Raw genomic sequence first — 55,837 nt, 5'->3', positions numbered from 1 at the left:
CGCGCAGGCGCCAGTCGCCGTTGCGCTGCTGGGTGAGGGTGACTGTGTACGCCAGTGGGTTGGTCTCGAACCGCGGGAGTCTGCCGTCGGGGTCGATGTGCTGGATGATCCGCTGACAGAGCTTGGGGAAGTCCTTGAGGCGCACGGTGGGGGCGAGTTCGACGAGCGTCCTCTCCACCCTGTCCGAGTAGAGGGAGCGCACGGTGGGTGGAAGGTCGCCGACCGCCTTGCACAGTGCGTTCGCCTCATCTGCGGAGATGCGTCCGTCCGCGAAGTTCTCAGCGATCACAGGGCGCGCAGCAGCCTGCGCTTCACCCACCGCAGAGACTCGCCCGGCGAGCTGCTCGCTCAGGTCTGTTCGGCGACGGGCCTCCTTGGTGGAGATGCGGAACTCGCCTGCGAGCAGACCTTCGGTGGTCCGGTAACCGTGCGCGGCGCTGTCACCGATGCGCTGATAGTGCGCAAGGAGGTCGGTGCTCAGCGCCTCCACCAGCCGCCCCGCGACCTCCAGTGACCTGATGCCTGCGAGGGTTTCGCGGGCGCCGAGCGATCGGTGCGCGGCAGACCGTTCGCGGACCTCATGAACGATGTCGAGAAGCTTCGCGAATTGTGGGGCGCGCTCCGTCAGCAGTGAGCGGTCCGCCGCAGAGAAGGGGACCCGGAAGCCGGGCTCTTCGACAGAATTGTCCGGCTCCTCCGCACGTGTCATGACGTCCACCCCCTCGCTTCGCTGCGATTCACCACCCGCATTCGATGTGGTGTTCGAACAGTCTATTCGATCATCGTGGGAAGGTCGAGAGGCAGGGGGTATTTCAGTGCACTGAGGTGCTCACTGGCGGGACACCCGTGCGCACCGGAGTTTTTGAGGGGTGTCGGTGCTGTTCACGGTATGCGGATTACCGGTCACAGGAGCGGTCAGGGCGGCTGACTATCAGCGCTGGACCTGTGGATGAGCCGCGCGGAGGTGTCGACGGACCCACTCAGTCCCACCACGGCCGCACCGGAGCCCGCCGGACGCGGAGAGCGGGCTGCTCCGCACGGATTCGCGCAGAACAGCCCGCGGATCCGGTTCGCCTGCTCCAGAGTGATGACGGCCGCCGGCCTGTGCGGTCAGCATGATGGCCGCTGTGAGAGGCGGGAGGGACTGAGTAGCCTCGAGTCGGGTGACGCGCACAGGGCCCGGATGCTGATGCCGCCATCCGTGGCGGCTCAGTCAGTTCTGCCGGTAGCGCGCCAGCTTGTCCTCATCGATCACAGTGCCGACGCCGGGCTCGTCCCGGACGAAGATCCGACCATCGGTGATGGTGATCGGGTCGGCGAGCAGGTCGTCGGCCATGTCGAGGAAGTTCGAGAGTTCCCCTGCGCGGGCGGACGTCGCGCGATGCGCGGCACCGAACGTCACCGTCGCGATCGATCCCACCTGGGTGTCGATCTGATTGCCCATCGTGACGTCGACGCCCAGTCCGGTGCAGAGGCCGAGGATCTCCTGCGCCTCTGTGAAGCCCGACCGTGCGGTCTTGATGCAGATCGCGGTGCAGCCGCCTGACAGCAGCTCGCGCGAGGCATCGCCGGCGGTGGGCACGGACTCATCGCCGACGACGGGGATCGGCGACTGCTCGACCAGGCGGCGGCGTCCCATGGCCTCCTTCGCGTCGTTCGGCTCCTCGAGGAGGGTGAGGCCCAGGCCGTCGGTGCGACGCAGCACCTCCATCGCCTCATTCGCCGTCCAGCCGCGATTCGCGTCGAGGTAGATGTCCACGTCGTCGCCGAGCCCTGCGCGCAGGACTTCGCAGGCTTCGACGTCGAGCCCCAGCGGTCGACGGCCGACTTTGAGCTTGAACGTGGTGATCCCGTACTCCTCGCCGAACCGCAGGGCTTCATCGAGCAGTTCCTGAGCGGGTCTGAACCCCAGCATGTGGCTCACGCGCATCGAGTCCGTCCAGCCGCCCAGCAGCTTGTGGACCGGTGTGCTCAGGTACTTGCCGGCGATGTCCCACAGCGCGATGTCGACAGCGCCCTTCGCGACCTGGTTGTGGATCGTCCGCTGCATGACCTCGTGGATCTTCTCGCGGTCGAAGGGGTCCGTGCCCACGATGTGCGGCGCGAACACGTTCTCGACGACCTCGACGATCGAGGCCTGCGTCTCGCCGTACGTGTAGGGCCGGGGCGGCGCGTCGGCCGTGCCCACGACCCCCTCGTCGGTGTGGATGCGGATGAGGACGTGTTCGGCGGTGTGCACCTCGCCCGAGGCGAACTTCAGCGGGTGCGTGTACGGGATCGCATAGGGGACGGCTTCGAGGGCGGTGATCTTCATGGGGTCTCCGTGGGTTCGGATGCGGTGGGTCTGCTCGGTGAAGCGGGGGAGGCGGACGGCGCGGCCGAGGCCGGGGCGGCGGGGCTGCCGGGCGGGGCCTCGGCGGGGGCGGCCGTGGATTCCGCGGCGGTCCTGAGCGAGTCGGCCGCTTCGCGGACGAGGCCGGCGAATGCGGCGACGAGCGGTGAGGAGTCGTCCGCCCGCCACCCCGTGGCCAGTCCGATGCTCACAGCAGGTGTGAGGGGGCGGATCGTGATCGAGGTGCTGAGGGGGAGCGCGGCGGGGGCGGGCAGGATGCAGAGGCCGAGCCCGGCGGCGACCAGCGCGATGAGCGTCGACGTCTCCGTCGCCTCCTGGATGATGCGCGGACGGAAGCCGGCCCGGCGGCTGACCTCCGCGGCCACGGATGCGACGGCGGATCCGCGCGGATAGCTGACGAGGTCCTCGCCGCTCAGCATGGACGCGGCGAGCGGCCCCGTCTCGTGCGCGAAGGGGTGGTCCTGCGGCAGTGCGACGACCAGGGGGGTCTGTTCGAACTCATCGAGGCGGAGGGCGGGCGAAGCGATCGGCGGTCGGATGATCGCGGCGTCGAGTCGGTTCCCGAGCAGGCCCTCCTCCATCTGCGGCGTGAGCATCTCGCCGATCACCTGCAGCCGGACGTTCGGCATGCGGTGTCGGGCCAGCCGGACGATCTCCGGCATGAGGCGGTAGGTGGCCGTCCCGGCGAATCCGAGGCGGAGGACGCCTGCGGCACCGCGGCCGACCTCGGCGACATCGGTGCCGGCTGAATCGACGTCCGACAGGATCTGCCGCGCGCGGTCCACCAGCAGTCGGCCCGCCTCCGTGAGGTCTACGCGGCGAGTGGTCCGCTCGAACAGCTGGGTGCCGAGCACTGCTTCGAGCTGCCGGATCTGCTGCGACAGGGGCGGCTGTGCCATGTGGAGCTTCTCTGCGGCGCGGCCGAAGTGACGCTCCTCGGCGACCGCGAGGAAGTAGCGCAGGTGCCGCAGCTCCATGGAACCTCCTCGTTCGTGCTCCGCCGTGCTGTCCTCAGGTGCGGGCCGTGCCAGGGGTCCCCGTGCCGAGGTGTCGGCTTCAGCGTACGGGCGACTCTCACCGGTGGGAAAGACCAGTTTCGGCTCGATTGAGAGGTGCAGCATCTCAATCAATCGGAAACGCGTCCTTCAGCATCTCTATCCGGGGGCCTACTGTGAGCAGGGTGGCATCGCTGTGCAGGGCGGACCCGCTGCAGGTGGGCGCAGCCGACTGGTGCGCAGCTGACATGGCCGGTACGCCCGGTGCGACCTGTAGAACCGATCGGAAGGACTGAGACGATGCTGTTCCTCGCACGGATGGATGTGGCGTTCCCGGAGAGCATGGACGCGGAGACCCGCGCCGATTTCCAGGCGCGGGAGAAGGAGTACTCCAGTGATCTGCAGCGCCGCGGGATCATGAAGGGGATCTGGCGGGTGGTCGGCGAGTACGCGAACCACTCCGTCTACGAGGTCGACACGAACGATCAGCTCCACGACGTCTTCGCCGGCTTCCCGATGTTCCCCTACATGACGGTGCAGGTCACCCCGCTGGCGAAGCACCCGAACGCGACGAAGGACGACTTCTTCGGCTGAGCGCCGTCGCCTCCGAGGCGCAGTCTCGCCTGGAGCGCTGCCCGTCTGAGATGCTGACTGCATGGATGATGCGCTCACCCCGGCAGGCGCCCCGGCAGGCACCTCGGCGGCGGATCCGAGCGACGGCCCGGTGATCGCCGCGTACCTCGCGGTCGCAGGCGAGGCCTTCGACGGGATCGAGGCGGTCCTCGCCGCCCTCGACGACGACTCGGTGAACCGGTCTCCGCTGCCGGGCACCGTGAATACGGTGTTCGCACTGATGACCCATGTGCACGGGATGGCCTGCTACTGGGGAGGCTCGCTGATCGCAGGGGAGCGGAACCCTCGCGATCGAGCGTCGGAGTTCCGCTCGCGCGGGACCGTCGCCGAGGCCCGGGGCCTCCTCGCGGACCTGCGCGCCCGCCTGCCCGGCTGGGTCGAGGTCGCGCGCACCGAGGGGGTGCGAGACCCGCACGCCGCGGGCACGAGCAGGTCCGACGCCGCAGACGTCACCGCGGCATGGGCGCTGCAGCACGTCCTGCACGAGATCGCTCAGCACCTGGGGCACATGGAGATCTGCCGCGACCTGGTCGTCGCCGACTGACGGCCGGGGCTGCGGCGCCGGAACGGCCGGTCCCGCGCCGCCCGGAACGGCCGGTCGGTGCGGCGCCCGGAACGTGGAGGCGGCCGGTCGGTGCGGCGACCACGAACCGCCGCGCTGCTCACTCCACGAGCTTGCCGTCCTGTGACACGTCCCGCATGAGGGCGGCGATCTCAGCAGGGGCCTCTGCGAGTGGCTCCTGCTCCACACGGCCGGGCCCGGCCCACACGAGGTTCACCCGCATCGCGGGATCCTGGTCCGGGAAGTCCGCGCGATTGTGGCAGCCGCGCGTCTCGCGACGCTCCAGTGCGCATTCGAGGGTGGCCCGCGCGGCCAGCAGCGACGACTTCAGGTCGAACGCGTGTGCGAGGTCCTGGTAGCCGGCCTGGTCGGGGTGCACGCCGATGTCCGCGCTGCGGGCCTCGATCGCGGCGAGCTCGTCGAGCCCTCTGCGCAGACCGCTCTCGTCGCGGACGACGCCGCAGTGCTCGGTCATCGTGTCGCGCACCGCGCGTTGGAGGGCGCGGATGTTCTCCGTGCCGTCGGCGGCGAGCAGGTCGGTGACCTCGGCGCGGGCGGCGGCCACAGCCTCGGGCGACCTCGTCTGCACGACGATCCCGCGATGGTGGCGCGCGGCGGCCTCACCGGTGATCCGACCGAACACCAGCAGCTCGATGAGCGAGTTGCCGCCCAGTCGGTTCGCCCCGTGCAGGCCGGATGCCGCCTCGCCGATCGCGAAGAGACCGGGCACGTCGGTGCTGTGGTCCTCGGGGCGCACCAACACGCCGCCCATCGAGTAGTGCGCGGTGGGCGCGATCTCGATCGGAGCCCGGGTGATGTCGAGCATCTGCAGCTCCATGAGCGTCTGGTAGACGCGGGGCAGACGCTCCATGATCTGCTGGCGCGGCAGATGCGACACGTCCAGCCACACGCCGCCGTTCGCGGTCCCGCGACCCTCCTTGATCTCCGTGTAGGAGGCGAGTGCGACGCGGTCGCGGGTGGACAGCTCCATGCGCTCCGGGTCGTAGGTCGACATGAAGCGCGCGCCCAGGGAGTTGCGGAGGATCCCGCCCTCGCCGCGAGCGGCCTCCGAGACGAGGGTGCCGGCGTCGGCCTCCGGTTCGAGGATGCCGGACGGGTGGAACTGGACGAGTTCCGCATCGCGGATCCGGCCGCCCGCCTCGTGCGCGAGCCGGAACGAGTCGCCCGTGTTCTCGTTGCGGCGGGATGAGGTGCGCCGCCAGATCCGATTGTGGCCGCCGCACGCCAGGATCACGGCATCGGCGTGCACCAGGTATCGCTCGCCGGTGTGCTCGTGGAAGCCATAGGCGCCGAACACCGCACCGTCGTCGTTCGTGAGCACCTTCGTGATGTAGACGTGCTCGAGGATCGGCACGCCCGTCTGCTCCGCGCGGCGCACGAGGGTCTTCTGGATCTCGAGCCCGGTGTAGTCGCCGGAGAAGGCGGTGCGCCGCCACGTGTGGGCGCCGAAGAAGCGCTGGGAGATGCGGCCGTCCTCCTCGCGCGCGAACTGCATGCCGAAGCGGTCCAGGTCTTCGATGCCGCGCGCTGCGCCCTGCGTCACGATCTCGACTGTGCGCGGGTCGGCCAGCCCATAGCTCTCCTGGAGCGTGTCCGCGGCGTGCTGCTGCCACGAGTCCTGTGCGTCGACTGTGCCGAGCGCGGCGTTGATGCCGCCGGCCGCGAGCGTCGTGTGCGCGTCGTCGCGGGGTCGCTTCCCGATCGCCAGCACGTCGACGCCCTGCTCCCGCAGCTCGATCGCCGCCCGCAGTCCGGAGCCGCCCGTCCCCACGACGAGGACGGAGGTGGAGATCTGCCGTTCGCGGGCTGCGGAGGTGCGGGGCGCCTCGTGCGGGGTGTGCGGGTGCGTGGTCGTCTCCGTCATGGGAGCCCTCCCTGAGGGGGTCGTCTGCGGAGCCGCCGGATGATGTGCGGCTCACTGCACTCGACGGTACGGGCGCGCGAGCACGCGGAACAAGGGTTGCCTAACGTGCTGAGTCGCGGGGTCTCGCGATGTGGATGTGAGATGAGACTGATGCATCTCACCTGCGGCGATGCTGACTACAATCTGTAGTGAGATCGGTGCGTGGATGTGCAGTCCGGCGATGCCGGCGGTATCGACCGCGCCGCGATTGCACCCCACAGCATGTGTGCCGCAGACTCTGTGGGGTCGGTCTCACGGTGCGGCATCGGGCCTGCGCCACACTCAAGGGAGAGCCATGCACACTCCGTCCCGCACCTGGATCGTGGTCCTCTGCTGGCTCACGGTCATGTTCGAGGGCTTCGACATCGTCGCTCTGGGCGCCATCATTCCCATCCTCACGAACCCTGAGATCGGTCACGTGGGAGTCACCGTCGCGGATATGACGTTCGTGTCGACGATCTCGCTGGTGGGCGTGGCGATCGGTGCGGTCTGCATCGGTCCGATCGCCGACCGCCGGGGGCGCAGACTGCCGCTCATGGGCTGCGTGGCCCTGTTCTCCCTCTTCACATTCATCTTCCCGCTCATGCCGAACGTCGCGCTCATGGGGGCGGTCCGGCTCATCGCCGGGTTCGGGCTGGGCGCGTGCATGCCGATCGCCGTGACGATGATGCAGGAATCCGCACCTCAGGGCCGGAAGGCGAACGCGTCGACTGTGACGATGACCGGCTATCACGCGGGCGCCGTGCTGGCGTCGCTCGCCGCCCTCGTCTTCCACGAGCACTGGCACTGGCTCTTCTACCTGGGCGGCGGCCTGGGGCTGCTCTCCCTCATCCCGATGTGGCTGAAGCTCCCCGAGACCGCACCCCCGGCGATCGTGGGAGCGGCGGCGGCTGCGAAACCCACGCCGGCCGGCCCCTCACTGAGCGTCCGCGACCTGTTCCGGGACGGGCGGTCACGCATCACCGTGTGCCTGTGGGTCGCGACCTTCATGGGGCTCATGCTCGTGTACGGCCTCAACACCTGGCTGCCGAAGATCATGGAGCTCGCCGGGTACAACGTGTCCAGTTCGCTCGTCATGCTGTTCGTGCTGAACGCGGGCGGCATCATCGGACTGCTGGTGGGCGGTCGTGTGGCCGACGCCAGCGGGATCAAGGGGACGATCCTCGTGTGGTTCGGCGTGGCAGCGGTCCTGCTGGCAGCGCTCAGCATCCGCATCGCGGATCAGGTCGTGCTCAACGGGATCATCCTCATCACGGGCGGGTTCGTGTTCTCCGCGCAGGTGCTCGTGTACGCGTTCGTCGGGTACCTGTACCCGAAGACGCTGGTCGCGACGGGGATGGGCTTCGCGTCCGGAGTCGGCCGGATGGGTGCGATCCTCGGGCCCCTGGCCACGGGCGTCCTCGTCACGATGAGCATCGCCTATCCGGGCGGCTTCTACATGTTCGCGGCTGCCGCCCTCATCGGGTTCCTCGCGGTGCTGTCGATCCCCAGGCCGCGAGCGTCGACGTCGAAGGAGCTGCACGCCCTCGAGCAGTCGGAGGTGTGACGTGGTGCCTGCTCGACCGCCACGTCGCGCGCATCCGCCTGCCGGCGGAGGAGGCGACGACGAGACCGTGTTCCTCGGCCTCCCGCGGAACGATGATTTCTGAGGCAGGCTTGGGGGCATGACCGCACGCGATCGTCGCCGTGACGCGACGGCCCGCGCTCGACTTCTCCCGCACAGGGGAGGACTCTTCGAAAGGATCGGACCATGACGACTCTCACCGCCACTCTCCTGCCGACAGGAGGTGCCGACGCAGCAGCCGACGGCGACCGCGTCCTCGTGGTCCTGGCGTCCTTGGGAACCGGCGTGCAGCCGCTGTGGCAGGACGCGGCGGCCCAGCTGCCAGAGGGCTGGACCGTGGTGGGGGTGGACCTGCCGGGGCACGGACGCTCGACTCCTCTGGCGGCGCGCGCCGGTATCGCCGTGACGATCCAGGAGCTTGCGGAGCAGGTGCTCGGAGCCGTGCGCGCCGCACTGCCCGGAGCGGGTTCCTTCGCAGTCGCAGGAGATTCCGTGGGCGGCGCGATCGCTCTGCAGCTGGCCCTGTCGTACCCGGAGGCGGTGGAGGCGGCGGGTGTGTTCTGCTCCGGCGCGAAGATCGGGACGGCTGAGGCGTGGGAGGAGCGCGCCGCCTTCGTGGAGGAGGCGGGGACGCCCAGCATGGTCGAGGGGTCCGTGCAGCGCTGGTTCGCGCCGGGCTTCGTCGAGGCGCAGCCCGCCGTGTCGACGGAGCTGCTGCATTCCCTCCGGGGGACTGATCGGTTCTCGTATGCAGCGGTGTGCCGGGCGCTCGCGGCGTTCGACGTGCGCGATCGTCTGCAGGACGTGCGCGTCCCGATCCTCGCGGTCGCCGGCGAGCATGACCAGCCGACTCCACCGGAGAGCCTCCGGGTGATCGCCGACGGTGTGCCGAACGGGCGGTTCGAGGTCGTCTCCGACGCCGCCCACCTCGTCCCGGCGGAGGCGCCCGAGGTCACGGCCGAGCTGCTGCACGGCTTCCTCCTGGCAGCCGCACCGGCCCACCCGCCCCTCGCCGACTGAGTGCAGACCGGCCCGCCCGGGTCCGAGGACGGGCCGGTCTGCACTCGGCCGCCGCAGCGCTGCAGTGATACTGCTGCGGCGACACTCCGGTGGGGCGCTCATGTCAGCGCTCGCGGGCGAAGTCCTCCTCCACGAGGTCCATGTTCGCCCGTCCTCCCGCCAGGACGCCGTCCCCCATCGACGCCGCGACCATCGCGCCGGCGCTCGTGACGTTGCCGGCGGCGAAGACGCCGGGCACGTTCGTCGCCCTGCCCATGTCGACGGGCACGAACTGACCCATGACGTTCTCCTCGACGACGAGCCCGAGTCCGTCGACGAGTGCTGAGTCGACCCGCATGTGCGTACCCACGAGGATCGCGTCGAGCGGGACTGGTGCATCCAGTCCGGCGACGACGACCCCCGTGAGGTTCCGCCCGTCGGGGGAAGCTTCGGTGCGGGAATCGGCCTCGCCCGCGTCGGCCGTGCGGTCGCTGAGGACCTCCTGCACCGCACCGTCGACGATGCGCACGCCGCGGGACGCGAGCACGGCGCGGTCGTCGGCGCTGGGGGCGGGCTGCTCGTGCAGCAGCACCGTGACGTCGTGCGACCACTGTCGGACGAGCTTCGCCTGGTGCAGCCACATCGGACCGGTCGCCAGGACGCCGATGCGCCCGCCGCGCACCTCGTGCCCGTGGCAGTACGGGCAGTGGATGACGTCGTGTCCCCATCGCTCCGCGAGGCCGGGGATGTCCGGCAGGGTGTCGACGGCACCGGACGCGAGCACGATCCGGCGAGCGTGGACGGTCGAGGCGTCCGGGACCTCGGCGGCGGGGGCTTCGGTGGAGGAGGTGCTCCCAAACGGTTCGGCATCCGTGCGTCCTGCTGTGAGGGTGACGGTGAAGCCGTCCGCTGCGGTCCCGCGCACGTCCGTCACGGTGCCCGCGACGATCTGCGCGCCGTATGAACGGGCCTCCGCGCGACCCTTCTCGATCAGCTCCAGGGGATCGATGCCCTCGTTGCCGAGCAGGTTGTGCGCGCCTGCGGCCGGTGCGTTGCGGGGCGACCCCGCGTCGACGACGAGGACGCTGCGCAGTGCTCTGCCGAGCGTGAGCGCGGCGCTGAGGCCCGCGACGCCGCCGCCGATCACGACGACGTCATAGGTGGGAGTGTGCAGGGGCTGAGTCATGATGCTCTCCATTCATGTGGGGATGCCTGCACTCTGGACTCGCACGGGCCCGAGCGGCGATAATCGTTGCCGAACCGGCAAGTTCGTCAGCCGCGTCGATGACGGAGCGGAGGGAGGGGACGCGGATGGATGCGGTCGACCCGGAGTCCCCGGAGTCCTCGGAGGACTCGGAATCGCCGGAGTCCCCGGAATCGCCGCAGTCCCCGGAGGACGAGGTGGCGGAGGTCGTCGAGTCCGTGGGGCCGCGGCTGCGGGAGCGTCGGACGAGTCGCGGACTGTCGCTCACCGCGCTGAGCGAGCGGACCGGCATCTCCGTGAGCACTCTGTCCAGGCTGGAGACGGGTGCGCGGGTGCCGGGTCTCGAACACCTGGTCGCGCTCGCCCGGGCCCACCACGTGAGCCTCGATGAGCTCGTGGGGACGCGCTTCTCGTGGGACCCGCGGCTGCGGTACGACACGTACGAGGAGTCCGGGCGGACCGTCATGCCCATCGCCCCAGCGGCAGGCGGGCTGTGGGTCGAGCACGCGATCATCCGGCCTCCGCGGACGGGGATCGCAGAGCCCGCAGTCCACGTGCACGGCTCCGACGAGGCAGGGCACAGCCACGGGGAAGAGGGGCACAGCCGCGGTGAGGCGGGTGCCGGCCACAGCGCAGAGGGGCGCGGTCAGGGCGAAGCGGGTGCCGGCCACAGCGCAGAGGGGCGCGGTCAGGGCGAAGCGGGTGCCGGCCACAGCGCAGAGGGGCGCGGTCAGGGCGAGGCCGGTACTGGTCCCGGGCTCGCCGGCGAGGGCTTCGCGGCCAGTGCTGGCGGGCCTGGTGCTGGTGGGTCTGGTGCTGGTGGATCCAGTGCGGGCGGACGGGGAGCGGGCGGTCACAGGGTCGGCGGGGCCGGCCAGGGCCTCGGCGGGAGCCGCAGTGCGCCCGGGGGCGCGCGTTCATTCGAACCGGAGGCGATGCGCACCCACCGCGGGTATGTGTGGCTGCTCGTTCTGGAGGGGTCGCTGCGGCTGGTGGTCGGTGCTCACGATCTCGTGCTGCGACCCGGCGAGGCCGGGGAGTTCGACACCCGAGTGCCCCACTGGCTGGGTCCGGCGGAGGATCGGCCCGTCGAGGTCCTCAATGTCCACGGCCGCGAGGGCCAGCGCATTCGCGTGCGGGCGAGGCCCAAGCAGTGAAGGCGCCGGAACAGGTGCGGCTGGGTCGAGGTGCGGCTGGGTCGAGGTGCCCCGACCTACCGACTTTCATCAGACCACAGAGGAAAGAACCTGTGCGGTCTGATGAAAGTCGGTAGGTATGAGTCAGGCGGCGAGGTCCACCCGCTGCTCATAGCCGCTCAGGAAGTCGCCCAGGCGGTCCAGTGCCTCGTCGAGCACCTCGACGCTCGGCAGCGTCACCAGCCGGAAGTGGTCCGGCTTGTCCCAGTTGAACGCGCGGCCGTGTGACACGAGGATCTTCTGCTCCCTCAGCAGATCGAGCGCGAAGCGCTGGTCGTCGACGATCCCGAACCTCTCCACATCGAGCTTCGCGAAGAGGTAGAGCGCACCGTCCGCGGGCTGGGCGCTCACCCCGTCGATCTCGTTGAGCTTGCGTGCTGAGAGGTCCATCTGCGCGCCCAGCCTGCCGGTGGGCAGGACGAGGTCCTCGATCGTCTGGTGCCCGCCCAGCGCCGCCTGGATCGCATGCTGGGACGGGACGTTCGAGCACATCCGCATGTTCGCGAGCAGGCGGATCCCCTCGATGTAGCTGCTCGCCCGATGGAGCGGCCCGGTGATCGCGAGCCACCCCGACCGGTACCCGGCGATCCGGTAGGCCTTCGACAGGCCGGAGAAGGTGAGGCACAGGACGTCATCGCCGGTGATCGTCGCGAGATTGATCATCTCCGCGTCGCCGTAGGTGATCTTCTCGTAGATCTCATCCGCGAACATGAGGAGGTCGTGCTCCCGCGCGAGCTTCACGAGTCCCTCGAGCGTCTCCCTCGAGTAGACGGCGCCTGTGGGATTGTTCGGGTTGATGACGACGATCCCGCGCGTGCGCGGGGTGATCTTCGCGGCGATGTCCTCGAGATCGGGCATCCAGCCCTCGTCCTCCGCGCACCGGTAGTGGACCGGAGTGCCGCCGGACAGCGCGACCGAGGCCGTCCACAGCGGGTAGTCCGGCATCGGCACGAGGATCTCGTCGCCGGGATCGCACAGCGCCTGCATGGCGAGCGTGATCAGCTCGCTCACGCCGTTGCCCAGGTAGACGTCATCCGCGTCGAGCGAGCGGATCCCCTTCGTCTCGTAGTACTGGACGACCGCACGCCGTGCCGACAGGATGCCGCGGGAATCGCTGTACCCCTGCGCCTCCGGCAGGTGCTTGATCATGTCGACGAGGATCGCGTCGGGCGCTTCGAACCCGAACGGCGCGGGATTGCCGATGTTGAGCTTCAGGATGCGGTTCCCCGCCGCCTCCATGCGGTCGGCCTCTTCGAGGACCGGTCCCCTGATGTCGTAGAGGACGTTGGAGAGTTTGGAGGACTGCGAGAACACGGTGATCCCTTCGAGGAAGGCTGCAAGGTCGCCGGGGCTCTCACCCCGGTACGAGGCCAACCGTACGACCGGAGTCGCCCGGATGTCGCATTCCGAATGGTATGAACTGCCCTCCATTGTGCTGATTCGCCGCCTCTGCATTGGTATGCGGCATTGGTATGCGGCGCCGCCTTGCTGGCACTGTGCGGGTCCGCGGCTAGTCTGGGGGCGTGGAACCGCTCATGTTCTCCCTCGACCTGCTGGGCGTGCTCGCGTTCGCCGTGTCGGGCAACCTGCTCGCTGCCCGGAAGAACATCGACATCATGGGCAGTCTGGTGCTCGGCCTGTGCGCGGGACTGGGCGGCGGCATCATGCGGGACGTCATCCTGGGGCGCGTCCCGAGTTCCCTCCAGGAGCCGATCTACCTCCTGCCGCCCGTCGTCACCGCGCTCACCGTCTATCTGCTGGGCCAGCGCGCGCTCCACGCCCGCGTCCCCATCGTCGCCTTCGACGCCCTGGGCCTGGGCGTCTTCGCCACGACCGGCACCGCTATCGCGATGGGTGCGGGGCTGCCGCTCGCCTCGGCCATCCTCCTGGGCGTGCTCACCGCCGTGGGAGGCGGGATGATCCGTGATGTGCTCGCCAACGAGATCCCGGCGGTCTTCAACGGGTCGGATCTCTACATCATCCCCGCGATCGTCGGCGCCGGTCTCACAGCGCTGCTCTGGGCCGTGGGGTGGTTCGAGCCGTGGGCCGCGCTCGTCATCGCGGTGCCGGTCTTCGTGGTCCGGATGCTCGCCTGGTACTTCGAGTGGCGAGTCCCGACCCCCATGCGCGGGTGGTCGTACTCCAGTGTGCGCGGCGTCCTTCCCCGGACCCTGTCCGTGTTCCGTCGTCCTCCGGAGCGCGATCGCGGTGTCTTCGCCCCGCGGCGCTCGCGGACGGCGGGTCCCGACGAGCCCGAGGAGAACGGCCGCGCGTGAGGCTGCTCAGGCGGGAGAACAGCCGCGCGTGAGGCTGCTCAGGCGGGAGAACAGCCGCGCGTGAGGCTGCTCAGGCGGGAGAACAGCCGCACGCGAGGTTGCTCAGACGGGGGAGCAGCCGCGCGCGAGGTTGCTCAGACGGCGACGAGGAGCAGGCCGGCCGCACCGCTCACCAGCACCGCGATGCGAGATGACCACCGTGTGCGATCCGCCATCTGGCGCAGCCTGCGGCGAGCGGAGAATGCGGTGTCGAGGTCGATGCCCGGTGCGAACGCCCGGGAGTCCGCCTGTGTGTCGAGGACGGCGCGCCGCGGCGCCGACTGGTCGAGCCGCACGGGCAGGACACTCCTCTTCCGGACGCTTCCCGCGTCGACCGGGTCGAGCGTCCAGTGGACGTCCGTCGAGAACATGTATCCGGTGGGTGTGCGGATGAGCAGAGTGGCGTCGAGCCCTGCCCGAGGGCCAGGCGTGGGTTCCGAGGCCCTCATCACCTTAGCGATCGCCGGAGCACCGGTGCGGCGGATGAGTGCCGCGGTCCGCCTGTCGATCCCGATGCGCGAGGCGGGTCGCATCCCCGCCATCAGCAGCGCACCGGCGGCCACCGCGAGTCCCCACGGCCACAGCGTCAGGGTGGCGGCGACGAGGGGAGAGGCGTGTGCCGCATCCGGCAGGCCCACGGTCCCGAGACGCGCGAGGTTCACCAGCTCGCCGCCCACCATGCCGACGCCCAGTCCCAGGCACCACCAGAGGGCCGTGCGGCCGAGGGGGGTCGCACGGCCCTCCGCGATCGGCACAAGGGTGCCCTCGTGAGCCATAACCGAACGGTAGATCGTTCGCATGCCGTGAGGGTGTCGGGAAGGTGAACGTCAGCGAGCCTCCTGCTGGCGGTCGGCCGAGCCTCAGCCCACGCCCAGCGGGTCATCGCTAGACTTGGCCCAGTGACTTCGACCTCGGCTTCTCCGCACCTGCGTCCGCTCGGCACCTGGATGGCCGTCCGCGGCGGTCTCGCGATCGTCTTCGGCATCGTCACCGTGTTCTGGCCGCGTGAACAGATCGGTTCACCCGCGAACCTGAACATCTCGGTGACCACCGTCGACGCGATCCTGATCGCCTACCTGATCCTCAGCGGCCTCCTCGTCCTGCTGCAGGGGATCGCGACGCGCACGGACGCGCGCATGGCGCTGCTGGGGCAGGCAGTCGTCGTCATCCCGGGCATCGTCTTCCTCCTCCTCGCGGACGTCCCCGGCGAGCTGCGCGCCGCGATCGCGGTGTGGGCGGTCCTCCACGGAATCCTCGAGCTGTGGATCTGGCGGCTGGGCCGTCACGAGCGCATGAGCTCGGACTTCCTCATCGCGGGGGGCATCCATGTCCTCCTGGGCGTCATCGTGCTCGCGGGAACGGACATGAACGCGCTGAGCGTCATGGGCTTCGCCGGTGCGGCGGCGATGATCTCCGGCGTGTTCTACATGGTGGGCGGATACTCCCGTCGCTCCCGCACTCAGGGCGGCGCGGTGGCAGGCGCGGAGGTCGATGACGCGTGACGGCCCCGATGAGTCCGCCCGGTCCTCTCCAGGCCACGGCCTTCGTCGGCTCCGTGCGCAGCGATGGACTCCTGGTCGACCTCGCAGAGGCCGCCCGGACACTCGGAGACGACCTCTTCTCCCGTCTGGTGGCGCTGTCGCGCAGTCCGCAGCTGCTGGTCGCGACCGACTACGACGGGACGATCGCGCCCCTGGTCGATCGCCCCACCCGCGCGTTCCCGCTGGACCTCAACGTTGCGACGATGCGCGCGCTGTCGACGCTGCCGTCGACGCAGTCCGCCGTCATCTCCGGCCGGTCCCTGCGCGACCTCGCGGCGATGTCGCGGCTGCCCCGCGAAGTGCACCTCGTGGGCTCGCACGGCGGCGAGTTCGGCATCGATGAGTTCGACGACATCGATCCGGAGTCGGAGCGGCGGCGTGCCGCACTCCGCGCGGCACTGCTCGATCTTCGCCGCGACCACCCGGACGCCTTCGTCGAGTTCAAGCCGCTGGGCGCCGCCGTCCACCTCCGCGGGCGCTCGCCGAAGCAGCGCGACGCGATCACCGCGTGGGTGCACGAGACGTGCGCACGGATCGGGATCGAGCCCGTGCGCGGCCGCGATGTCTTCGACCTCACCGTCATCCCCGGCTCGAAAGGTGCCGCGCTCGATGCACTGCGGTCGCGGCTGGGAGCGGATTCGGTCCTCTACATCGGTGACGACGTCGCGGACGAGACCGCACTGGAGACGCTGCGCGACGGGGACCTCGGCCTCCGTGTGGGTGCGGACGGCGACACGCGCGCGCACGCCAGGATCGCGGACCCGCACATGGTGGGCATCACGCTCGCCGCTCTCTACGAGCTGCGGCGGTCGTGGCTCTTCGGCCGCTCGTCGACCCCCATCGAGCGGCACAGCCTCCTGGGCAACGGCCATTCGACCGCGCTCGTCGATCCCCGTGGGCGCATCTGCTGGATGCCGCACCCGCTCCCGCACTCGGCGAGCGTGTTCTCCGAGGTCCTCGGCTCCTCCTCCGCCGGCTACTTCTCCGTCGGCCCCGCCGTGCAGGGATCAGCCTCCGCGCAGGGATCAGCCGGGGAGAACCGAGCGGGCGCGGCGCGCACGCGGCCGCTGACCCAGCGCTACCGCGACGACACCATGACGGTGGTCACCCGGTGGGCGGGTCTCGAAGTGTCGGACTACTTGGCGCCGGTGCCCGATGATTCGCAGGACACCGTCCTGATCCGCGTGCTCACCGGCACTGCGCCCACGGAGATCCGGTTCGCCCCGCGCCTGGACTACGGTGCAGCCCCCACCTCGCTCGAGGTCGAGCGGGGAGTCGTCCGCGTCGACAACACGAGTGAGCCGATGGCTCTGCACGCCGCCGGCGTCGATTTCGAGCTCGTCGAGGAGCACGGGTCCCACACCGCAGTCGCACGCGTCGTCCCGGCCGATCTGCCCGGCGGCGAGCTGGTGCTCGCCTTCACCTGCGGCGGAGCCTCCGACTTCCTCGATTCCGTGCTCGCGGGCGACGAGCACCGCGTGCGGGCACTCGCAGAGGGCTTCTGGGAGAACTGGGCGCGCTCGCTGGCTCTGCCGGAGCACATGCGCGAAGGCGTCGTCCGCTCCGCGCTGACGCTGCGCGCACTCTGCCACGCGCCCACCGGCGGCGTGCTCGCTGCACCCACCACGTCGCTGCCGGAGGGGATCGGCGGTGTCCGCAACTGGGACTACCGCTACACCTGGCTGCGCGACGGCTCCATGACCGTGCGCGCGCTCCTCGACCTGGGATCGACCGCTGAGGCCGAGGGCTTCGTGCAATGGCTGCGGGGCATCCTCGCCGAGGCCCCGGGGCCGGAGTTCCTCCACCCCCTCTACGCAGTGGACGGGTCCGCCCTCACGTCCGAGGCGGTGCTCGAGCACCTGCCCGGCTACGCCGGATCCCGTCCCGTCCGCGTGGGCAACGCCGCCGAGCACCAGGTGCAGCTGGACGTCTTCGGCCCCGTCGCAGAGCTGCTGCGGGACATCGTCATCGCTCGCGGTGCGATCGACGACGGGGAGTGGGAGCTGCTCGTCGCGATGGGCACTGCCGTCGAGGCCCGCTGGCACGAAGAGGACCACGGCATCTGGGAGGCGCGCCGCCCGCCCAAGCACAACGTGTACACGAAGGTGATGTGCTGGGTGACCCTCGATCGCGCGATCGACGTGGCGGACAGCTTCGGGCTGACACTGCCCGGTGCGTGGCGGGGCCTGCGCGAGCAGATCGCGGAGGAGGTCACCGACCGCGGCTGGAGCGAGACGGCCCAGTCCTACACCGTGGCGTACGGCGACGACGACCTGGACGCCGCCTGCCTGTTCGTGGGGCTGTCCGGGATGCTCGCGGCGGACGACCCCCGATTCCTCGCGACCGTGGACGCGGTCGAGCGAGAGCTGCGGGAGGGCCCCACGGTCTTCCGCTACCGCTACGACGACGGTCTGCCGGGGCTCGAGGGCGGATTCCACATCTGCACGACCTGGCTCATCGAGGCGTTCCTGCTCACGGGCCGCATCGACGAGGCCCGGACGCTGTTCCGGCAGCTCGACAAGCTCCGCGGTCCCACAGGCCTGCTCGCGGAGGAGTACGACCCGCTCGCCGAGCAGCACCTCGGCAACCACCCGCAGGCGTACTCGCACCTGGGATACATCCGCGTGGTGCGGCTCGCCGCGCAGCTGGGCTGCTCCCTGGAGTGAAGCGGTCCCGATGGACCGGGCCCGGTCGCAGCACTCAGCTGTGCGGGACCTCGGGAGCGGGTGTGACGGGGAACCGGACCGTCGTGTGGGCACCGCCATGCGGGCCGTTCGCGAACTCGATCGCCATCCCCAGCAGGCGGGCCTGACCCTGTGCGATGACGAGGCCCAGCCCCATGCCGCCGCCGCCGGCCGACACGAATCGGGTCGGCCCGGTCGCGACGATGTCCGGCGGGTAGCCGGGGCCCGAATCCCTGACCACGACGGCATCCGGCCGCGTCTCGACCTCGATGGGGTCCGCGCCGTGCTTGACGGCATTCACGAGCAGGTTCGTGATGATGCGCTCGAAGCGCCGCTGATCCGTGACGATCCGGGTATCGCCCGCTCCGTACGTGATGTCCACCGGGTGACCGGCCAGCGTGCCGGAGCCGTCGAGGGTCGTCATGAGTGAGTGCATGCTCGCGTCGACGGAGATGGGCCCCATCATGGTCTCCGCGCGGCCCGCATCCAGTCGGGAGACCTCGAGCAGGTCCTCGACGAGCACCTGCATGCGCGTGACGCGCTCCTTCACGAGTTCGGCCGGACGGGATTCCTCCTCGAGCAGATTCGCGGCGTTCACGAGTCCGGTGAGGGGCGTGCGCATCTCGTGGGCGAGGTCTGCCGTGAAGCGCTGCTCGGACTCGATCTTCTCCGTGAGCCGCTCGACGGCGAAATCGACCGCCTGTGCGAAGTCGGCGACCTCGTCATTGCCGTAGTCGATGACGTCCGAGACGCGGTCCGTGGTCTCCCCGTGCGCGATCCGACGTGCCGCCTGGGCACCCAGGGTGAGTCTGCGAGAGATCTGTCCGGCGGCGAACGTGGCGATCCCGCCGATGAGCAGGGCGGAGCCGATCATCCCCAGCAGCACTGCCCGGTCGATGCCGGCCAGCAGCTTCTCCGACTCCGCAGTCGACTGGCGCACAGAGATCACGGCGGTGTGCGAGCCGACCCGGATCGGCGCTGCCGCCCAGATGTAGTCCTCGCCGCCGGAGCTGCTGAGAGTCGTCACCGACTGGCCGCGCAGGGCGGACTCCCGCGCATCCGCGGGCAGTTCCGGGTCGTCGATCGTCGTGTTGAGCGCCAGCACCCCGGTGTCGGAGTACACGGTCACGGCCTGGGTGAGCTGCTCCGTCGCGTTCGCGCGCTGGCGCTCTCCTTCGGCGCGGGCCGCGGACTGGCGGACGACGACGCCGCAGGTGAGAGCGGCGATGACGACGGAGGTGATGACGAGGAGGACGATCTTCCAGCGCAGCGACATGGGAGGCGGGCCCCGTCAGCCGGCGAACCGGTAGCCGAAGCCGCGCACGGTCTCGATCCGGGACGAGCCGATCTTCTTCCGCAGCCGCTGGATGTGGACGTCGACGACCCGCGAATCGCCCGCCCACTGATAGCCCCAGACGGTGTAGGCCATCTTCTCGCGGGAGTACACGTTCCCGGGCTCCTCCGTCAGCAGCATGAGGATCCGCAGCTCGGTGGGGGTCAGATGGACCTCCTCGTCGTCGATCTCGACGGTGAGGCGGCCGGTGTCGATCGTGAGCGACCCCAGCTGCAGACGCCGGACGGCGGGTGACGCGGACGCCGGTTCTGGAGCAGTCGCCTGCGGACCGGTGACGGGGGGCGACGGCGGGGTCGCGGGGCCCGGGGGACCTGCAGGCCCCGGTGGAGAGGACCACGGCACGTCGGATGTGGGGGCGGCCTCGGGCGCGGGCTCCGGTCCTGCTGCGGTGGCCGCGCCGGGAGCCGCCGGCCACTGTTCGGTCTCCTCCGTCGGGACCTGCTGGAGCGGCAGGGGCCCGGTGTCGACCGGTTCGGGGGAGTCGAAGCCCGGGGTCGGGCCCAGCACCTCGGGCAGCTCGCCGCCGCCGATGATGCGACCGCCGGGCCCGATCGCCGCTTCGCGGACCGTGTGCGCCGCGACGGGGGCGGGGGAGTAGCCCATCGATCCGGTGCCAGCGGTGATGAAGCGGCGTACGACAGCGCGGATGCGCGCGTTGAGGACCTGCATGTCGAACGGCTTCGTCAGGTAGTCGTCCGCGCCCGCCTCGAGCGACTGCACGATGTCGATCGGGTCTGAGCGTGCGGAGATCACGATGATCGGCACGGTCGACCGCTCCCGGATCGCCCGGGTGATCGAGGCTCCGTTCATCGTGGGCAGCATGAGATCGAGCAGGACTGCGTCCGCACCGTTGGCGGTGACGAACTCGTAGCCCTCGCGTCCGTCCTCGAACGAGGTCACCGTGTAGCCGAACCGCTCGAGGCTGATCTGCGTCGTCTCGCGGATCACCTCGTCGTCCTCCACCAGGACGATGTGCATGCTCTTCCTCTTCCCCCGGCCGATCTTCCGTGCTGCGTGCTCCTCGTGCGCGCCGTCCGTCCTCGTGCCGGTCAGCTCTCTCCCGCGCTGGAGACCCGTTGACCGGCTTCGAAGCGTCCGTCATGGAATCTGTAGACCTGCACCGACCATCCGGACGGGCAGCAGGCCTCGTCCGCTGGAGCGTACCGCTTCTCCTGTGCGACCAGGGTCCCTCCGCGTCCCGGAGTCAGTGTGAGATCGTGCCCTGAAACTATCAGCTGGAGGGACGGTTCACCGCTCTGCTCGCCGATGACGGCGGCGGAGAACACTGTGTCGGTTCCCGGTTCCGTCACCAGCGCGACCTGGAAGGGGGCGCCGTCGATCTCCAGGGCGGTGCCCAGAGAGATGCACTCGTCGCAGTAGAGGAGGGCCTCCGTCGTCTGCGCGTCGAGGGTGTGGGATCCCGTGGAGGGCCGATCGAGCAGGTGGGTGCGGATGTCTTCGACGTCGAACGGAAGGTCCTCCGGTGAGACTGTCGTGTTCGGCGTCACGGCGGCATGGTCCGGCTGCGCGGTCGCCTCGATCCGCAGGCCGCGGTCCGGGCTGTAGAAGAACGCCAGCGCAAGGAGCGCGACGAGGGCGACTGCGCTGAAGAGCACAGTCCATCCGGGCCATGAGAGCCGAGGTCGGAACACGACCTCAGTGTGCCACGGCCGACGTGCCCGACGTCATGGGAGCCCCGAGGAGGTGCCGTTCGTCGCGACGGTAGACTGGGGCCATCATGGAGAAGCAGAGCACTCGGCGTCCCGACCGTCACGCGGGCAGGAAGAGCGTGCCCTACCGGGACGCGGTTCGATTCGGCCTCATCGCGGCGCTCGTCACCTTCGTCGTGAGCTCCGTCGTCACGCAGGGGAGCCGCTTCTCCCAAGAGGGCTTCGCCGCCATCGCGCACCTGGGGCTCCCGGCGCTCTTCGCGGGGGTCGCGTTCGTCGCCGCCACCGCAGTCGCGCTGCTCCTCAACTGGGTCGTCTCCCGCAAGGACGCGGAGCCGACGGTGGACGGGCCGGTCCTCGACTGAGCGAGCGCGATCGACTGCCGCTGCGGCACGGCCGCGCGGTGAACCGCTCTGAGGCGGTGTGCCGCGTCGTCGCGGCCCGGTTCACACGAGCGTGTAGCCCGCCTCATCGACCGCTGCTTCGAGATCGCTGCGGCCGAGCGGTGCCTCCGACGTCACCGTGACGGCCGAGTCCCCGCCCTCGACGAGGTCGACGGCGACGCTGTGCACACCCGTCAGCGCGCCGATCTCCTCCTTCACGGCGCTGACGCAGTGGCCGCAGGTCATCCCGTTCACGGTGAGTCTCGTGGTCTCCATGGTGGCGCGTCTCCTCGATCGCTGGTGCTGACAGGTCGGTCGGTGTGGACCGCTGGAATGTGGTCCGACACCTCTGAGCATATACCCCCACGGGGTATATGGCGATGCGCGTCCGCCCCACGGTGTCGCTGAGTCGTGACGTTCGCGGCACGGTCGAGTGCGTCGGCTCGTGCACAATTGAGGCGATGTCCCCCACCAGACGCACGCCCTCCGGGCACACGGAACCGGCACGGCCCGCGGCCGACCGGGTGCCGGGGCTGCCCGATTCCAGCCCGCAGGGCGGGCAGGCACGACGGCGGCTCCCGTTCGCCGACGCCGGGGTGGCCGGCCGGATCATGGTCGCGAACGGCGTCATGCTGGTGGGCATCATGCTGCTCGTCACCACGCTCCTCTACTTCGTCATGAGCGAGCAGAACGACCGTCGTGCAGAGGGGCAGCTGAGGAGCACCGCAGAGTCACTCGCGCGATCGACGCTCGTCATCGACCACATCGTGTCGGTCGAGGCGGGCAAGGCCGACGGCGATGAGGAGCCGCTCCCCGTGTTCCTCAGCGGCACTCCTGAGAACGTCGAACTCACCGACAGGCTGAGCGACATCCGCGCTGACTACGACGTGGACCTCGTCGAGATCATCCCGCGTGCGGAGCTGGAGCGCAGCGAAGGCCTGGGCGGCACGGGAGTGGGCGCGGCGGACGCGCCGGAGGAGCGACCGGCCGTGGTCACGTCGAGCGGTGCGGACGATTCGCATGCGCGCGCCGCCGTCTCCCGCCTGGACCTCGAGACCCTGAGTGAGGGGGAGACGAGGATCCGCTATATCGATGGATCGGTCGACCTCCTCGTCGGGGTCGCCCCGATCATGGCGCACTCGTCCGATGCCGTTGCGGACGACACCTCGTCCCGCATGCCGATGACCCGCCCGGACTCCACGGAGGCGCCCGGCGGCGGGAGCGAGGCGATCGAGGAGCCGGAGGTGGTGGGCGCGGCGGTCGTGGGTCTCGCGCCGGACTCGGTGCGCGGGGGCTTCGTCCCCCAGGCTCGCACGATCTGGCTTCTGGGAGGCCTCACGGTCGTGCTGGGTGTCCTCGCGAACTGGATGACGCTGCGCGGCCTGCGCCGCGTCACCGGGGACTACGGCACGAAGGAGCTGGGGGCCGTCCTCGACTACTATTCGTCCGTGCTGCGTGCGGTATCCGAGGGCCTCGTACTGGTGGACCGCGGCCAGGGAGTCGTGTTCTTCAACTCCGAGGCCGCAGAGCTGCTCGGCATGTCGGACCAGCGTGCCCGGACGCCCGTTCCCCTGCAGGACATCGACCTCGACCATTCGCTCAAGTGTCTTCTGGCCGAAGGCCGCTATGCCCGCGACGAGATCCACTACACGACCCACCGGATCCTCGTCGTGAATCAGCAGCCGGCGTCGACGGCCCCCGACACCTGGGTCATGACGATGCGCGACCACACGGAGCTCCAGGAGCTCATCGGAGAGCTCGTGTCGGTGCGCTCGTTCTCCGAATCGCTGCGCTCGCAGACCCACGAGTATGCGAACCGCCTCCACATGATCGTGTCGCTCGTCGAGGCCGGGTCGTTCGACGAGGCCGTGGAGTTCGCGACGCGCGAGATCGAGCAGGCCGAGCGGCCCGCCGACAACCTGCTGGACGGGTTCGACCATCCGGTCCTCTCCGCCCTGCTGCTCACGAAGATGTCGCAGGCCGCGGAGCAGGGCATCCGGATGGAGCTCGACACCGATGAGCTGCGCGGGTCGATCACGGCGGATGACCGGGACCTCGTCACCATCGTCGGGAACCTCGTGGACAACGCGTTCGACGCGGTGAGCGCCGAAGCGGTCTCCCAGGACCGGCGGACGGTGCGGGTGCGGTTCTCCGGGACCGGGGCCTCGGGGCTCGTCATCGAAGTGAGCGACGACGGCCCCGGCATCGCCGAGGACTCGCTGGACGACGTGTTCGAGCGGGGCTGGTCGACGAAGCACGACGGAGTCGCCGCGGACACCGGCAACGGCAGGCTCGAGCACACCTCGCGCGGGGTGGGGCTGTCGCTCGTCGTGCAGGCCGTCAGGCGGATGAAGGGTGCGATCGACGTGGAGGCGTCCGGCACCGAACTCGTCGACGAGGCGGAGCTCGCCGATATGGCTCCGCCGCTCAGCGGCGCGCTCTTCACCGTGTGGGTGCCGGGCGCTGCCCCCACCGGAGACGCGGCGGTCGGGGAAGCCGTGGCCGGGGAAGCAGCTGCCGGCGAGCCGGACGTCTCGTCGTCCTCGGCGCACGCGCCTGACGGATCACCGCAGTCGACCGACGCCGCGACGCCGACTCTGACCAGGGGCGATGGCGCAGGAACGCCGTGGGACCTACGGTGAGCGCATGAGGGAAGCAGGTGAGCCGGCGGGTCGCGGAGAGGCCCCGTTCGGCGTGCTCGTGGTCGAGGACGAGGAGATCGCGGCGAAGGCGCACGCGTCCTACGTCGACCGCGTGGACGGATTCCACCTCGTGGGCATCGCGCGGAATGCGCAGCACGCCCTTGCCGCGCTCACGGACCGGATCATCGGGATAGACGCGGAACGGGTGGACCTGGTGCTCCTCGATATGAACCTGCCCGATGGCCACGGGCTGATGCTCGTGCGCAGCCTCCGCGCCCGCAAGGTGCCGGTCGACGTCATAGCGGTGACCGCTGCACGCGACATGCAGGTCGTGCAGGAGGCGCTGTCCCTCGGCGTCGTCCACTACATCCTCAAGCCGTTCACCTTCCCGGTCTTCAAGACCAAGCTCGAGGCGTTCCGCAGCTTCCGCATGTCGCTGGGAGCAGAGCAGGAAGGGGCCGGCCAGATCACCCAGTCGCAGGTGGATGCAGCCGTCGAGGGACTGCGCGCGGGAACCGGCCCGCAGCGGGCGAAGGGCGTGCCGGACGCCGTGCAGGATCGGATCCTGGGACTCCTCGCGGATGAGGGGCACTCCGCGGCAGAGGCCGCCGACCGGATCGGCGTCTCCCGCGTCACGGCTCGGCGCTATCTCGAGGCGATGGCGGACGTGGGCCTCCTGGAGCGGAGGCCGCGCTACGGCAGCGCAGGCCGCCCCGTCCTCGAATACATCGCCATCGCCTGAGGGGGCGCCGGCTCAGCGGGAGGCGCGCCAGGCGGCGGTCTCCTCACGAGCGATCTCTGCAGCGATCCCCACGTATGCGCCGGGGGTGAGCGCCGCGAGGCGTGCCGTGTCCTCATCGGGCAGCCCGAGCCCGCTCACGAACTCCCGGAGTGCAGGACCGTCGACGCGGTGACCGCGGGTGAGTTCCTTGAGCTTCTCGTAGGGATTGTCCATGCCTCCGACCCCGCGGAGGAACGCCGCGCGCATGACCGACTGGATCGCCTCCGCGAGCACCTCCCAATTGCGGTCGAGGTCTGCCTCCAGGGCGTCGGTGTTGCATTCGAGGCGTCCCAGGCCCTTGACGAGGTTGTTGAGGGCGAGCAGTGAGTGGCCGAAGGCCACTCCGATGTTGCGCTGCGTCGTCGAGTCCGTGAGGTCGCGCTGGAGCCGTGAGGTCGTGAGCGTCGAGGCCAGCGAATCCAGCAGTGCGTTGGAGATCTCGAGGTTCGCCTCTGCGTTCTCGAACCGGATCGGATTGACCTTGTGCGGCATGGTCGACGAGCCGGTCGCGCCCTCGACGGGGATCTGGGTGAAGTACTCCATCGAGATGTAGGTCCACATGTCTGTGGCGAGGTTGTGGCAGATGCGGTTGAAGCGGCTGATGTCCGCGAACAGCTCCGCCTGCCAGTCGTGCGACTCGATCTGCGTGGTGACCGGGTTGAAGGTCAGGCCCAGATGCTCGACGAAGTTCTGTGCGACGCCGGGCCATGCGACGCCCGGGGACGCGACGACGTGGGCGGCGTAGGTGCCGGTCGCACCGTTGATCTTGCCGAGGAACTCCGTCTTCTCGATGCGCGCCAGCTGGCGGCGCAGGCGGTGGATGAACACCGCGAGCTCCTTGCCCATGGTGGACGGCGTCGCGGGCTGGCCGTGCGTGTGGGAGAGGAGAGCCGTGTCCGCGAGCTCGTCGGCCATGTCAGCCAGGGAGTCGACGAGCGTCCGGGCGGTCGGCAGCCACACGTCCTGGACCGCGCCCTTGATCCCCAGTGCGTACGAGAGGTTGTTGACGTCCTCCGAGGTGCAGCAGAAGTGGACCAGCTCTGAGAGGTCGCCCGCGCCGATCTGGTCGAGGAACTCCTTGATCGAGTACTCGACGGCCTTGACGTCGTGAACCGTGACGGCCTCGAAGGTCCGCAGCTGGTCGATCGTCTCCGCGTCGAACCCTGCGGCCCACTCGCGCAGCTGCGTCTTCTCGTCCTCGAGGAGCTCTCTGGTGCCGCGCACGGCGCCGGATTCGGCGAGGTGGATGAACCATTCGGCCTCGACATGGACCCGGTTGCGGTTGAGCGCGGCCTCCGACAGGTGGTCGATGAGCGGAGCGGCGTCGTCGCGGTAGCGCCCGTCGAGAGGGCTGAGCGCGAGGGCGGGGTCGATCTGGGCGAGCTGCACACGGTTCGTCATGCCGCGATTCTCTCACGCGGGTGCGTGCGCACCTGAGGTCACTGCCCGGGACGTGGACGGCTCCCCGCACGCGCCGGTCCCTGGGGATCGAGGAGGACGCATCCACAGGCGGCGGGAGGCGGTGGTGCACCGCGCAGAGCCGATGAAAGGTGTCGAAGGGCGAGGGGCCGAGCGGTGGAGGGCACGTGGTGGAGAGGGGAGCGTCATGACGAGTTTCGCGGGGGCGGCGGCAGCAGTGATCGACACGCTCGAGGCGGACAGGGCGGTGTGGGTGGCGCAGGCCGGTGAGATCGGGGCCATCATCGCCCGCAGTCAGGAGGCGCAGCACGTGGAGTGGCGGGCTTCCTCCAGCGGGGCGTTCAGGGATGCGCTGGCGGGCTGGGTGCGCGACGGGCACGATCTCATGAGTCTGGCCGACGACGTCATCGACGCGCTGACCGCCCACATCGATGCGCTGCGCGCTGTGGTGGACGCGCTCGCAGCCGCTGCAGCGGCGGGAGGCGATGGGCCCGGCCTGCCGCTGCCCGGGCTGGCGAACCCCGTCCCCTTCGGGGGTCTCCTGTGAGTCCGACGGGTGCGCCGGACGGCCGCAGGGTCTGGTGCGCGGTGAGCGCGCTCGACGTCTTCTCCGCGGCTCTGACCCGAGGCGGACGCTGGCCCACGGTGCTGCGTCCCGCAGCGGTCGCCCAGAGGCTCGATGCCGCAGACTCAGCACTGAGGAGGGACGCCGCGTCGACGACTGGCCCGGCCCGGAGCACGGGCGCGCACGCGTCTCCCGACCGCCGGCCGGAGCGAGGAGACGGACTCTGCGACCGTGTCATGGGCTTCGCGGACGCGGCGCCGGTGCGTTCGGTCCACTGGTTCCTCGGACCGCGCGGGACTCTCATCGCTGAGTCCGCGTGGGGAAGCGGATCCTCCGCAGTCCTCGTGGGATGGGCGCCCCACGAGCCCGACAGCGCGCAGGGGGCGGCAGACGAAGCCGGCGGCCATGCAGCGACCGTCCGGGCGCCCCTGCCCGGGGCGCTGCTGCTGGGCGTGTTCGACACCGCGGACACTGCCCGCCGCCTCGCAGAGCTCGTGCCGGAGTCCGCACACGCTGACATCGCAGTCGTGGGGCGCTGGGCGCTGCCGGACGTGTGCCCGACCATGAGCGTGCGCTCCATCGTCCATCCGGAGTCCGGAGTGCTGCGGCGTGAGCTGGTCGCGCAGCTGACTGAGGCATTCTTGCGCGTGCAGGAGAGTGCGGCGCATGCGCGCGAGGACTCCGGGCACACGGGGGCGGCGCAGGTGGCCTCCAGGCAGCAGGGCGTGCAGCAGGGCGTGCAGGAGAGTGTGCAGACCCGCACGCGGGATCCGCGTCGATGAGCGCGGGACCGTCACAGGACGTCACTGTCACCGGCGGGTCGGGTGGGACGACGGCGCGTCTGGATGACATGCGGGCGCGCGCAGACGTCCTCTCCGCCCGCGCCGAGGAGTTCGAGAGGGTGCTCGTGGCGCTGGCGCGAGCGGAGGCGGACCCCGCCGTCCTCGCGCTTGCCGCGTCGCCCGTGACGGGAGCGGCTCTCGAGGTCGCCTGCGCACGGTTCTTCACCCGCGCGGCCGGGGCGGGCGTGCGGATCAGGGGCATCGCCACTGCGCTGCGGGGATGCGCGGACGCCTACGAATCCGCTGACGCACTCATCGCGGCCTCCTTGGCCGTCGCGCTCGACACCGCAGCGAACGTGGCGGGACACGGGGTGCGCACGGTCGTGTTCCACCCCGTCACGATGGTCGTCGTCGGGAATGCCGCGGTGCAGGGGCTGGTGGTGGCCACCGGCGTCGTCCACGTGTGGAGTGCGGCGAAGGAGGCGGGAGTCTTCGACCACATCGAGCAGGTCACCGGGATCGACGTCGAGGAGGTGGCGGAGCACGGGGCGGAGGCGGTGCTCGGCGTCCTGGCGGACGGCGCCGTCTGGGCCGCGCAGCAGGCGGGCGAGCACTCCGATCTCACCGGGGCGGCGATGGAGCACGTGGTCCCGGGTTTCGTGGCGGGCTTCCTGGGCGTCCCTCCGGGTCTCGTCTTCACCCCGGCGGATTGGGGCGCGATCCCGCGCGACTCGCAGACGCTGACCGGGTTCGTGCTCGCCGGCCTCTCGCCGTTCGGGTTCTTCGGGGGCCAGACTCTGATGCCCCATCCGCAGCATCGTCCGCCGGTCGATGTGCACGTGGTCGAGGAGTGGACCGGACGCGGACGGGCCGGCGCAGGAGGTGCAGACGGCGCGCACGCCCCCGGATCGGTCCGGGCGCTGTGGGAACGGCAGTGGGCGCAGTCGCGGGGGAGGGACAACGGGCGGGTGCGGGTCGAGCAGGTGGCAGGCGCGGACGGTCGGAGGAGGCACATCGTGTACGTGCCCGCGACGACGAGGAACACCCTGCGTGCGGGGCGGGAGACCACCGACCACACGACGAATCTCGAAACGGCATCCGGTCGTCGATCCGCACAGCACGAGGTGGTCCGGACGGCGATCGAGGAGGCAGGGGTCGATCCGGACGACGAGGTCATGCTCGTCGGCTACTCCCAGGGCGGACTGGTCGCCGCGTCCCTGCTGGCCGACGAGGAGTTCCGTCAGCGGGTGAACGTCACGACCGTCTTCACGGTCGGGGCGCCCGTGTCGGACTTCGCGCCGCCGGACGGGGTCGACATGCTGTCCATCGAGCACGAGCAGGATCTGGTGCCCGACCTCGACGGCGCGCGCAATGAGGACACGGCGGAGTGGACGACGCTCACGGTGGACCTCGATGAGGCGGAGCAGAGGGAGGCGCTCGCCCAGAAGGGATGGAGCGAGGAGCGGATCGACGCCGCCTTCGACGGCCCGGTCTACGCGCACGGCGGCGAGCTCTACGACAACACCGTGACAGATCTGGAGGAGGGCGGGCACCCGGAGCTCACGCAGTGGCAGGAGAGGAACAGCCGGTTCTTCGACGACCCGCTGCGAAGCACGCACTCCTTCGAGGGCGCGCGGCCGTGAGCGGCGAAGCCGTCTGATCCGCGTCGACCCACCGTCTGACCTGCGATTACTCGGACGTCAAAGTATGACGTCAGAGCGATTGTGGGCGATCGCAGGTGGTCGCGGCGGCGGCTGTTCGGAACCTCTAACGCGAGGTGCGCGGCCGTACGTTGGAGGAGTCCGGGGGTGCTCACGATGATCATCGAGAGCCGATCCCATGCGTCACGGGGACACCCGTTCGACGGCGCATTGCGCACGCGCACGGCAGAGAACAGCACAGGTTGGCACGGTTCACGCGCTCAGGTATTCTGATCCCGCGATGTGAAACGCATCACGACAGGAGTGCCCACACAACCGTGGACACTCCACCATCCGAGCGCTGTGCCCACACCCGGGAGCAGGGCCAGGAGAGGAGAGAACGATGACGTCCGATATTTCAGCGGGAGCGCGTGCGAAGAGGCAGGCGGCACCGCATATGATCCAGATGCTCACCCCGGAGGGAGAGCGTGTCAGCTCAGGCGAATACGACGTGTTCGCGGCTGAACTCGACACGCAGGACCTCTTCGGCTTCTATCGCGACATGGTGCTGGTGCGCCGCGTCGACGCGGAGGGCAACGCCCTGCAGCGCCAGGGCCAGCTGGGCCTGTGGGCGCCGCTGCTGGGGCAGGAGGCCGCGCAGATTGGCCTGGGCCGCGCCCTGCGGAAGCAGGACTTCGTCTTCCCGACATACCGCGAGCACGGCGTCGCCTGGACGCGCGGGATCGACCCCACGGAGCTGCTGGGCATCTTCCGCGGTCAGACCCACGGCGGGTGGGACCCGCAGGCCAACCGCTTCCACACCTACACGATCGTGATCGGCTCCCAGGTCCTCCACGCTGCCGGCTACGGCATGGGGATCCAGTTGGACGGCGATGTGGGCACCGGTGACATCGACCGTGATGCGATCGCAGTCGCCTGCTTCGGCGACGGCGCCAGCTCGCAGGGCGACGTGTCGGAGGGACTCACGTTCGCGGGGGCGTTCAACGCCCCGGTCCTCTTCTACTGCCAGAACAACCAGTGGGCGATCTCGGAGCCCACCTCCACCCAGACACCGACCCCCCTGTACCAGCGGGGCAAGGGCTTCGGGATCCCGGGCATCCGTGTCGACGGCAACGATGTGCTGGCGACCTACGCTGTGGCACGGGCCAGTGCGGACTCGATCCGCGCGGGCAACGGCCCACTCCTCATCGAGTCCTTCACGTACCGCATGGGCGCGCACACGACGGCCGACGACCCCTCGAAGTACCGCAGTGCTGCGGAGACCGAGGCCTGGGCGGCGAAGGACCCGATCCTGCGACTGCGCCGCTACCTCGAGAACCAGGGCGTGACCGCCGACGAATTCGCGGCGATCGACGCAGAGGCCGATCAGATGGCTGCGCGCATCCGTGCGGCGTGCGTGGAGATGACGCCTCCTGCGCCCGAAGACATGTGGACGCACGTCTACAACGAGCCCCATGCACTGGTCGACGAGGAGCGCGATGCCTACCTCGCCTACCTCGACTCCTTCGCCGACGTGGAGGAGCACGCCTGATATGACGAGCACCATGCCTCTGTCGAAGGCGATCACGGCGGGACTTCGCAAGTCGATGGAGGATGACCCCAGGGTCGTGCTCATCGGCGAGGACATCGGGAAGCTCGGCGGCGTGTTCCGCGTGACCGAGGGCCTCCAGAAGGACTTCGGCGAACAGCGGGTCATCGACGCGCCGCTCGCGGAGTCCGGGATCGTCGGCACGTCCATCGGAATGGCGATCCGCGGCTACCGTCCCGTGATCGAGATCCAGTTCGACGCCTTCATCTTCCCCGCGTACGACCAGATCGTCACCCAGGTCGCGAAGCTCCATGCCCGCACCGGCGGCAACGAGAACATCCCCGTGGTCATCCGCGTGCCGTACGGCGGCGGGATCGGTTCCCCCGAACACCACTCCGAGAGTCCTGAAGCGGTCTTCGCGCACCACGCGGGACTGCGGGTCATCGCCCCGTCGACGGCCCACGATGCGTACTGGATGATCCAGGACGCGATCCGCAGCGACGACCCGGTGATGTTCTTCGAACCGAAGCGCCGGTACTGGATGAAGGGCGACGTCGACACGGACGAGCGCGGTCCCCGGACGCACTCCGCTCAGATCGTGCGCGAGGGCACCGACCTCACGCTCGTGTCGTACGGCCCGCTCGTGCCCACTGCGCTGGATGTCGCGAATGCGAAGGCCGACGAGGGTGCGAGCGTCGAGGTCGTCGACCTCCGCAGCCTCAGCCCGATCGACTTCGACACCGTCGAGGAGTCGGTGAAGCGCACCGGTCGCCTGGTCGTCGCCCACGAGGCCCCGGTGTTCTTGGGGCTGGGCGCTGAGCTCGCCGCGCGCATCTCAGAGCGCAGCTTCTTCCACCTCGAGGCCCCGGTCCTGCGGGTCGGCGGATTCCACACTCCGTACCCGCCCTCGAAGCTCGAAGAGCACTACCTTCCCGATCTCGACCGCATCCTCGACGCCGTCGACCGCTCGCTCGCGTACTGAGCCCGGTCGACCGAGTCTGAGAAAGGACACCATGTCTGACGTCTTCCTCCTCCCCGATCCGGGAGAGGGACTCACTGAAGCCGACATCGTCTCGTGGAAGGTCGCCGCAGGCGACGCGGTGACGGTCAACCAGATCCTCGTCGAGATCGAGACCGCGAAGTCACTCGTCGAACTTCCCAGCCCCCACGCGGGCACGATCGGCGCCCTCCTCGTGGAGGAGGGCGAAACGGTCGCCGTGGGCACACCCATCGTCCGCTTCGGGCCTGTGGGCGGGGAGGATCCCGCCCCGGCCGCAGCCGTCGCCCCGGGTGCGGAGGCGCCCGCCGCCGAGGCCGCCGGGGCCGAGCGGTCCGAGGACTCCTCGGGTGCCACGCTCGTGGGCTACGGCGCGGTCGCCTCATCCGCGAAGCGTCGCCCGCGCAAGGCGGCGAGCGGCAGTGCTGCGGCGGCGACCGCGCCCACCCCATCCGGCAGTCCCGCGCCGGGCGGCACCGCTCCGTCCGCCCCCGCGGCCGCCGTCCCGCCGCCCGATGACGTCGCCCCCGTCACGAGGGAGGCGCCCAGAGCGGGAAGCGACGGTCGGCCGATGGCGAAGCCTCCCGTGCGGAAGCTCGCGAAGGAGCGCGGCGTCGACCTTGCGGCAGTCACCCCGACCGGGGTGCGCGGCGAGGTCACGCGGTCCGACCTCCTCGCACACCTCGAGTCCGGCGGCACCGCAGGTGCGGCCGGAGCCGACGCCGCTGCCACCGGGATCGCTGCGACGAGCGTCGGGGCGGGGACGGCCGACGCGGTGCGCGAAGAGCGCGTCGCCGTCAAGGGCGTGAAGAAGGCCATGGCGAATGCGATGGTCGCCTCCGCGTTCACGTCACCGCACGTGACGATCGGCGTGGACGTCGACGTCACCGGCATGATGGACCTCGTGCGCCGTCTCAAGGCCGATCGTGCGCTGGGCGATGACGTGCGCGTCTCCCCGCTGCTGATCATCGCGAAGGCCGTGACCCGGGCGGCGATCGCGCACCCCTACATGAACGCCCGCATGGACGGCGACGACGTGACGCTGCGCCACTACGTGAACCTCGGCATCGCAGCGGCCACGCAGCGCGGACTCATCGTGCCGAACATCAAGGATGCGGACGCGATGGGGCTGGCGGACCTGGGTCGCAGCATCGGCGAACTCGTCGAGGTCGCCCGCTCCGGGAAGACCCCGCCGGCGGCTCAGTCCGGCGGGACGATCACCCTCACGAACGTCGGCGTGTTCGGTGTGGACTGGGGCACTCCGATCATCAACCCGGGCGAGAGCGCGATCGTCGCCGCGGGCCGTGTGCAGAAGAAGCCCTGGGTCGTCGGCGACGCCGTCGTGCCGCGCGAGGTGATGACGCTGACGGTCTCCGCCGACCATCGCGTGGTCGACGGCGAGACCATCTCGACGTTCCTCCGAGACGTCGCCGACGTGCTCGAGGATCCCGTGCGCCTCATCTTCTGAGCGGTGTCCCGCGCGGGGCGGCCGGCCGGAGTGTCTGCACTCGGGTGCGGTGCCGGCCGCCCCACCATGCGGATGGCCGGCATCGCGGATGGCCGGCAGCCGGGACCACCCCGGCGCCGGCCGGTGCGGACCAGTGACGCGGGCCGGGACCGCTGTGACGCTGCCGAACGGGTGGCTTCGAGGAATCCGGGCCGCCGGACGAAAGGGTACGGGTGTCACCTCATCAGAGTGCGCCGATGCGCCGACAGAGGCGATCGGCACAGCGTGATGCGCTGGTCGCGATCATGGAGCGTGACCGCCGGCTCATCTCTGCGCAGGAACTCCACACGAATCTGCGCTCCGCCGGTGCAGAGATCTCGCTCGCGACCGTCTACCGCCATCTGGTGAGTCTCAGCGAGAAGGGCGAGATCCACGCGGTGCACAGCCGCGACGGTGACGTCCTGTATCGCCGGTGCGGCGACAGCATCCACCACCACCTGCGATGCCACGGCTGCGGGCGCACGGAGGAGATCGCCGCGCAGGTCGAGCAGGGTGCGATGCTCTTGGCCGCGGCAGATGCGGGCTACGACGACGTGGAGCTCACGGTCGATCTCGCGGGCCGCTGCGCCGCATGCCGGTCATGCGAGGAGCAGGACCTCCCGGGGCACTGACCGGCCGGTCTCAGTCGTTGAGTGCGGTCGTCCCGTCGGGTCCCTCGGACGTGGAGAGCCTCTTCGCGAAGCAGTTGTCGCGGTCCAGGCCCATGTCCGTGCACATCGCGAGTGCCTCGTCGGGGCTGTCGTACGGTTCCGCGAGGACGGTGACCCAGAAGTCCCCGAGCCTGAAGCTGCTCCAGTCGCCGCTCCACAGGAGGACCGCTTCCGGGTGCCGCCCCTGGTTCTCCTGGAACTCCTCGAGGATGGCTTCTTCGTCCCATGTGCGCCCGTTTGCTTCGAGCCCCGGCTTCTTGGCGCTCAGCTGCACCACCCACTGATCAGTGAGCCGCTGCTCGGCGACGCGGGTCCCGGCGGTCACGTGTGCGTCCAGCTGCTCGCCAGCCGTCGCGGGCACGTCACCGTCGTCCCCTGCGTCGTCGGGTGCAGGGCTGCCGGGGGTCGAGGACGAGCCGGGGGACTCGATGTCGGTCGCCTGGATGCCGCGATCCGGTCCGAGGAACGTGAACCCCAGCCCGATCCCGAGTGCGAGGACCGCGATCACCGCGATCGCCCCGAAGGTGAGCGGGCCGGTGCGTCTCCGCAGTGCGCCGCTCTCGCCCTGCGAGGCGGCGGAGGAGTCCGCCCGTCCCGCGCCCCGTGCGAGTTCGGGCGCTCCGGCGACAGTCGTGGAGCCCGGGAGCGCGGTGGGCGGCGTCGTGGGGCGGGGAGGGATTGCGCCGTGGGTGACCGGCGCCTCGGCGGAGGTGCCCTGCGCGTGTGCGGCATGCGCAGGTCCGGAGCCGTTCGTGGGCGAGCCGTGTGGGGAACTCTGCTGTGCGGGAAGCTCCGCGGAATGGCGAGCGATGTACTCGTAGTACGTGGACCGGTCGTGCGCCGCCGAATCGTCGGCCGTCCGGGCGGAGGACGCGGCGAGGGCATCGACGAGCAGCTCGCGGGGATAGTAGGCGCCGTCCGAGGCGCAGTAGAATTCCGCGCCGTCGTCTCCGCGGTAGTACAGCACTCCGTCATCGCCGTACCAGTGGCTTCCACCTGCGGACACCGCGGCATCGGAGGCGACTGCTCTTCCCGCGCGCGGGCCCGAGTACTCGTATTCGTAGCTGTGGGCCTTGCGGATGCGGGGACGGGGAGATCGCGACGAGGGAAGCTCCGGGGAGCTCATCGGGCCCCGAGCGTTCGGTGCCCGACCCTCAAGGGGTCTGGCAGGAGATGCATGCTGTCACTCTTGCACGCGGGGACAGGTGCGGCAACATCATCGGCGCGGGAGCTCCGGCGCGACTTGCCGCGCGAGGCCCCCCTCGCATAAGATCGTGGACTGTTGTGAACGCGGCGCGTCGTCCTGCACGATTCGCCGCACGTGCTCATTGAGCGCTGCACGTATGCTAGGCCCTCTCTCACAGGCTTCGGCTACAGCGCTGGTGAGACATCTCGTGCCCCGTCACTCGACGAGGCGCGTAGGCACATCCACACCGGGTGCCTGCACATCACCGCTCGCGGTTCTTCAGGCGTGTCCTCGCACACGCAGGAGCTGCACTCGGTGGAATCTGTGCTGATGTCTGCGAAGGATGCAGGCAGACGATCGGATCAGCGCGTGTCCGCACGTGGGATGCCGGTCGGTGCTTCACCGCCGCCAACTGTGAACTGGAGGAAGTCATGGCAGCAACCTGCCAGGTGACCGGGGCCGTCCCCGGTTTCGGACACAACGTGTCCCACTCGAATCGACGCACCAAGCGTCGCTTCGATCCGAACATTCAGAAGAAGCGCTACTACGTGCCGTCTCTGCGCCGCAACATCACTCTCAACGTGTCCACCAAGGGCATCAAGGTGATCGACGCACGCGGGATCGACGCTGTCGTGAGCGACCTCATCGCGAAGGGAGTGAAGCTCTGATGGCAAAAGTCCAGGACATTCGCCCCATCATCAAGCTGAAGTCGACTGCCGGCACCGGGTTCACCTACGTGACCCGCAAGAACCGCCGCAACAACCCGGACCGCATCGTGCTCAAGAAGTACGACCCCGTGGTCCGCAAGCACGTCGATTTCCGAGAGGAGCGCTGAGCGCACATGGCTAAGAAGTCCAAGATCGCACGCGAGAAGCAGCGTCAGGTCATCGTGGAGCGCTACGCCGAGCGCCGCGCCACGCTGAAGCGCCAGCTGGTCAGCCCGGACAGCACCGACGAGCAGCGCGAAGAGGCTCGTCTGGGCCTCCAGAAGCTGCCTCGTGACGCGTCGCCGGTGCGCCTCCGCAACCGCGACCAGGTCGACGGCCGCCCGCGCGGGCACCTCCGCAAGTTCGGGCTGTCGCGCGTGCGCTTCCGGGACATGGCGCACAAGGGCCAGCTCCCCGGTGTGACGAAGTCCAGCTGGTGATCTCCTGAGGATCCGCGTGCCGGATCCTCAGATCGCTGATCGCCGTCTGGTAGTTTCGGACCAGGCGTAACCCGAACACAGCACTGAAGCCGTACTCCAGTCCTGAAGGAGGACACATCCATGGCTAAGAACCGCAGCGAACTGGTTGCAGAGGTCGCAGAGAAGTCCGGACTGACCCAGAAGCAGGTCTCCGACGTGCTCGACGGCGTCTTCGAGTCCTTCACTGAGGCCGTCTCCAGTGGCGAGAAGCTCACCATCCCGGGCTGGCTGTCCGTCGAGCGCACCGAGCGTGCCGCTCGCAAGGGCCGCAACCCGCAGACGGGTGCCGAGATCGAGATCCCGGCAGGCTACTCCGTGAAGCTGTCCGCCGGTTCGAAGCTCAAGGCTGCCGCCGGCACCAAGTGATGTGATGCGCTCACGCGCATGATCGCTGAAGAGCGGCCGGGACCCTCCGGGGCCCGGCCGCTCTTCTGCATGCACGGCCTGCTGCACGTGCATGGGCCCTGACCGCATTAGCGCGCGGTCAGGGCGCGGCGATACGCTGGGAGCATGCGCATCTCTGGAATCCAGCTGGCCTACGACGACCACGAAACGCTCGAGGACCGGGTCGTCCGGGCGGCGGACCTGGTCCGCACCCAGCATTCGTCCGACCTCATCGTCCTGCCGGAGCTGTGGCCGTCGTCCGGCTTCGGGTATCGGAACTGGGGGGCCGCCGCCCAGACGCTGGACGGTCCGATCGTCACGGCGATGCGCGCTGCGGCACGGGACACCGGCACCCACCTCCACATGGGCTCCCTCATCGAGGGGACTCCAGAAGCGCTCGAGAGGCTCGCCTCCGTCGACCACGATGTGAAGCGACTGCCCGAGCTGCCCGACGGTGAGCGCGGCCTGTGGAACACCTCTGTGCTCATCGACCCGGCGGGGGACATCGTCGCCGTCTACCGCAAGATCCATCGGTTCGGGTTCGGCAACGGCGAGCCCAAGCTGCTCGAGGCGGGCTCCGATATCGTCACCGCGCCGATCGAGGTCGACGGGCGCACCGTGACGGTGGGACTCGCGACCTGCTACGACCTCCGCTTCCCCGAGCAGTTCCGTGCACTGCTCGACGCCGGGACCGAGGTGTTCGTGGTCCCCGCTGCGTGGCCCGCCCCGCGCGTCGATCACTGGAGCCTCCTGGCCCGCGCCCGCGCAGCGGAGGACTTCTGCGCGATGGTCGCCGTGAACACCGCAGGATTCCATGCGAAGACCCCGATGGGCGGACACTCGGTGATCCTCGACGCGTCCGCGAACGTCCTCGCGGAGGCCGGCGCCGACGAATCGATCATCACCGCGGACATCGACATCGAAGCGATCCACTCCCGCCGGACGTCGTTCCCCGCTCTGGACGACCGACGGCTGTGACCGAGAGTGTGCGCAATGCGGTGAGAACGGCGTCCCCGGCATCCCGCGGGGACGCGATCACGGGGATCGAACCCCAGATCAGGGTCGCCGCACTGCCGCTGTTCGTCCTGATCGGTGCGCTCGCGGGATCCATCGGCCTCATCGCGACGGGCGCCGCGGCGCCGACGGTGCTCGCGGACTCCGGCCCGCTGGGCCGCTGGGGTCTGCCGACCGCGGAGTTCGTCTTCAACGCCGCGATGGCGCTCACGATCGGCTCCCTCCTGCTGGCCGTCGTCGTGTTCCCCCGCACCACCGGACGCAGGTCCTCCCTCATCGACCCCGAATGGAACCGCCTGCTGGGCGTCGCGCAGGTGGCATCGGCCGTCTGGACCGTCTCGTCCGTCGCGGTGCTCGTGCTCACCTATGTCGACACTGCAGGTGCGCAGGCGTTCCAGGGCGAGTTCTCCGCTCAGCTGTGGTCGTTCATCACGACGATCGACCTGGGCCGCGTCTGGCTCTCGATCGTGGCCCTCATCGCCGTGGGCTCCATGCTGGTGTTCGGCCTGCGCTCGTTCGCAGGGGTGGCCGCGGCGCTCGTCGTGTCCGCGCTGCCGATCCTGCTCCTGTCGATCCTCGGCCACTCGGCAGACGCCGATGGGCACATCGAGGCGGTCGGCAGCCTGTCGATCCACCTGGTCGGCGTCGTGATCTGGCTGGGCGGCCTCCTCTCGCTCGCAGTCATCGCACCCGGTCTCACGCGTCGGGCGGACCTCGGAGCGATCGTCGCCCGGTACTCGACGATCGCGCTCATCGCCTACGCGCTGGTGATGTACTCGGGGCTCACGAACGCTCTGCTGCGGGTGGGCGGGATCGACGACTGGCTGACACCGTACGGCCTGGTGCTCATCACCAAGCTGGCGCTCACCATCCTGCTCGGCGTCGCGGGATGGGCGCACCGCCGCGCCGTGATCGGACGGCTGCCCGGTGCCGTCCGTGCTCCGGCCGCGCCCCGGGCCGGTACTGACGCGCACGCCGGGAAGGGCGAGGGAGCAGCGAGTGGTGCCGCGGCCTCGGGCGCGGCGCGTGCTTCGCTGCTGTTCTGGCGCCTGGTGCTGGGAGAGATAGTCCTCTTCGGTGCGGCGACTGCGCTGGGCGTGGTCCTGTCGCGAACGGCTCCGCCGGTCCCGGACGAGGCGCCCGAGCAGCCCAGCGCGTTCCAGCTGCTGTCCGGAGAAGCGCTGCCTCCGGAGCCCACGGCTGCCCGCTACTTCACGGAGTGGCTCTTCGACCCGATCTGGGTCGTCATCACGGTGGGGGCTGCGGTGCTCTACCTGCTCGCGGTCAAGCGGCTGCGCGACCGCGGCGACTCCTGGCCGATCCATCGGACGATCTGCTGGCTCGTGGGGCTCGCGATCCTCTTCTACGTGACCTGCGGCGGTGTGTCGGTCTACGGTCGCGTGCTGTTCTCCGCGCACATGCTCCAGCACATGGCACTGGTCATGATCGCGCCGATCCCCCTGGTGCTCGGGGCGCCGGTCACCCTGCTCATGCGCGGACTCGCGCCTCGTCGGGACGGATCGCGGGGCGTGCGCGAATGGGTGCTCGCGATCGTCCACTCGCGCTATGCGAGGTTCTTCTCGCATCCGATCGTCGCGGCGATCAACTTCGCGGGCTCGCTCATCGTCTTCTACTACTCCGGCATCATGTGGTACGCGCTCGACACCCATATCGGTCACGAGCTCATGATCCTGCACTTCCTGGCGGCCGGATACTTCTTCGCGCAGTCGATCATCGGCATCGACCCGGGGGTGAACCGCTATCCGTACCCGGTGCGGCTCCTGATCCTCCTCGTCACGATGGCCTTCCACGCCTTCTTCGGCATCTCGATCATGTCCTCGACGGCGCTCATCGCCGGCGACTGGTACGGGAATGTGGGCCACGGATGGGTGAGCGCGATCGAGGACCAGGCGCAGGGCGGCGAGATCGCCTGGGGGATCGGTGAGTTCCCCACCCTGGGGCTCGCGATCATCATGGCGGTGGAATGGTTCAAGTCCTCGACCCGTGAGGCGAAGCGCAGCGATCGCGCAGAGGACAGATCCGGCGATGCGGAGCTGGAGGCGTACAACGCGATGCTCGCCGGGCTCGCCGCGGCGAACGAAGGGCCCCCGAAGGGAAGCGGGGGGCGTGCGACCGATCGCTCCCGATCGCCGCAAACGGGGAGCACGTCCGCAGAGGACTAGGGTCTACCCGCGCAGACGGCATCTGCAGAATCGCAGGCCCGGAGCCGTGGCATCTCCGGGAGTGTCATTTGAATCCTTGCGCTGCGGATCGCATGCTGTGTGGCGTACTGCACACGAGCGGGCACCGCTGCCTGTTCGTGCGCTCCGCATCGGCCGCCGGTGCGCTCCGGCTGATCCCGGCGACGTGGTCGGGACCGCAGACCGGACGGCACGCACACGACGGCCCCCGTCCCCCTGGGAGCCCGCATGTCCACCCATCCAGGTGAGACGCCATCCGCCAAGAAGTCGAAGACGAGGCAGCTGCAGCAGGTCGTCGCGGCTTCGATGGCTGGAACGGTCGTCGAATGGTACGAGTTCTTCCTCTATGCGTCCGCCGCGACGCTGGTCTTCAATCACATCCTCTTCCCGCAGACGGACAACCCGTTCGACGCGGTGCTCCTCGCGTTCGGGTCCTACGCGGTCGGCTTCATCGCGCGGCCCGTGGGCGGTATCGTCTTCGGTCACTTCGGTGACAAGTACGGTCGGAAGGCGCTGCTGCAGTTCTCGATCGTGCTGGTGGGTTCCTCATGGGCTGCCTGCCGACATTCGATCAGATCGGCTACGCCGCTCCCATCATCCTGGTGCTGCTGCGCCTCATCCAGGGATTCGCCGTCGGCGGCGAGTGGGGCGGCGCCGTCCTCCTGGTCGCTGAGCACTCGCCGCCGAAGGACCGCGGGTTCTGGGCCTCCTGGCAGCAGTCCGGCGTGCCCCTGGGCAATCTGCTGGCGACGGGAGTCCTCTTCGTCCTCACCTCGGTCCTGTCCAGCGAGGCATTCCTGTCGTGGGGCTGGAGGATCGGCTTCTGGCTGTCTGCCGTCATCGTCGTCATCGGCTGGTACATCCGCACCCGCGTGTCCGATGCCCCGATCTTCCAGGAGGCTCACCAGGAGATCCACGACGAGGACGCGGGCTACGGCGTCGTCGAGGTCTTCAAGCGCTACCCCCGTGGCGTGTTCAGCGCGATGGGGCTGCGCCTGGTGGAGAACATCCACTACTACCTCGTCGTCACGTTCTCCATCACCTACCTGGCGATACAGGTGGGCGTCGACAACGCGGAGATCCTGGGACTGCTCCTGGGCGCCCACGCGCTCCACGCGGTCATGGTGCCGTTCATCGGCAAGCTCACGGACATCGTCGGCCGCAGGCCGCCCTATCTGATCGGCATCCTGCTGACGGCGACCTGGGGCTTCTTCGCCTTCCCGCTGTACGACACGGGTGACGGGCTCATGATCTTCATCGGCATCCTCACGGGCCTGATCTTCCACGGGTTCATGTATGCACCCCAGCCCGCGATCATGTCGGAGATGTTCCCCACCCGCATGCGCTACTCCGGTGTGTCGTTGGGCTACCAGGTGACGGCGATCGTCGCCGGGTCGTTCGCGCCGATCATCGCGACGGCGCTGCTCAGTGCGACGGGTTCGTCGATCCCGATCGCCATCTACCTGGCCGCCGCCGCGCTCTCGCTGGTCGCGCTGCTCTTCACGAAGGAGACCCGCGGCATCGATCTCACGGATGTCGACCGGATGGACTCCGAGTCCCGTGCGGCCCGTCGCCACGGCAGGCTCCAGGAGCATCCGGGCCAGTGAGAACATCCGGGCCAGTGAGGTCCTGACTCTCCCCGCGGCGCGCACTGAGGCGCCGGCCACCCCTCAGGTGACCGGCGCCTCAGTGCGCACGGTGTGGGGTCCTCGCGACGTCAGCCGGGCAGTTCACCGCGGAGGTGCCGGTCCAGGTTGGTGAGCGCCTCGTCCCACCCGTCGAAGACGAAGCCGTCGCCGGGCTGACCGTCGTATCCGCGCAGGTGGAGGACGAGCTCCGTCCGCTCACCCTCAGGTGTGAAGGTGAGTGTGATGACGGGGGTGCCCTCCACGGGCGAGTCCGGCTCTCCCCAGGTGAAGACGAGCCGGTCCTGGGGGAGGACCTCGAGGAACTCACCGCCGGTCGGGAACTGCTCGCCGGTCTCATCGTTCGTCATCGTGTAGCGGAAGCGGCCGCCCACGCGGACGTCGAACGACACCGAATCCGTCGAGACCCCGAACGGCCGCAGCCATCGGGCGAGTTCGGCCTCGTCGGTCCAGGCCTTCCAGGCGAGGGCCCGTGGAGCCTCGAGGGTGCGGGTGATCGAGAATTCGGGGATCTGTTCGGTGCTGTCTGCAGTGCTCATCATGCTCACTCCTGAACGTCGTTGTTCGTTCTCGCTGTCATCGCCTCGAGGTGGTGTTCGAGTGCGTCGAGGCGCAGATTCCAGTCGCGGCGCTGCTCGTCGACCCACGTCGCGGCCTCGCTGAGCGGCTGTGCCTCCAGCGACAGGGTCCGCCACTGGGCCGTGACCGTACGCGTGACGAGGCCCGCACGCTCGAGCACCTTGAGGTGCTGCGAGATCGCAGGCGCGCTCATGTCGAACGGTCCGGCCACCTCGCCCACCGTGGCCGGGCCCTGTGCCAGGCGACTGAGGATCTCCCGGCGTGTGGGATCGGCGAGTGCGGCGAAGACGAGGCTGAGGCGGTCGGTGGCTGCCATTGAAGGAACTCCTTTATGAAGGAACAACTTAACTGTAGGCCCACGTGATGTCAGGGTCAAGGGGCGGTTCTCGTGGGGTGGCGCTATGCGGGAGAATCGGGGGAGTGCGGTACGGCGACGACCGTCGCGGTCCCCCGGCCGCTGAGCAGCTTCGAGATGGGGCACCGCGCGTGGGCGGAGGCGGCGAGCCGATCCGCCGCCTCCGCATCGGTGTCGGCGAAGGACACGAAGGCCGTCGGGGTGAACGCGAACCCGGATCCGGTCGCGTCCCCGTGCAGGGCGACCTCGACCCGGACCGTCACGTCGCGACCGGGAGCGACGACGCGGGCGCTCCCGGAGAGGCAGGTCGCCCACGCGAGCGCCAGGAGCTCCTCGGGGTTCGTGGTGCGGTCGGCCTGCTCCAGCGCAGCAGGCCCTGTCGCGGAGACGGGCGACTGCACCGCAACGTGCCACCCAGTGTCCGTCAGGCTCACGCCATCGGGTCCCGTCCGATTGACCGCGGTCGCGGTGTACAGCACGGGCTGCGGGTCCTCGGCCATCGCCGTCCTCTCCTGGCCCGCCGCTCTGCGAGGGAGGCGGACCTGTCCGTGCACTGCGGTGTGCGCAAGCTAATACCCGCATCCCCTCCACAGTGGTCAGGACCACCATAGACTGCTGGGGTCGTCATGAAGATCTGAGGGAATCCACACTCGTCCTGGTGCTGGTCTTCCCGCGTGCCGCTCAGTGCGGACACGCAGACCCGCGATCACGCTGGAGGACCTCGCCCCATGTCCGTCCGTCCCACCCCGCCCGGCACGAGCTCGTCAGAAGTCCGTGCGCCTGAGGCGAGCAGTCCAGCAGTGGATCTTCGCGGTGTCACGAAGCGGTTCGGCTCCGTCACCGCGCTCGCTGACGTGTCGCTCGTGATCGAGCGCCAGGAGATCTTCGGGGTGCTGGGCGAGAGCGGGGCGGGCAAGTCCACGCTGCTGGAGCTGCTGGGAGCGCTCGCTCACCCGACGGAGGGCACACTCCTGCTGGACGGGGTGGACCCGTCGACGCTGTCCCCGCGGCGGCTCAACCGGCTGAGGCACGGGATCGGCACCGTGTTCCAGGGGTTCAACCTGCTCGGCAATCGCACGGTCCGCCAGAACATGGAGCTGCCCCTCACGATCCAGCGGCGCAGCGATCCGGACCTGCTCGCGGCACTGCTCGCCTTCGTCGGGCTCGAGCATCGTCGCGACCACTACCCGGCGCAGCTGTCCGGCGGGGAGAAGCAGCGCGTCGCGATCGCGAGGGCCCTGGCTGCCCGGCCCTCCGTGCTCCTGGCAGACGAGCCGACCTCCGCACTCGACACGTCGACGACGGCAGACATCCTGCGCCTCCTGCAGAATGCGCGCGACGAGTACGGCACCACCATCGTCGTGGTGACCCACGAACTCGACGTGGCGAAGGCGATCTGCGATCGCGCGGCAGTGTTCGAGCGGGGGAGGCTGCGCGAGACGCTGACGGTGAACGGCCGACGACGTGCCACGGACGGCAGCTACCTGGAGCACGCGCGGAAGGCGCTCACTCAATGACGGAGGTGCTTGCGTGAACGAGATCCTCGTCGTCTTCGCGGAATCCGGCGACAAGATCGTCGAGGCGCTCGTGGAGACGGGCTGGATGGTGCTCGCCGCCATCGTCGCGGCGGTGCTGCTCGGCCTGCCGCTGGGCACTCTGATCTTCCTGACCCGCAGGGGCGGCCTCGTCGAGAACCGCGGGGTCTGGATCGCGGCGGAGCTCTACGTCACCATCGTGCGATCCTTCCCGTTCCTGCTGTTCGTCGTCTTCATGATCCCGGTGACGCGAATGGTGTTCGGGACGACGTTCGGAACGACCGCGGCGTCCTTCCCCCTGGCCTTCGTCGCGATCGCGATCTACGCGCGCCTGGTCGAGCAGATCCTGCTGGAGCTGCCCAGCGGCATCCTCACGGCGGCCCGGTCCATGGGAGCGAACCTCTGGCAGACGGTGACGAAGTTCCTCTACGTCGAGGCCCGCTCCGGACTGGTGTACGCGCTCACGTCCGCGACGATCAGCTTCGTCTCGTACTCGACCGTCCTGGGCGTCGTCGGCGGAGGCGGGATCGGCGACTTCGCGCTGCGCTACGGCTACCAGGAGTATCAGTTCACCCTCATGTACACGGCGATCGTCCTCACGATCGCCGCCGTCCTGGTCCTGCAGGCGGCAGGCCACCTGATCTCCCGGGCTCTCGATAAACGATGACCATCCCCTGTTCTCTCTCACGAAGGAATGACCCCATGACCCGTCGCACGCTCCTCCCCGCAGCCACGCTGACCGCCGTCGCGCTCACCCTGTCCGGGTGCGGCACAGGCGGTGACGGTGGAACGACGACCCTCCAGGTCGCCGCAGCCACCCCGCCGATGACGGATGTCGTCGAGGCGGCTGCCGAGGCGATCGGCGACGGCTACGAGATCGAGATGGTCGAGGTCGCCGACTACGTGCAGCCCAATGCGATGCTCGAGGCGGGAGAGATCGACGCGAACTTCGTCCAGCACGTGCCCTTCATGGAGGAATTCAACGAGGGCAACGACGCGTCGCTCGTCGGTGTGCAGCCGGTCTACCTCACGGCCGTCGCGTTCTACTCGCAGGAGCTCGACTCGATCGAGGAGCTGCCCGACGGGGGGCACGTCACCCTCCCGGCGGACAGCTCGAACCTGGGGCGCGCTCTGCAGATGCTCGCCGATGCAGAGATCCTCACGCTGGATCCCGAAGCCGAGCGGTTCGAGGCCGACCTCGACGACATCGCCGACAACCCCCGCGACCTCGAGTTCGTCCAGGTCGAACTGCTCCAGGCCAACGCGGCGTACGAGGAGTCGGACGCGGTGTTCAACCTGCCGGCATTCGCGAACCAGATAGACCTGAGCCCGTTCGAGGACGGACTGACCTTCGAGGAGGACGAGCAGTTCGCAGTGACGCTCGTGTCCCGCGAGGACAATCAGGACTCACCGGAGGTCGCCGCACTCAAGGAGGCATTCACGAGCGAGCAGGTGCTGACGGTCCTCGAGGAGTTCGAGAACAGCCCAGCGTTCTGAGCAGCGGGGTGCGCGGACCCCACGCGCTCCCGGTCCCACGTCCTCGAGGTCCCACGGCCTCGTGGACCCACGGCCTCCCGGCCGGCCGGGTCGCTCTCGAGTCGTCGCGTGACGGACCGCACCGTGAGACGTCGAGCCGACTCCCTAGACTGGGCGGTGTCCGTGCGGAACCAGATGCATCCGCACGGGTCACCACCCGTCCCGTGGGCGAGGTCCATCCGGGACGGTCGACGATGAGGGGGTCCGCACGTGCCGATGACTCAGGCGATGCTGGAGACGGCCGAGCGGCATCCTGAACGGCCGGCGATCGTCGGTGAGCGTGAGAGCCTCACGTATCGCGAACTCATCGCGGACTCCGCGCGACTCTTCGCCGTCGTCGACGGCCTCCACCGCGCGCAGGGGCATCCACCGGCACCGGCCCCGGAGACCCGCGGCATCCCGATCGCGGCCATCAGCGCGGAATCGGCGTTCGCGACCGCCCGCTTCGTCGCTGGGCTCGCCGGATTCCGGGCGGTGTCCGCGACGATCGACCCGCGGTGGCCGCTCGAGCACCGCCTCGACGTCATCGTCACGACGGGGATCGGGCTCGTCGTCACCGACACCGAGGATCTGGCCCCCGCGCTGGAGGACCGGGGGTGGACGGGGACGGTGATCGGCCTCGACGACTTCGCGCGTCGCATCGACGAGCTGGGCGAGGCCCCGGCCGGCGCGGTGTCGGAGTCCGCCGACGCCCCGTCCGTGGACCGACGGACCGGACCGCGACCGGAGGGCCCCGCGGTGCGGGACGGCGACGAGGCGTTCCTCATGCTCTTCTCCTCCGGCACCACGAGCAATCCGAAGGCATTCCTCAAGACCCGCGACCAGTACCGGGCGAACGCAGCGGTCTCCACCGCGCACCTCGAGCCGTTCCCCGGCGTCGCCACGCTGGCGCCCGGGCCGGTCTCGTACAGCCTCACCCTCTATGCGGTCGTCGAATGCATGGTCACGGGCGGCAGCGTCCATGTCGCCGACGGATTCGATCCTCTGGCCCTCGCCCGCCGCATCGACGAGGAGTCGATCACCCGCGTGGTCGTCGTGCCCGCCGTGGTCCGCGCCCTCACGGACGCTGCCCGCCGCGCCCCCGAACGCTTCGCGCGCCTCGAGCTCGTCGTGACCGGTGGGGCGAACCTGCCCGCGGCGATCCGCGACGGGCTCGCACAGGTGCTGCCCCATGTCCGGCTCATCAGCTACTACGGCGCCGCAGAGATCGGCTTCATCGGTGACAGCCGGGACGGCGATGGGACACTCATCAGCATCTACGACGGCATCGACGCGCAGATCCGCGAGGAATCCGGCGACATCGCATCCGAGGGTGAGATCGGCGCTCTCTGGATCCGCGCGGCCGCCTGCTCCACGGGCTACCTCGCGGGCACGACCGACGAGGTCCTGGTGGGACCGGACGGCTGGGCGACCGTCCACGACCAGGGCCGGATCGTCGATGACCGGCTGGAGCTCGTGGGCAGGGCCGGGGACATCGCGGTCACCGGGGGCCACAAGGTCGCCCTGCCCGAGGTCGAACGCGCCTTCGACGACGTGGTCGGCCTGACCGACGTGTGTGCTGTGCCCCTGCCGGACCCGGCGCTGGGCGCGGTGATCGCACTGGTCGTCGAGGCGGAGACGAGCGAGGCTCCCACGAAGGACGCGCTGCGCGAGCACGTCCAGGAGCGCCTCGCACCTCAGTACGTCCCGCGGCGCTGGTTCCGGGTCGACGCACTGCCCCGCACTGTGGGAGGCAAGATCCGCAGACCGGCCACGCGGGACCTCGTGCTCGACGGGAAGGCGGAGCGACTGTGACGGACGAGAAGGCTGTGACCCGGAGCCCTGTGACCCGGAGCCCTGCGCCGGCAGAGGGTCACGCGACGGCAGAGGGTCACGCGCCTGCACAGACGCCTGCGACGCAGGCTCCGGCAGCGGCGCGGCGCGTCGTCGTCACCGGGCTGGGTGCGATCACACCCAGCGGGAACAGCGCGGACGCGCTGTGGGAAGCGGCCCGCGACGGTCGCAGCGCCATCCGCGTGCTCGAGGGTGACCAGTTCTCGGACCTGCCGGTGCGGATCGGCGGCCAGGTGCGCGATTTCGACCCCGAGGCGCATCTGCCGCGTGCGCTCGCCCGCCGTCTCAGCCCGGTCCAGCAGTGGGCGATCGCCGCAGCGGACCAGGCCATCGCACAGGCGACCAGGCGCTCCGGAACGGTGCCGGCGCCCGAGGACCTGCCGTGGGATCCGCCGCGCCTCGTCGTCCTCGCCGCCACCGGATCCGGACCCGTCGATGCGATGCAGGCCGCGACGCGCGCCTATGACGCGGGCGGGCCCCGCTCGGTGCCGCTGACGCTTGCGATCTACGGTGCGCCCGATGGAGCGGCGGCACTGCTGAGCCACCGGTACGGCGCGCTCGGCACGTCGCACGGTGTGAGTGCGACGTGCGCGTCCGGCGCGGTCGGGCTGGGGGACGGGCTCCGCCTCATCCGGCACGGGTATGCGGACGCGGTGCTGGTCGTGGGGATGGAGGACTGCCTGGGTGCGGTGAACCTCTCCTCGAATGCGAACCTGCGGGCGCTCGCCGCGGGCTTCGAGGACGATCCCGCGTCCGCGAGCCGTCCCTTCGACCGCGACAGGTCCGGCTTCGTCATGTCTCAGGGAGCCGCGGCGATCCTGCTCGAGGCCGAGGACACCGCCTACGACCGGGACGCCGAGGTCCTGGCAGAGCTCGCGGGGTTCGGCGCCTCGAGCGACGCCCACCATCCGACCGCCCCTCACCCTGAGGGCCGCGGCGCAGCGCTGTCGATGCGCGCGTGCCTCGCCGATGCGTGCCTCGGCCCGGACGCCGTCGACCACGTGAACGCCCACGGAACCGGCACGCCGGCCGGGGACGCCGCGGAGGCGACGGCTCTGTCCGACGTGCTGGGGCCTCGGGCGCGGGAGGTTCCGGTCACGGCGACGAAGTCGACGACCGGGCACCTGCTGGGCGCGGCCGGCGTCGTCGAGGGGATCCTCGCGATCCGCTCGCTGACGAACGGCCTCATCCCGCCCACCCTCAATGCGGACGATCCGGAGTTCGACCTCGACGTGGTGCGCGGTGAGGCGCGGAGGGCCGACCTGGGAACTGTGCTGTCGACGTCGTTCGGCTTCGGCGGACACAACGCGGCGGTCGTGTTCGCGCGCACTCAGAGACACGAGGAGGAGTCACGATGACGCATTCGCAGGAGGCGCCGGCGGCGGCGCGGGAGGCGCGGCACGAGGAGCTCGCGCAGACCTACCTGCCGGAGGACCTGCTGGAGAGGTTCCGGGCGCGAGCGGCCGACTACGACCGGGAGAACGCGTTCTTCTACGACGACCTCGAGGAGCTGCGGGCCTCCGGGTACCTGCGGCTCTTCGTGCCGGAGTCGATGGGGGGCCCGGGGCTCAGCCTCCACCAGGTGTCGCGCCTGCAGCAGCGGCTGGCGACGGCTGCTCCGGGCACGGCGCTGGCGGTCAACATGCATCTCATGTGCACGGGCGTCGTCCACGCGATGGGCGCGCGTGGAGACCACTCGCTCGACTGGGTGCTGGAGGAGGCCCGCGACGGGGAGGTGTTCGCGTTCGGGATCAGCGAACCGGCGAACGACTGGGTGCTGCAGGGCTCGAACACGCAGGCGGAGCCGCAGGCCGACGGCGGCTATCTGCTGAGCGGTGTGAAGGTCTTCACGTCGCTCACCCCGGTGTGGACGCGGCTGATCGTGCACGGGCTGGATGCCTCTGACGAGGACGATCCGCGGCTGGTCTACGGGTTCCTGGACCGGAGCGCCGACGGGATCAAGCCCTCCGACGACTGGGACGTCATGGGGATGCGGCCGTCCCACAGTCGCGCGACGATCCTCGACGACGTGCGGATGGAGCCGGAGAAGGTGGCCCGCCGCATCGCACCGGGCCCCGTTCCTGATCTGCTCACCTTCGCGATCACGAGCAGCTTCCAGCTGCTCATCGCATCCGTCTACGCGGGTGTCGCGCAGCGGGCGCTGGAGCTGGGGGCGGAGGCGCTGAAGAAGCGGAAGTCCGCGAAGAAGGGCGTGTCGTACGCCGAGGTGCCGGAGACGCGCGTGCGCCTGGCCGACGCGCACATGGACTACCTGGCGGTGCCCGCGCAGCTGGACGCCTACACGCGGGACTTCGATGAGCTCGCCGACCACGGGGCGGGCTGGCCGCTGCGACTGGTGAGCGCGCGGATCAACGCGTCGAGGGCCGCGAGGAGGAGCGCAGAGGCTGCGCTCATGTGCTCCGGTGGAAGCGGATTCGGCAACGGGAGCGAGATCAGTCGCGTGTTCCGCGATGCGACGGCTGGGCTCTTCCACCCGCCCAGCGAGGACGCGGCCCGGCCGATGTACGCGGCGGCGCTGCTGGACGAGTGAGGGCTGTGAGCGCGGCGGTCGGCGTATCGTGGGCCGCATGACTGATCTGCTGAGAGACCGCCGCGCTCTCGTCACGGGCGCAGCCTCCGGGGCCGGCCGGGCTGCCGCGCTCGCCTTCGCCGCGAAGCACGGGCTCATGGGGCTCACGAAGACGACCGCGCTGGAGGGCGGACCCAGGGGCGTCACCTGCGATGCGATCAATCCCGGCTGCGTCATGACCCCGCCGGTCGAGTCGCGGGCCGCGGACCAGGCGAAGACACGCGGCATCAGCGAGGACGCAGTTCACATAGCCTCGGGGCCGGTCGGGCGATCAACGGCTCCGGGTACTCGATCGACGGGGGCTGGTCCACGGAATGAGCGCTGACGACGAAAAAGACGATGTGGGTCGATCGGACGAGAGGGGGTGGCTGACTCGAACAGTCCTCCCCGGTGGAACGGAGCCTGATCCGCGGTTCACCCTTGCCAATGAACGCACGTTCCTCGCATGGACACGGACAGCGCTCGCCTTCCTCGCGGGCGGGATCGCGCTCGCGGCGCTGCCGCTCCCGGACATGCCGGACGAGATCAAGCACGTCCTCGCGATCGTCCTCCTCCTCATCGGAACGCTCCTCGCAGTCGGTGCCGCCGTGAGATGGCTGCGGGTCGAGCGGGCGATGCGGCATGCTCGTCCGCTGCCGCTTCCACTCATCGTCCCGATCATGGCCGTCGTGGCGAGTGCGGCCTGCGTGGGCACCTGTCTCTACCTCCTGATGTGATGCGGATGCGAGGCGATAGGAAGCCACAGGTCGCCCTCCGGGGCCACTCCGACGCCGGGCTGCAGCCTGAACGCACGAGCCTCGCGTGGGGGAGGACGATCGTGTCGCTGTTCGTCGCGTCTGCGATCCTGCTCCGCTGGACACCGCATTTCGGGCTCTGGATCGTCCCGACGGTCAGCGTTCTGTGGATCGGGGCGATCGCTGTGCTGCTGACACAGAAGCGCCGGTACAGGCGAAGCGTCGCGGGCCTCGCGTCGGAAGCCATGACAGCGAGTACCGGGGCGATCTTCGCACTCACCGCGGTCGTCCTCGGCGTCGGTGTCATGTCGATCCTGGTCGTCGCCTTCGCCGGCTGAGCATGTCGCCGGGGCTTCTGCCGGGGCTTCTGGCCGAGCATCTGACCTGCGGCGATCACTGCTCGTTCCCGCCGGCACAGGCTTCCGCGGATGCGTCGTGCTCTCCAGCAGAGTCGTCGGTGTGCCCGCCGCGAGGGCCCATGCGGTCGATGACCTCGAGGAAGAACGCCTCTGCGCGCGCGTCGAGGTCGGCGAGGGCAGTGTGCGATCGCGCGGCCATCACCCGGCGGAAGAGCGCGTATCCGAGATACATCGACGTCGTCATGAGATGGGTGAGCATCGGATCCAACGACGCGTCGACCTCACGGTCGGACTGATCGCGCCGCACTCGGTCCACGGCGTCGTCGAACGAGGGGAACATCGGCACGTCGGTCTCTCCTTCGACGGCCAGCAGCGCCTGAAGCTGGACGAGAGGCGCATTGTCGAGGGCCCAGCGCCACATCCGCCGGCGGCGCTGCCTGAAGGGCAGTCGGAAGTGGACGCTCATATCCGGCATGTCGGAGCTGACCTTGCGCCGGATCGCCTCGCGCAGCAGACCCCGGCGATCACCGAAGTACTGATAGACCTGCCCCTGGTTCACCTGTGACTCCCGGACGACGTCGCGGATGGTGAGCCCGGCGAGGATGCCGTTCTTCTCCAGCAGCCTCAGCGTGGAGTCGAGGATCACCTGCTCCGTCTCCTCGCGGGTGCCTCGCGTCCGCGTCTTCTTCACGTTCTCTGCCACCAGGTCCTCCTCCTCGTCGTGAGTCGCCTCGTGTCAGCTCGAGGATACGGCTCCTCCACAGCTCTTGACAGCGAAGTCCTGCAGATCCATGCTAGTAGCATTCCGTTAGTAACGGAGTGATACTAGTGCGGGTCGGTGAGTGCGTCCGATGCTCATCAGGCCCCTGCACTGCGGCGGTTGACGACGCAGTGACCGATCGATGGGGATCAGAGATGACAGAACAGGCAGGTGGGGGCGGGGAACTGCCCCTGAGCGGATATCGAGTGGTCGACCTCGGCCAGTACATCGCGGCGCCGGGTGCGGCCGCGGTGCTGGGTGAGCTGGGTGCCGAAGTTGTGAAGATCGAACCGCCCAGCGGGGACCAGGCGCGACTCGTCGGTCCGACGGGCGAGGCGATGGTCCGGGCGTACAACGCAGGCAAGGAGTCGATCGTTCTCGACCTGCGATCGGAGGAGGGCAAGCGGCGTGCGCTCGAGATCATCGCGGATGCCGACGTGCTCGTCGTGAATGCGCGCCCCGGCAGTCTCGAGCGTCTGGGGCTGGGGCCCGACGAATGCCTTGCTCTGAACCCACGGCTCGTGTACGGGAGGATCTCCGGGTTCGGATTCGACGGTCCTCTCTCGAAGCGGCCCGGATTGGACATCGCCGCACAGGCCGAGAGCGGCATGATGTCGATCAACGGCAGCCGGGACTCCGAGCCGATGCGGGTCGGATTCACGGCGGTGGACGCCTGCGCGGCAGAGGTGCTGGCCCAGGGGATACTCGCTGCACTGCTGCGCACGGGACGGACAGGGCGCGGGGGAGTCGTCGAGACCTCACTGCTGGAAGTCGCGATTCGGATGCAGGCGACATTGTGGGAGGAGTACTTCGCGAGCGGCGAGGTGCCGATCCGAGCGGGGAACGGTCAACCCAGTATGGCGCCGGCTGCAGAGGTGATAGCGACTCGAGACGGCCACATCGTCCTCTCCGCCTATGCAGACAGCCACTGGAGGCGGCTCTGCGAACTGCTGGGACGCACCGACCTCATCGAGGATCCTCGGTTCGTGGACAACGCGGCCCGTGTGCAGAACCGGGCCGCGCTCCGGGAGAGCCTGGCAGGAGAATTCGCGGAGGAGCCGAGTGAACTGCTCGTCTCACGCTTGAGTGAGGCGGGCATCGTCGCGGGAGTCGTGCGTGACTACGCGCAGGTGCTGGCTGTGGCGGAGCACGCGTACCCCGGACTCTTCAGGCGCCAGCCGTCCACAGGCGACCTCCAGCTGGGGCTCGCCTATCGAGTCGACGGACAGCGGATCGACCAGTTCCGCCCCGTGCCGGATGCCGGCGCGAACGGCACACAGCCCAAGCACCAGACAGGAGCATGACGCATGGAATCCGTGCAGGCGAATGACGAAGACTTCGACTCGTATCGTGCCTCGATACGTGACTTCACCGATGAGGTGCTCATTCCTGCTGAAGGGCGCATGCAGGAGGACCGAGAGGTCCCCGACGACGTCATGGATCAGATTCGACAACGAGGCCTCTACGCGATCAGCGTGCCGCGTGAGTACGGGGGGAGTGAGCGGTCGATGGAGGAGCAGGTGCTCCTCACCTTCGAGTTCACCCGCGCTTCTGTGGTGTACAGGTCCCGGTTCTCGACTGTCATCGGTCTGTGCTCCCAGGCGATCCTCGACCACGGCTCGGAAGAGCAGAAGCGCACGTTGCTGCCGCGCATGGTGACAGGTGACTGCGTCACCGCTTTCGCGCTCACGGAGGACAACGCGGGTTCCGATGCGAGCGCTGTGGAAACGGTTCTCACCGACACGGGCGCCGGGTTCGTCCTCGACGGGCGCAAGAGATTCATCACGAATGGTGCCTGGGCCGACCTCTACCTCGTCTTTGCGCGCGATGACGTGGGCGGGGGCATGACGACTGTGCTTGTTCCTGCCGACGCCCCCGGTGTCGTGTCACACGCGTCGACGACCATGAACGGACACGAGGCAGGACCCGTCGGATCGATCGAGTTCAGCTCCGTCGAGATCCCGTACGGATCTGTGCTCGGCAAGCGGGGCAGTGGACTGAAAGCGGCGCTGCGAGGAATCAACCATGCGCGCACCCACGTCGCTGCGACGTGCGTGGGGCAGGGGGAGAGGCTCCTGCGCGAGATAGGGACGTTCACGGACACCCGGACGCAGTTCGGCACACGTCTTGCGGACCTCGGCGCACTGCAGGCACTCATCGGCCGGGGCTACGCGGAGATGTCGGCGGCTCGGGCGCTCGTCCTCGAGTGTGCCCGGCGGTTCGACGCCGGACATATCGATGCGGACAGGATCTCTGCGGCGAAGTACTTCGCGTCGGAGGCGGTCGGACGGCTGGCGGACAGCGCAGTGCAGATCTTCGGCGGAGACGGGATCGTGGGGGAGGGGCCGATTCCGCGCATCTGGCGCGATGTGCGCGCCCTGCGCATCTACGAGGGCACCTCGCAGATACACGAGCGCAACCTGACGCGGATGGTCGTACGGAGCGCAGTCGCCGGCAGTGGGGTGCTCGCCAGCAGCGCCGACCGATAGAGGCGCCTCTCACTGTGGAAGCTCCCTCTCATCGCGCGCGTGCCTCAGCGCCCGCGCATCGTCTCGGTGATGCTTCCACGATGACGCAAGAATCTTTTTCAGGACAAAGGAGACCCCTATGAAGAACAACGTACCGAGCTGTGCGACACGGCGCTCTATCGCGGGGGCGGTCGCTGTCGCAGCCCTGACGCTCAGTGGGTGCGCCGGCGGAGTCAGCGGCGCGGGAACAGGCGGAGGCGGAGCTGGTGAAGGATTCGAGTACGGTGCGTCACAGGACGACGTGAACGAGCTCATCGAGGATCTCGACCCCATCACCCTCAACTTCCAGCCGGTGGCCGGATCGCCGACGTCCATCGCCAGTCCCGCGGGCACTGTGATGAAGGAGCTCGTCGAGGAGCGCTCCAACGGCAAGGTCGAGATCGAGATGGTCTGGGGGCAGGCTATCGCCGGGTACGACGAGATCCCGGATGCGCTGGCGGACGGACGGCTGGACCTCTCCTACGCCATTCCCACCTACAGCCCGACCGAGTTCCCGGCGATCAACGACCTGGCAACGACGACGGCGCTGCTGCCCTCGTCTCCGTTCCTGGGCGAGTTCCTTCCGCACGCGGTGTACAACGACATCGGCTGGAGCAATGAGTCTGTGCTCAGCACGTATGAAGAGAAGGGCGTCGTTCCCCTCACCCCGATCATCCCCTCAGCGGGATACTACGCATTCTGCGGTGAACCCTCGATCTCTGAATCGGGTTGGCAGGGGAGCCAAGTGCGGATCGGCTCGGTCGCGCAGTCTGCGATGATGCAGGATCTTGGCGCTTCGCCTGTGTCTATGGAGCACACCGAGGTGTTCGAAGCGCTCCAGCGCGGAACGGTGGACTGCAATCTGGGTCCGGCGGCGGTCTCTGCTGAGAGCGGGCTCGTCGAGGCTGCGGAGAACCTCACGTACACGACTGACTCGAGCTTTCCGAGGGCCGCCGGAGCATTCCTCGCAGGCAGCAGTTTCGCCGACCTTCCGCTGGCGTACCAGCAGATCATCTTCGACAGCAACGCGCTCGCATCAGGCGGCGTCGTGAAGGGTCAGACAGATGGTGCAGCTGCAGTGATCAGGCAGGCGAAGGAGCATGGAGGCGACGTCTCTGCCTTCGACCAGGGAGCCCAGGACATCCTTCGAGAGACGTCCGAAGAACTGACGGCTGACGCCGTGTCCAACGGCTCCATCGATGAGGACATCGCAGCGACGATCGCCGATTCCGTCGAGCGCTGGACGGAAGAGCTCGAGGAGTCGGGATTGGGGGACCAGGGCGATACGGAGACATTCGACGAGTGGTACGACGAGGACGCGGACTTCAATGAGTTCGCGGCACTGGTCTACGAGTCGAGCGCCGCTATGGACCACCGGCCGAGCTAGCCCGCATCGGGGCGCTGGCCCTCGGGTTCATTCCCGGGGGCCAGACCTGCGGATGCATGCGCAGTCGGTGACCGGTGCTCGCTATCGTGAATCAGTCCTCGAGGTTGGCCCGACGAGCGCCCCCCTGGAATGCGAT

General features: G+C 69.3%; 53 protein-coding genes and 1 pseudogene (1 of these 54 cut by a window edge). 37 read left to right on the top strand and 17 right to left on the bottom strand.

The annotated features are described in order from the left end of the window. The 3 genes from BJEO58_RS08795 to BJEO58_RS08785 all read right to left on the bottom strand — a co-directional run. A protein-coding gene (locus BJEO58_RS08795) for an HNH endonuclease signature motif containing protein (RefSeq protein WP_101589118.1) crosses the window boundary here: on the bottom strand, positions 1 to 709 show its 5' portion. 1,319 nt of this gene lie to the left of the window's left edge; 709 of the gene's 2,028 nt are visible here — the first part of the coding sequence; its start codon is at positions 707 to 709; its stop codon lies off the left edge, out of view. 504 nt (positions 710 to 1,213) lie between these two features. Next, entirely contained in the window at positions 1,214 to 2,314 is a 1,101-nt protein-coding gene (locus BJEO58_RS08790; RefSeq protein ID WP_101589084.1) for a mandelate racemase/muconate lactonizing enzyme family protein, read from the bottom strand. After that, the gene (locus BJEO58_RS08785) at positions 2,311 to 3,330 is read right to left on the bottom strand and encodes a LysR substrate-binding domain-containing protein (RefSeq protein ID WP_101589083.1); all 1,020 of its coding nucleotides are present in this window, start codon (positions 3,328 to 3,330) and stop codon (positions 2,311 to 2,313) included. Before BJEO58_RS08785 ends, BJEO58_RS08790 begins: the two co-directional genes overlap by 4 nt. A gap of 318 nt (positions 3,331 to 3,648) precedes the next feature. Here BJEO58_RS08785 and catC point away from each other — a divergent pair, with 318 nt between their 5' ends. Together catC and BJEO58_RS08775 are read left to right on the top strand one after the other, a co-directional pair. Then, positions 3,649 to 3,942 carry a muconolactone Delta-isomerase gene (catC, locus tag BJEO58_RS08780; RefSeq protein ID WP_101589082.1) on the top strand — a complete coding sequence of 98 codons (294 nt, stop codon included), beginning with the start codon at positions 3,649 to 3,651 and terminating at the stop codon, positions 3,940 to 3,942. Positions 3,943 to 4,003: 61 nt separating this feature from the next. Then, the gene (locus BJEO58_RS08775; RefSeq protein WP_101589081.1) at positions 4,004 to 4,525 is read left to right on the top strand and encodes a DinB family protein; all 522 of its coding nucleotides are present in this window, start codon (positions 4,004 to 4,006) and stop codon (positions 4,523 to 4,525) included. A gap of 118 nt (positions 4,526 to 4,643) precedes the next feature. On the opposite strand, the gene BJEO58_RS08770 is transcribed toward BJEO58_RS08775, so the two are convergent. Continuing rightward, positions 4,644 to 6,428, bottom strand: coding sequence for an L-aspartate oxidase (locus BJEO58_RS08770; RefSeq protein WP_246075874.1), 1,785 nt, complete (start codon positions 6,426 to 6,428; stop codon positions 4,644 to 4,646). A 334-nt stretch (positions 6,429 to 6,762) separates the two neighbouring features. Here BJEO58_RS08770 and BJEO58_RS08765 point away from each other — a divergent pair, with 334 nt between their 5' ends. Further along, entirely contained in the window at positions 6,763 to 8,013 is a 1,251-nt protein-coding gene (locus BJEO58_RS08765; RefSeq protein ID WP_101589080.1) for an MFS transporter, read from the top strand. Between the two features lie 204 nt (positions 8,014 to 8,217). After that, positions 8,218 to 9,051: an alpha/beta fold hydrolase gene (locus BJEO58_RS08760; RefSeq protein ID WP_101589079.1), complete on the top strand. Its 834-nt coding sequence runs from the start codon at positions 8,218 to 8,220 to the stop codon at positions 9,049 to 9,051. A 103-nt stretch (positions 9,052 to 9,154) separates the two neighbouring features. Here the strand turns inward: BJEO58_RS08760 and BJEO58_RS08755 are convergent, their stop codons facing one another. Continuing rightward, positions 9,155 to 10,216 (bottom strand): NAD(P)/FAD-dependent oxidoreductase, encoded by a 1,062-nt coding sequence (locus tag BJEO58_RS08755; protein WP_101589078.1) that lies wholly within the window; start codon positions 10,214 to 10,216, stop codon positions 9,155 to 9,157. A 125-nt stretch (positions 10,217 to 10,341) separates the two neighbouring features. Here BJEO58_RS08755 and BJEO58_RS15215 point away from each other — a divergent pair, with 125 nt between their 5' ends. Beyond that, positions 10,342 to 11,391, top strand: a complete 1,050-nt coding sequence (locus BJEO58_RS15215) for a helix-turn-helix domain-containing protein (RefSeq protein ID WP_246075873.1) — start codon at positions 10,342 to 10,344, stop codon at positions 11,389 to 11,391. A gap of 123 nt (positions 11,392 to 11,514) precedes the next feature. Here the strand turns inward: BJEO58_RS15215 and BJEO58_RS08740 are convergent, their stop codons facing one another. Beyond that, a complete protein-coding gene (locus BJEO58_RS08740) occupies positions 11,515 to 12,750 on the bottom strand; it encodes a pyridoxal phosphate-dependent aminotransferase (protein ID WP_180951890.1) in 1,236 nt (411 codons plus the stop codon). 203 nt (positions 12,751 to 12,953) lie between these two features. Here BJEO58_RS08740 and BJEO58_RS08735 point away from each other — a divergent pair, with 203 nt between their 5' ends. After that, positions 12,954 to 13,706, top strand: a complete 753-nt coding sequence (locus tag BJEO58_RS08735) for a trimeric intracellular cation channel family protein (RefSeq protein ID WP_101589076.1) — start codon at positions 12,954 to 12,956, stop codon at positions 13,704 to 13,706. Between the two features lie 134 nt (positions 13,707 to 13,840). Here BJEO58_RS08735 and BJEO58_RS08730 read toward each other — a convergent pair whose 3' ends face one another. Then, positions 13,841 to 14,521 (bottom strand): hypothetical protein, encoded by a 681-nt coding sequence (locus BJEO58_RS08730; RefSeq protein ID WP_101589075.1) that lies wholly within the window; start codon positions 14,519 to 14,521, stop codon positions 13,841 to 13,843. 123 nt (positions 14,522 to 14,644) lie between these two features. On the opposite strand from BJEO58_RS08730, the gene BJEO58_RS08725 reads away from it, so the two are divergent. Continuing rightward, complete coding sequence (locus BJEO58_RS08725; RefSeq protein ID WP_101589074.1) at positions 14,645 to 15,247, top strand: DUF308 domain-containing protein; 603 nt, start codon at positions 14,645 to 14,647, stop codon at positions 15,245 to 15,247. Positions 15,248 to 15,255: 8 nt separating this feature from the next. Next, positions 15,256 to 17,952, top strand: a complete 2,697-nt coding sequence (otsB, locus tag BJEO58_RS08720; RefSeq protein ID WP_101589115.1) for a trehalose-phosphatase — start codon at positions 15,256 to 15,258, stop codon at positions 17,950 to 17,952. Between the two features lie 34 nt (positions 17,953 to 17,986). Here otsB and BJEO58_RS08715 read toward each other — a convergent pair whose 3' ends face one another. The 3 genes from BJEO58_RS08715 to BJEO58_RS08705 form a co-directional block, all read right to left on the bottom strand. After that, the gene (locus BJEO58_RS08715) at positions 17,987 to 19,246 is read right to left on the bottom strand and encodes a sensor histidine kinase (protein WP_101589073.1); all 1,260 of its coding nucleotides are present in this window, start codon (positions 19,244 to 19,246) and stop codon (positions 17,987 to 17,989) included. Positions 19,247 to 19,261: 15 nt separating this feature from the next. After that, entirely contained in the window at positions 19,262 to 20,302 is a 1,041-nt protein-coding gene (locus BJEO58_RS15340; protein ID WP_101589072.1) for a response regulator transcription factor, read from the bottom strand. 71 nt (positions 20,303 to 20,373) lie between these two features. Continuing rightward, the gene (locus BJEO58_RS08705; RefSeq protein WP_101589071.1) at positions 20,374 to 20,940 is read right to left on the bottom strand and encodes a hypothetical protein; all 567 of its coding nucleotides are present in this window, start codon (positions 20,938 to 20,940) and stop codon (positions 20,374 to 20,376) included. 122 nt (positions 20,941 to 21,062) lie between these two features. Between BJEO58_RS08705 and BJEO58_RS08700 the strand changes: the two genes are divergently transcribed. Continuing rightward, positions 21,063 to 21,359, top strand: coding sequence for a hypothetical protein (locus BJEO58_RS08700; protein WP_101589070.1), 297 nt, complete (start codon positions 21,063 to 21,065; stop codon positions 21,357 to 21,359). Positions 21,360 to 21,440: 81 nt separating this feature from the next. Here BJEO58_RS08700 and BJEO58_RS08695 read toward each other — a convergent pair whose 3' ends face one another. Continuing rightward, positions 21,441 to 21,653 carry a heavy-metal-associated domain-containing protein gene (locus BJEO58_RS08695; RefSeq protein ID WP_101589069.1) on the bottom strand — a complete coding sequence of 71 codons (213 nt, stop codon included), beginning with the start codon at positions 21,651 to 21,653 and terminating at the stop codon, positions 21,441 to 21,443. A gap of 185 nt (positions 21,654 to 21,838) precedes the next feature. Between BJEO58_RS08695 and BJEO58_RS08690 the strand changes: the two genes are divergently transcribed. After that, on the top strand, positions 21,839 to 24,019 hold the full coding sequence (locus BJEO58_RS08690) for a sensor histidine kinase (RefSeq protein WP_101589068.1): 2,181 nt from the start codon (positions 21,839 to 21,841) through the stop codon (positions 24,017 to 24,019). Positions 24,020 to 24,023: 4 nt separating this feature from the next. Further along, the gene (locus tag BJEO58_RS08685) at positions 24,024 to 24,761 is read left to right on the top strand and encodes a response regulator (protein WP_101589067.1); all 738 of its coding nucleotides are present in this window, start codon (positions 24,024 to 24,026) and stop codon (positions 24,759 to 24,761) included. 12 nt (positions 24,762 to 24,773) lie between these two features. Here BJEO58_RS08685 and purB read toward each other — a convergent pair whose 3' ends face one another. Beyond that, on the bottom strand, positions 24,774 to 26,201 hold the full coding sequence (purB, locus tag BJEO58_RS08680) for an adenylosuccinate lyase (RefSeq protein ID WP_101589066.1): 1,428 nt from the start codon (positions 26,199 to 26,201) through the stop codon (positions 24,774 to 24,776). A 205-nt stretch (positions 26,202 to 26,406) separates the two neighbouring features. Between purB and BJEO58_RS08675 the strand changes: the two genes are divergently transcribed. The 7 genes from BJEO58_RS08675 to BJEO58_RS08645 all read left to right on the top strand — a co-directional run bounded on the left by BJEO58_RS08675 (position 26,407) and on the right by BJEO58_RS08645 (position 33,870). Next, entirely contained in the window at positions 26,407 to 26,766 is a 360-nt protein-coding gene (locus BJEO58_RS08675) for a hypothetical protein (RefSeq protein WP_101589065.1), read from the top strand. A 41-nt stretch (positions 26,767 to 26,807) separates the two neighbouring features. Next, positions 26,808 to 27,566, top strand: coding sequence for a hypothetical protein (locus BJEO58_RS08670; protein WP_101589064.1), 759 nt, complete (start codon positions 26,808 to 26,810; stop codon positions 27,564 to 27,566). After that, a complete protein-coding gene (locus BJEO58_RS08665) occupies positions 27,563 to 29,209 on the top strand; it encodes a lipase family protein (protein WP_101589063.1) in 1,647 nt (548 codons plus the stop codon). The genes BJEO58_RS08670 and BJEO58_RS08665 overlap by 4 nt, the downstream gene beginning before the upstream one ends. Positions 29,210 to 29,609: 400 nt before the next feature. Beyond that, entirely contained in the window at positions 29,610 to 30,758 is a 1,149-nt protein-coding gene (pdhA, locus tag BJEO58_RS08660) for a pyruvate dehydrogenase (acetyl-transferring) E1 component subunit alpha (protein WP_101589062.1), read from the top strand. A 1-nt stretch (position 30,759) separates the two neighbouring features. Next, positions 30,760 to 31,737, top strand: coding sequence for an alpha-ketoacid dehydrogenase subunit beta (locus BJEO58_RS08655; protein ID WP_101589061.1), 978 nt, complete (start codon positions 30,760 to 30,762; stop codon positions 31,735 to 31,737). 31 nt (positions 31,738 to 31,768) lie between these two features. Further along, complete coding sequence (locus BJEO58_RS08650) at positions 31,769 to 33,220, top strand: dihydrolipoamide acetyltransferase family protein (protein ID WP_101589060.1); 1,452 nt, start codon at positions 31,769 to 31,771, stop codon at positions 33,218 to 33,220. Positions 33,221 to 33,456: 236 nt separating this feature from the next. Continuing rightward, positions 33,457 to 33,870: a Fur family transcriptional regulator gene (locus BJEO58_RS08645; RefSeq protein WP_101589059.1), complete on the top strand. Its 414-nt coding sequence runs from the start codon at positions 33,457 to 33,459 to the stop codon at positions 33,868 to 33,870. A 10-nt stretch (positions 33,871 to 33,880) separates the two neighbouring features. Here BJEO58_RS08645 and BJEO58_RS08640 read toward each other — a convergent pair whose 3' ends face one another. Beyond that, positions 33,881 to 35,035 (bottom strand): hypothetical protein, encoded by a 1,155-nt coding sequence (locus tag BJEO58_RS08640; RefSeq protein ID WP_101589058.1) that lies wholly within the window; start codon positions 35,033 to 35,035, stop codon positions 33,881 to 33,883. Between the two features lie 491 nt (positions 35,036 to 35,526). Here BJEO58_RS08640 and rpmB point away from each other — a divergent pair, with 491 nt between their 5' ends. From rpmB to BJEO58_RS08605, 7 genes and pseudogenes are all read left to right on the top strand, one after another. Continuing rightward, entirely contained in the window at positions 35,527 to 35,763 is a 237-nt protein-coding gene (gene rpmB, locus BJEO58_RS08635) for a 50S ribosomal protein L28 (RefSeq protein WP_101589114.1), read from the top strand. After that, on the top strand, positions 35,763 to 35,930 hold the full coding sequence (gene rpmG, locus BJEO58_RS08630) for a 50S ribosomal protein L33 (RefSeq protein WP_101589057.1): 168 nt from the start codon (positions 35,763 to 35,765) through the stop codon (positions 35,928 to 35,930). The genes rpmB and rpmG overlap by 1 nt, the downstream gene beginning before the upstream one ends. A gap of 6 nt (positions 35,931 to 35,936) precedes the next feature. Further along, positions 35,937 to 36,242: a 30S ribosomal protein S14 gene (rpsN, locus tag BJEO58_RS08625; RefSeq protein WP_101589056.1), complete on the top strand. Its 306-nt coding sequence runs from the start codon at positions 35,937 to 35,939 to the stop codon at positions 36,240 to 36,242. A gap of 120 nt (positions 36,243 to 36,362) precedes the next feature. Further along, positions 36,363 to 36,647: an HU family DNA-binding protein gene (locus tag BJEO58_RS08620; RefSeq protein ID WP_087006385.1), complete on the top strand. Its 285-nt coding sequence runs from the start codon at positions 36,363 to 36,365 to the stop codon at positions 36,645 to 36,647. Between the two features lie 144 nt (positions 36,648 to 36,791). Further along, positions 36,792 to 37,643 (top strand): nitrilase-related carbon-nitrogen hydrolase, encoded by an 852-nt coding sequence (locus BJEO58_RS08615; RefSeq protein WP_101589055.1) that lies wholly within the window; start codon positions 36,792 to 36,794, stop codon positions 37,641 to 37,643. A gap of 20 nt (positions 37,644 to 37,663) precedes the next feature. After that, a complete protein-coding gene (locus BJEO58_RS08610; protein ID WP_257904204.1) occupies positions 37,664 to 39,862 on the top strand; it encodes a bifunctional copper resistance protein CopD/cytochrome c oxidase assembly protein in 2,199 nt (732 codons plus the stop codon). Between the two features lie 246 nt (positions 39,863 to 40,108). Then, positions 40,109 to 41,487: pseudogene (locus BJEO58_RS08605) on the top strand (MFS transporter). A 110-nt stretch (positions 41,488 to 41,597) separates the two neighbouring features. On the opposite strand, the gene BJEO58_RS08600 reads toward BJEO58_RS08605, so the two are convergent. The 3 genes from BJEO58_RS08600 to BJEO58_RS08590 form a co-directional block, all read right to left on the bottom strand. After that, the gene (locus tag BJEO58_RS08600; protein WP_219617096.1) at positions 41,598 to 42,068 is read right to left on the bottom strand and encodes an SRPBCC family protein; all 471 of its coding nucleotides are present in this window, start codon (positions 42,066 to 42,068) and stop codon (positions 41,598 to 41,600) included. A gap of 2 nt (positions 42,069 to 42,070) precedes the next feature. Continuing rightward, positions 42,071 to 42,421: an ArsR/SmtB family transcription factor gene (locus BJEO58_RS08595; protein WP_101589054.1), complete on the bottom strand. Its 351-nt coding sequence runs from the start codon at positions 42,419 to 42,421 to the stop codon at positions 42,071 to 42,073. An 83-nt stretch (positions 42,422 to 42,504) separates the two neighbouring features. Continuing rightward, positions 42,505 to 42,960: an OsmC family protein gene (locus tag BJEO58_RS08590; RefSeq protein ID WP_101589053.1), complete on the bottom strand. Its 456-nt coding sequence runs from the start codon at positions 42,958 to 42,960 to the stop codon at positions 42,505 to 42,507. Between the two features lie 228 nt (positions 42,961 to 43,188). Here BJEO58_RS08590 and BJEO58_RS08585 point away from each other — a divergent pair, with 228 nt between their 5' ends. From BJEO58_RS08585 to BJEO58_RS08545, 9 genes are all read left to right on the top strand, one after another. Then, positions 43,189 to 43,977, top strand: coding sequence for a methionine ABC transporter ATP-binding protein (locus BJEO58_RS08585; RefSeq protein ID WP_101589052.1), 789 nt, complete (start codon positions 43,189 to 43,191; stop codon positions 43,975 to 43,977). 13 nt (positions 43,978 to 43,990) lie between these two features. Then, positions 43,991 to 44,662 carry a methionine ABC transporter permease gene (locus tag BJEO58_RS08580; RefSeq protein ID WP_180951887.1) on the top strand — a complete coding sequence of 224 codons (672 nt, stop codon included), beginning with the start codon at positions 43,991 to 43,993 and terminating at the stop codon, positions 44,660 to 44,662. 35 nt (positions 44,663 to 44,697) lie between these two features. Continuing rightward, entirely contained in the window at positions 44,698 to 45,492 is a 795-nt protein-coding gene (locus BJEO58_RS08575) for a MetQ/NlpA family ABC transporter substrate-binding protein (protein WP_101589051.1), read from the top strand. A gap of 249 nt (positions 45,493 to 45,741) precedes the next feature. Beyond that, positions 45,742 to 47,325 (top strand): class I adenylate-forming enzyme family protein, encoded by a 1,584-nt coding sequence (locus BJEO58_RS08570; protein WP_101589050.1) that lies wholly within the window; start codon positions 45,742 to 45,744, stop codon positions 47,323 to 47,325. After that, on the top strand, positions 47,322 to 48,722 hold the full coding sequence (locus BJEO58_RS08565) for a beta-ketoacyl-[acyl-carrier-protein] synthase family protein (RefSeq protein WP_257904203.1): 1,401 nt from the start codon (positions 47,322 to 47,324) through the stop codon (positions 48,720 to 48,722). The genes BJEO58_RS08570 and BJEO58_RS08565 overlap by 4 nt, the downstream gene beginning before the upstream one ends. Then, a complete protein-coding gene (locus BJEO58_RS08560) occupies positions 48,719 to 49,915 on the top strand; it encodes an acyl-CoA dehydrogenase family protein (RefSeq protein WP_101589049.1) in 1,197 nt (398 codons plus the stop codon). Before BJEO58_RS08565 ends, BJEO58_RS08560 begins: the two co-directional genes overlap by 4 nt. 37 nt (positions 49,916 to 49,952) lie before the next feature. Next, positions 49,953 to 50,279: an SDR family NAD(P)-dependent oxidoreductase gene (locus tag BJEO58_RS15200; protein ID WP_308297864.1), complete on the top strand. Its 327-nt coding sequence runs from the start codon at positions 49,953 to 49,955 to the stop codon at positions 50,277 to 50,279. Then, positions 50,269 to 50,670, top strand: a complete 402-nt coding sequence (locus tag BJEO58_RS08550; RefSeq protein ID WP_101589048.1) for a YidH family protein — start codon at positions 50,269 to 50,271, stop codon at positions 50,668 to 50,670. Before BJEO58_RS15200 ends, BJEO58_RS08550 begins: the two co-directional genes overlap by 11 nt. Further along, positions 50,670 to 51,026: a DUF202 domain-containing protein gene (locus tag BJEO58_RS08545; RefSeq protein ID WP_308297865.1), complete on the top strand. Its 357-nt coding sequence runs from the start codon at positions 50,670 to 50,672 to the stop codon at positions 51,024 to 51,026. Before BJEO58_RS08550 ends, BJEO58_RS08545 begins: the two co-directional genes overlap by 1 nt. Positions 51,027 to 51,081: 55 nt before the next feature. On the opposite strand, the gene BJEO58_RS08540 is transcribed toward BJEO58_RS08545, so the two are convergent. Beyond that, on the bottom strand, positions 51,082 to 51,750 hold the full coding sequence (locus BJEO58_RS08540) for a TetR/AcrR family transcriptional regulator (protein WP_180951886.1): 669 nt from the start codon (positions 51,748 to 51,750) through the stop codon (positions 51,082 to 51,084). Positions 51,751 to 51,962: 212 nt separating this feature from the next. Here BJEO58_RS08540 and BJEO58_RS08535 point away from each other — a divergent pair, with 212 nt between their 5' ends. The 3 genes from BJEO58_RS08535 to BJEO58_RS08525 all read left to right on the top strand — a co-directional run bounded on the left by BJEO58_RS08535 (position 51,963) and on the right by BJEO58_RS08525 (position 55,701). After that, complete coding sequence (locus tag BJEO58_RS08535; protein WP_101589046.1) at positions 51,963 to 53,111, top strand: CaiB/BaiF CoA transferase family protein; 1,149 nt, start codon at positions 51,963 to 51,965, stop codon at positions 53,109 to 53,111. 3 nt (positions 53,112 to 53,114) lie between these two features. Beyond that, entirely contained in the window at positions 53,115 to 54,296 is a 1,182-nt protein-coding gene (locus BJEO58_RS08530; RefSeq protein ID WP_101589045.1) for an acyl-CoA dehydrogenase family protein, read from the top strand. A 118-nt stretch (positions 54,297 to 54,414) separates the two neighbouring features. After that, positions 54,415 to 55,701: a type 2 periplasmic-binding domain-containing protein gene (locus tag BJEO58_RS08525; RefSeq protein ID WP_101589044.1), complete on the top strand. Its 1,287-nt coding sequence runs from the start codon at positions 54,415 to 54,417 to the stop codon at positions 55,699 to 55,701. The last annotated feature ends 136 nt before the right edge of the window (positions 55,702 to 55,837 follow it).

This window comes from Brevibacterium jeotgali, from assembly GCF_900169175.1.
GTDB classification, from domain to species: Bacteria; Actinomycetota; Actinomycetes; order Actinomycetales; family Brevibacteriaceae; genus Brevibacterium; species Brevibacterium jeotgali.
The sequence above is the reverse complement of the archived record's forward strand: the minus strand, read 5'-3'. Positions and strand labels throughout refer to the sequence as shown.

Excerpts from the sequence above, each read along its gene's own strand:
- BJEO58_RS08675 (WP_101589065.1), top strand. The coding sequence starts at position 26,407 with ATGACGAGTTTCGCGGGGGCGGCGGCAGCAGTGATCGACACGCTCGAG.
- rpsN (WP_101589056.1), top strand. The coding sequence starts at position 35,937 with ATGGCTAAGAAGTCCAAGATCGCACGCGAGAAGCAGCGTCAGGTCATC.
- BJEO58_RS08685 (WP_101589067.1), top strand. The coding sequence starts at position 24,024 with ATGAGGGAAGCAGGTGAGCCGGCGGGTCGCGGAGAGGCCCCGTTCGGC.
- BJEO58_RS08525 (WP_101589044.1), top strand. The coding sequence starts at position 54,415 with ATGAAGAACAACGTACCGAGCTGTGCGACACGGCGCTCTATCGCGGGG.
- BJEO58_RS08715 (WP_101589073.1), bottom strand. The coding sequence starts at position 19,246 with ATGTCGCTGCGCTGGAAGATCGTCCTCCTCGTCATCACCTCCGTCGTC.
- BJEO58_RS08770 (WP_246075874.1), bottom strand. The coding sequence starts at position 6,428 with ATGACGGAGACGACCACGCACCCGCACACCCCGCACGAGGCGCCCCGC.
- rpmB (WP_101589114.1), top strand. The coding sequence starts at position 35,527 with ATGGCAGCAACCTGCCAGGTGACCGGGGCCGTCCCCGGTTTCGGACAC.
- purB (WP_101589066.1), bottom strand. The coding sequence starts at position 26,201 with ATGACGAACCGTGTGCAGCTCGCCCAGATCGACCCCGCCCTCGCGCTC.
- BJEO58_RS08600 (WP_219617096.1), bottom strand. The coding sequence starts at position 42,068 with ATGATGAGCACTGCAGACAGCACCGAACAGATCCCCGAATTCTCGATC.
- BJEO58_RS08695 (WP_101589069.1), bottom strand. The coding sequence starts at position 21,653 with ATGGAGACCACGAGACTCACCGTGAACGGGATGACCTGCGGCCACTGC.
- rpmG (WP_101589057.1), top strand. The coding sequence starts at position 35,763 with ATGGCAAAAGTCCAGGACATTCGCCCCATCATCAAGCTGAAGTCGACT.
- BJEO58_RS08690 (WP_101589068.1), top strand. The coding sequence starts at position 21,839 with ATGTCCCCCACCAGACGCACGCCCTCCGGGCACACGGAACCGGCACGG.
- pdhA (WP_101589062.1), top strand. The coding sequence starts at position 29,610 with ATGACGTCCGATATTTCAGCGGGAGCGCGTGCGAAGAGGCAGGCGGCA.
- BJEO58_RS08620 (WP_087006385.1), top strand. The coding sequence starts at position 36,363 with ATGGCTAAGAACCGCAGCGAACTGGTTGCAGAGGTCGCAGAGAAGTCC.
- BJEO58_RS08595 (WP_101589054.1), bottom strand. The coding sequence starts at position 42,421 with ATGGCAGCCACCGACCGCCTCAGCCTCGTCTTCGCCGCACTCGCCGAT.
- BJEO58_RS08550 (WP_101589048.1), top strand. The coding sequence starts at position 50,269 with ATGAGCGCTGACGACGAAAAAGACGATGTGGGTCGATCGGACGAGAGG.
- BJEO58_RS08730 (WP_101589075.1), bottom strand. The coding sequence starts at position 14,521 with ATGGCTCACGAGGGCACCCTTGTGCCGATCGCGGAGGGCCGTGCGACC.
- BJEO58_RS08535 (WP_101589046.1), top strand. The coding sequence starts at position 51,963 with ATGACAGAACAGGCAGGTGGGGGCGGGGAACTGCCCCTGAGCGGATAT.
- BJEO58_RS08790 (WP_101589084.1), bottom strand. The coding sequence starts at position 2,314 with ATGAAGATCACCGCCCTCGAAGCCGTCCCCTATGCGATCCCGTACACG.
- BJEO58_RS08575 (WP_101589051.1), top strand. The coding sequence starts at position 44,698 with ATGACCCGTCGCACGCTCCTCCCCGCAGCCACGCTGACCGCCGTCGCG.
- BJEO58_RS08645 (WP_101589059.1), top strand. The coding sequence starts at position 33,457 with ATGCGCCGACAGAGGCGATCGGCACAGCGTGATGCGCTGGTCGCGATC.
- BJEO58_RS15200 (WP_308297864.1), top strand. The coding sequence starts at position 49,953 with ATGACTGATCTGCTGAGAGACCGCCGCGCTCTCGTCACGGGCGCAGCC.
- BJEO58_RS08760 (WP_101589079.1), top strand. The coding sequence starts at position 8,218 with ATGACGACTCTCACCGCCACTCTCCTGCCGACAGGAGGTGCCGACGCA.
- BJEO58_RS08655 (WP_101589061.1), top strand. The coding sequence starts at position 30,760 with ATGACGAGCACCATGCCTCTGTCGAAGGCGATCACGGCGGGACTTCGC.
- BJEO58_RS08700 (WP_101589070.1), top strand. The coding sequence starts at position 21,063 with ATGGAGAAGCAGAGCACTCGGCGTCCCGACCGTCACGCGGGCAGGAAG.
- BJEO58_RS08530 (WP_101589045.1), top strand. The coding sequence starts at position 53,115 with ATGGAATCCGTGCAGGCGAATGACGAAGACTTCGACTCGTATCGTGCC.
- catC (WP_101589082.1), top strand. The coding sequence starts at position 3,649 with ATGCTGTTCCTCGCACGGATGGATGTGGCGTTCCCGGAGAGCATGGAC.
- BJEO58_RS08665 (WP_101589063.1), top strand. The coding sequence starts at position 27,563 with ATGAGCGCGGGACCGTCACAGGACGTCACTGTCACCGGCGGGTCGGGT.
- BJEO58_RS08785 (WP_101589083.1), bottom strand. The coding sequence starts at position 3,330 with ATGGAGCTGCGGCACCTGCGCTACTTCCTCGCGGTCGCCGAGGAGCGT.
- BJEO58_RS08765 (WP_101589080.1), top strand. The coding sequence starts at position 6,763 with ATGCACACTCCGTCCCGCACCTGGATCGTGGTCCTCTGCTGGCTCACG.
- BJEO58_RS08560 (WP_101589049.1), top strand. The coding sequence starts at position 48,719 with ATGACGCATTCGCAGGAGGCGCCGGCGGCGGCGCGGGAGGCGCGGCAC.
- BJEO58_RS08590 (WP_101589053.1), bottom strand. The coding sequence starts at position 42,960 with ATGGCCGAGGACCCGCAGCCCGTGCTGTACACCGCGACCGCGGTCAAT.
- BJEO58_RS08545 (WP_308297865.1), top strand. The coding sequence starts at position 50,670 with ATGCGGATGCGAGGCGATAGGAAGCCACAGGTCGCCCTCCGGGGCCAC.
- BJEO58_RS08650 (WP_101589060.1), top strand. The coding sequence starts at position 31,769 with ATGTCTGACGTCTTCCTCCTCCCCGATCCGGGAGAGGGACTCACTGAA.
- BJEO58_RS08775 (WP_101589081.1), top strand. The coding sequence starts at position 4,004 with ATGGATGATGCGCTCACCCCGGCAGGCGCCCCGGCAGGCACCTCGGCG.
- BJEO58_RS15340 (WP_101589072.1), bottom strand. The coding sequence starts at position 20,302 with ATGCACATCGTCCTGGTGGAGGACGACGAGGTGATCCGCGAGACGACG.
- BJEO58_RS08640 (WP_101589058.1), bottom strand. The coding sequence starts at position 35,035 with ATGAGCTCCCCGGAGCTTCCCTCGTCGCGATCTCCCCGTCCCCGCATC.
- otsB (WP_101589115.1), top strand. The coding sequence starts at position 15,256 with ATGAGTCCGCCCGGTCCTCTCCAGGCCACGGCCTTCGTCGGCTCCGTG.
- BJEO58_RS08615 (WP_101589055.1), top strand. The coding sequence starts at position 36,792 with ATGCGCATCTCTGGAATCCAGCTGGCCTACGACGACCACGAAACGCTC.
- BJEO58_RS08755 (WP_101589078.1), bottom strand. The coding sequence starts at position 10,216 with ATGACTCAGCCCCTGCACACTCCCACCTATGACGTCGTCGTGATCGGC.
- BJEO58_RS15215 (WP_246075873.1), top strand. The coding sequence starts at position 10,342 with ATGGATGCGGTCGACCCGGAGTCCCCGGAGTCCTCGGAGGACTCGGAA.
- BJEO58_RS08585 (WP_101589052.1), top strand. The coding sequence starts at position 43,189 with ATGTCCGTCCGTCCCACCCCGCCCGGCACGAGCTCGTCAGAAGTCCGT.